Origin of the sequence: Paenibacillus taichungensis, from assembly GCF_050994985.1 — a bacterium.
GTDB lineage: Bacteria > Bacillota > Bacilli > Paenibacillales > Paenibacillaceae > Paenibacillus > Paenibacillus taichungensis.
This window is the reverse complement of sequence record NZ_CP194720.1, coordinates 5,708,940-5,766,610: the sequence shown is the minus strand read 5'-3', so window position 1 is coordinate 5,766,610 and position 57,671 is coordinate 5,708,940. Positions and strand designations below refer to the sequence as shown.

Here is a 57,671-nt window from a genome sequence, read left to right as displayed (position 1 = left end):
CGAGCGGGCCATACTAGTAAGCAAACGCTCCGAGTCGTTTAGGCGTTCAGCATCAATATCGAACAACGCCAGCTCAAAATCCTGAAGTGCTTCGGTCATCATGACGTCACCCAATACATTTTTGACAAAAACGGTGCTTCCCGCACCGAGGAACGTAATTTTGTTCATCTCAAGTTCAGCCTCCCTGAATAAATGGTGTACCTCCAATATAGGCGGATCGGACTTATATAACTATGGCTCAACCTCTCTGAAACATGTCATAATCCCATTTTTGGATTCGCTTACAGCTAATAATTGAATGAATTACCTGTTATAATTTTAGTAGAGATAATTACCGTGGTGATGAACAGAGGGAGTGTGGAATGTTGAAATTAATCGAAACAAACGTGGTTCCTATGGATTTGACTCAGATGGAATTGGTACTGTTGTTTTTCGGTTGGCAGGCATGTGATCCATCGCATTATTGGGGTCCGGGTGTTCGGGATGCTTATATTGTTCATTACATTCATGAAGGACGGGGCACGGTGTTTATGGCGGATCAGCAATATGAGCTTACACAGGGTCAGGGCTTTGTCATTCTTCCGGATACGCTGATTCATTATGAAGCGGATGCGAAGCAGCCATGGACTTACTCCTGGTTCGGGTTCAAAGGTGTTCACGCCAAATCATTCATGCAGCGGGCTCATATCAGTCCGGAACATCCTGTATTTGAGGCCAGAGATCCAGACATATTCGATCGTCTCTATACGGAGATGGTTCAAGCATCAACACGTACCGGGGGAGATGTGTTCAACCAGAGCCTGCTATACAGGCTGATCGCCGAGCTGATTGCATCTTCTCCCGCAGGAGAGCAGCTGCAACGGCCTCTGTCCACTAAAGAGGAATACATCAGGCAAGCCGTTCAATTTATCGAGAACAGGTATAGTCAGAGAACTTCAATTCTAGATATTGCCCGAGCGGTAGGTTTGGATCGCACATATCTATCAGGGCTTTTTAAGGAGAGGTATGGCAAGTCATTACGGGCTTTCTTTCTCGAATATCGGATGAATCGTGCAGCTGAACTGCTGCAGCATTCAGCCCTGTCGGTTAGTGAAGTGGCCCACTCTGTGGGGTACACAGATCCATTACTATTTTCTAAGATGTTTAAGCGAGTGACGGGTGTTTCTCCGAAAGGGTCGAGAAGCATGGAACAGGGTGAGTAGGCTTCATTATGCTGGGAACCTCGAAAAACGCAAAAAAAGGCTGCGAATCCGAAGATTCATAGCCTAATGCTTTAAGGTGCAAAGACAGGAATAGCGATATGATGAAAATCAGGCAATCGGTGTTCCGTTCGGTAATATCTGGTCCGGGGTTAACAATACAACGTCACCTTCACCGGGCACGCCGCCAAGCACCAGTACTTCGGATACAAAACCGGCAATTCGGCGCGGCGGAAAGTTGATTACTGCAATAACCTGCTTGCCGATCATCATATCGGGGGTGTAACGTTTCGTAATTTGGGCACTCGAACGTTTAAGGCCAAGTGGGCCAAAATCGATGGTCATTTTAATGGCGGGGATGCGTGCCTTTGGAAAAGCTTCGGCCTCTACCACAGTACCAACGCGGATATCATGCTGTATAAACTCTTCAAAAGTAGCCATGTTATGATGTCTCCTTTCAGCTATGGAGTCCATTATAAAATAGAAATAACCAAAAAATCCAGATTGCGCTAATCGCAACCTGGATTTTAGTGGTGATATGGTATGAGCGATACCCGTTTTTGTCTCACTCAGATGTGAGCAGAGCAAAACGCCTGATACAGCAACATCATGTTAAAGTTATGCGCCATTCCAATTTTCACCGGTCAGATATTTCTCAGTCAGGATGGATAACATCTGAATGCCGACTTCATTATGTCCACCTTCGGGAATGATGATGTCTGCATACTTTTTGGAAGGCTCGATAAAAGCATCATGCATCGGTTTGACGGTTTCGAGATATTGTTTGTACACGGATTGAATCGTACGGCCACGTTCTTCCATATCCCGCAGTACTCTGCGCAGAATACGCACATCGGAATCGGTATCAACAAAGACCTTGATATCCAGAAGAGCGCGCAGATGTTCATCAATCAGGACATGCAGTCCTTCCACAATTACGATATGGTTCGGTGCCAGTTCAACCGTTTCATCAGCGGCACGGTTATCTATGGTGAAGTCATATACGGGAGCATATGCCGTTTGTCCTTGTTTTAACAGGGTAAGATGCTCAATTAACAGATCATTATCGAATGCAAACGGATGATCGTAATTGGTGAGTCGACGTTGCTCAGGGGTGAGCTGCGACTGGTCTTTGTAATAGTTGTCTTGGGATATGAAAGTCACTTTGCCTGATCCAAGACGGTCTATGACGGAGCGAGCTACCGTCGTTTTACCGGAGCCGGTTCCTCCGGCGATACCAATAATGAGCATGATTGTTCCATAAACCTCCCTAGAATGGCAGCATGGTCATGGATAAATAATGGATGAATCGGGATAGATTCAAGTCTTTACCCACATGTCTGTCTGTGAATGCACAATTCCTCTATTGTAGCACAGCAAATCACTTTTTTCACCTTAGGGAATTACCACATTTTTCTGTTGAAGCAACCATCAATCTGTATCAATTTAGTCTCAACTTCGTTAGTTTAGGTTGTAGGATCTAGGACCTTCGATATATGATGTCGAAAGATGCCAGTTACTGGCGGGTATCTACATATATAAAAGGAGGTGTACGTTATGAAAAAATCAAGCAAAGTCATTTCTTCCACAGTTATTGCTGCCATCGCAGCTGTATCCGTTGTAACTTCTGCTTCTGCAGCAAGTGTATCTACGATAACTCCGGTGGGGTCTTCTCTCTCAGCTATTGATCTGAGCAGCATGGACATCGAAACAGCTTTGATGATGGTTCAGCAAGAACGCACGAAATTGCTGGATAGCCAATTGCAGGCACAGATTCAACAAGTTCAAAATCGCAATCAAGCGATTGCAGAGCTGAACGAACAATTGCAGGTAGCTAATCAGAATGGGGATACTGCCCAAGCTCAAAAACTGAAAGGCCAAATCGATGCGTTGAGCAACTCACAACAAATGGATATGCTGCGTTTGCAGTCTATGACTAATAAACGCAATGAAGCTTTTGATGTGATGACCAACTTCATCAAGAAAATGCAGGATTCCAGATCGTCCATCATCGGAAACATGCGTTAGGAATGTAAAAAAAGAGCGAAGACGGAATGCATTTCCGACACTTCGCTCTTTTTGTATTCTACTATTTACCAGGTTACATATGTTGCAACAATTTAGTCTGGAGTTAACCCGACCAGTCGCGGCGCCGGGTGAATAGATCCTTCAGCTCATCCGTCGACAGCTCGGTAATCCAGTTTTCAGAGCTGGTGATAATATTGTCGCTGAGCTGCTGTTTGCTTTCCAGCATCTCGTCAATGCGTTCTTCGAGTGTGCCCAGCGAGATAAACTTGTGTACCTGAACATCCTTCGTCTGTCCCATCCGATAGGCGCGGTCTGTAGCCTGATTTTCCACGGCAGGGTTCCACCAGCGGTCAAAGTGGAATACATGATTCGCTGCGGTCAGGTTCAAGCCCACGCCGCCTGCTTTGATGGACAGAATAAAGACCGACGGCTGCTCTGCCGCAGGCAACGTCCGGGACTGGAACTCGTCAATCATGCGATCCCTGGCTGTCTTGGACGTACCCCCATGCAGATACAGCACAGGTTCCTGCAACTCCTGTCTCAATACCTGTTGCAGCATCTGCCCCATGCCGATGTATTGTGTGAAAATCAGGCAACGTTCGCCCTCGTCCCGTAGTTCGCGCACCAGTTCCATCAGTCGTTCCAGTTTCGCGGAGCGGCTGATCAGCATGGCCATGTCCTGCGGACTGTACAGGTCATGCTCTGTTACAGAGCCTTCCGAGGAGATCGTTTCCGGCAAGGCTTCTTTGGTCAGCAGCAGGGGATGATCACACAACTGCTTGAGCTGGGTTAAGGCAGAGAGAATCGCACCTTTGCGCTTAATGCCTTCCAGCTCTTTCATTTTGTCCATCAGTTCCTGAACGGACTGATCATACAGTGCACTTTGTTCACCCGTAAGGTGAATATACGTTTTCATCTCATTTTTGTCCGGCAGATCGAGTTGAATATTCGGATCTTTTTTCTTGCGGCGCAGCATGAATGGCTTCACTAACTGCTGCAAATCCTGCATGCGCTGCTCGTCCTTATCCTTCTCGATCGCACTGATAAAGCGAGTCTGGAATGCTCGTGCGCTGCCCAGATAGCCTGGATTAATAAAATCATAGATGGACCACAGTTCGGACAGCCGATTTTCAATCGGCGTACCAGTCAGTGCAATACGATGTTTTGCCGGGAAGCTGCGTACCGCCATGGACTGCTTCGTTTGGGCATTTTTAATATTTTGCGCCTCATCCAGACAGATCGATGCCCATGTATATGACTGCAACATCTCCTGATCCAGAGTAGCTGTTGCATATGAGGTAATGATGATATCTACCTGTTCAGTCTGTTCCCGGAACTCTTCTCCGGTCAGTCTTCGTGCTCCGTAATGCAAACTGACGTTAATTGAAGGCGCGAAGCGACTGATCTCCTTCTGCCAGTTCCCTAATACGGAAGTGGGGCAGACGAGAAGGGCAGGGGCTTGCCCAGGCAAGCGCTGCTCATGCTCTTTGAGATGAAGTAAATACGTAATGAACTGTATCGTTTTTCCCAGTCCCATGTCATCCGCAAGACAAGCACCGAGACCGAATCTCCGCAGGAATCCAAGCCATGCGAAACCTTCCTTTTGATAAGAACGCAGCTCAGCATGCAACCCTGCAGGAATAGGCAGGGAAGGAGCGCCGCCTTGCCCACCGCCAAGCTGTGCAATGACCCGGTTCAGGTGTTCGTTCAGTTCCACCTCAAGTCGAATGTTCTCGTTGGACTGTGGCTGTTCTTCGTCCTCTTCCTGTCCTTCCTTGCGTTTCTGGTTGCGATATTCTCGCTGCTCATTATGCAGCAGATGCAGGTGCAGAATATCCTGAAACGACAGTCCTTGCTCCTGATCCACACCGCCCATGGCCCGGCGGATCTGCTCAAGCAAGGCCGGATCAAGGGGAACCCATTCTCCACGGAAGCGGACTAGCCGTTCATTACGGGCCACGAGATCAGCGAATTCTTCCTCGCTGAGATCCGTATCCCCAATTGCAATACGCCAGTCAAAATGAATGATCGAATCCAGTCCAAAGAAAGACTGTCCCCGCTCACTGCCTTCCTCCGGTTTCACCTTGGCACGTAGCTTGGGTTTCTTCTTGCGTGCAGCTTCCCACCAACCCGGAAGCAGCACTTGCCAGCCAGCTTCAAGCAGTCGCCCGCTGTCTTGCGTCAGGAACAGCCAAGCATCCTGATCTCCCAATGGATCACTGAGCACATCCCGACTGCCGCTGATAGCGCGGCGAATTCGGGGCAGATGTGCACGCAGCTGCTCAAGCCATCCTGCCGAACGATCAAGGATGAACGGTGTCCATACGTCTGGCCATTCACCTTCCAGCCGGCCACGTGAATCAAGTCGCACCGGAACCAGAACAGCTGCATCCAGTTTGTTCTGCAATACCAGCCGCAGCCGCCATGCCGGTTCATCTTCTTCTGGCTCTAGCAATTGCAGGAGTGGACGGAATGGGGCTGCATCTGCTTTCCAGCCGATGGACACGAGCCAGGATTGGGCATCCATTCCGGCCGTTTGTGGAGCTGTTCCGCTTTGTGGAAACAACTGCGGGAACTCGCGCCGCAGATCGGTGGCCGCTTCTTCTGTGCTGTACCATCGCTGGAATACGGAAGCCGAATAGGCAGCACTCAGTCCTTCGGCGTAGCTCTCATCCGTTTGTTCCAGAGCTTTGCCAAGAGCGGTTCGATCCTGCTTTTTCAAGCTGTCCGGGTCCCAGGTCCATTGCAGTTGTCCGGTACGAAATGCGGTGAAGCTAGGGATGTATTTACGATTCTCAATCGATGCTGCAAGTACCGGGGCCAGCCGGATCAAATGCTCAGCCTGCTCGTCCCATTTCCATTCAATGTGCAGAAGGGTGTGCATTTCGCTGAAGAAAGGAATAACTTCTTCCGCAGGCATGACGACCAGTTCAATCTCTTCGATCTGTCTTGTTTCCAGTTCTGTTCCGTAGAAGGAAGGGGCATGCCAAGCAAATAATCGCTGCTTAAGCGATTGTCCCGTTACAAAGTGATGGGTGTTCAGCGCTCCATAGAACAAGGCATCCCCGTATCCTGTCAATGCAACATGGACCTCAATTGTTTCGGTGTAAGGGTGCATTAGGCTCATGAGATCAACTTACCTTTCCGAAGCTCTTCCTGCAGGGCGCGCAGTCGGCTGTTGCGAACAGCCAAAGTGGTGATAAACTGCTCCCAGTGTTCTTCCTGCTTCAATTTTTTATAAATTTTGGACAGACGCTTCAACAGTTTCACTGCTGCTTTGTATCCGTCCCTGTTTTTGTGTCCGATATAACGATCCACTGCTTGATGGTAGAAAGGCAAAAGCAGTTCGGGTGCATCCTTTTCAATCGGCTGTAGCACCGCTACCCGGAATTCAAGCGGCTCCGTCTCTGTGCTCAGTTGAAAATCAATCCACCGTCGCCAGTGTCCACGGGAATGCATTGCTTCTTCATAAGCTGGCCGGGAATGAGGCAGCATGCTGACCAGTGTATCCCACATGCGGTGCTCTACATCAGGCAGATGATGAATGGCTGTGTCCCATAACTGCATGTAATCATTCAGAGGGGAGTTCCGTCGGTTCGCCAGCAGTGGTCCGAGCTGCACTAACCACTCGCCCAGCCGTTTCCAGTCGGAAGAATCTGCAAGCACATGAAGAAAATGCAGCAGATGCTCCGGCGGGATGCCGTATGCCGAGCTTCCGCTAATTAATCGCTGCCAAGCCTGTTCATCTTGTCTCAAATGGAAATATATCCAGCTCTGCGCCAATACCAGCGGCAAGGGCAGAGTGACAGACTTAATCGGCGCTCCGCTCCCGTTTTCCGTCAGATTCGCTACACTCAGCACGCTCTCACCAGGTTTGGTGGGTTTGGAAGCAGTAGTCAGGCCATTCTCCATTTCCTGTAGAAACGCCAGCTCTGACTCCAGCGTTTCCCGGTTTTCCTGAAGATTTGGCACGATCCAGTTTAACCAAAGCTGCCGATAAATAGGGGTAAAAAACATCATGCTGGACGTCTCGGATATCATCTGCGTACGCAGGTAAGCCGAGGTTTCCTCAAGCCTTGTCCACTGCTGTTCAAGCTTCGTGCCCTTCAGACCAGAGAGATCCAACGGACGGCTAAAGATCTGTTCCAACCCTTTTTGGAGCGCATCCACGGCAAGTTGAGCAGGATAGCTCAGATACACAGGTGTATGTGTGATTGAATTGCGGCCAGGCACGCAGAAGCGAATCAGGTATAGCTGAACATGCAGCTCAAATAACTGGTCCATGCCAGCAGAAAGCTTAGGTTTAATGGAATAGAGCTCGTCCGCTGCGGCCTGCACATATGATGTACTTGGCGTACCTATCCCGAGTCGTTGCAGGCATGCCCGATACAGCTCATGCCATTCTGTGATTTCAAGTTCTGCAAGTTCCGTTGCACGTTCCTTGATCTGGCTATACTGATTATCAGGGATGGTCAGTTCCTCTTCGTGCACTGCGTAATCTGAACGTCCAGAAGTCCCTATAGCAGCAGGTTTTGGAGTCTGTTTTAGTGCCGTACTGGAGTGGGCGTTCACAATGCCGTGTACAGGTCGTCCCAGTTGCTCTGCATAACTCATTAGAACGGCTATCATATGTTTGCAATGAGAACCAACCGGACAGGTGCAGTGGCTGGTATTCAACGATTGTAAGCTCAGGGTTACCTCATAATCATCGGAGCCCTGCACTTCAGCCAAAATTCCGTTTTGTTCAGTGTAGGTTAATGGTCCGACGCGTTTCTGTTTATAATATTGGAATCCGCGCATAATCGTCAGGTTGTTAAAATGTTCAGCGACCTGCCTGATCAGCTGTTGCCACTGCGCGTCATCCATGTTCATGTCATTAGGTATGTTCATCATTCCATCTCCTGGGAAATCATAGGTTCAGTAATCACCACGTCTTGACGTAATGGTGTACATTTCATGTATCCATCATATCAGTTATCATGTGCTCCGTGCATCGGTTCTGAGAACTTGGATGAGACTTTTTGATAGGTGAAACCCAAGAGTATCGATCTCTATTTTTTACCATAAACCATGCATAATAGGCTCGTCTTGTGTATGCTTATCGTATGTATTCCTTTCAGGAACAATGCAGGCCGGGATTCGGCTTAATTTCAAACAACAGGAGAGAGCATATGAAAATACTTACGTTAAATACGCACGCTTGGGCAGAAGAAGACCAACTAAACAAGATCAGTCACCTGGCTGATTTTATTAATACACACCAGTTCGATGTGATCTCCATGCAGGAGGTTAATCAATCGATGCAAGAAGCAGCGCTATCTGCGGAGGAACTGAAACATTACTTTGCCACGGAATCGGATGCTGTGATCAAAAAAGATAACTACGCCTACGTGCTGCTTACGCAACTGACCGAGACCTATTACTGGACATGGATTCCGGCCCATGTTGGTTTCCGCAAATACGATGAAGGGCTGGCCATCCTGAGCCGGACGCCGATCATCCAGGCTTTTGGTGAATATGTATCCCACATGCGGGATTACGACAACTACCGGACACGCAAAATTGTAGGTGTTCAGACTGAAGTACAAGGCGAAGCAACCTGGTTTGTGAATGGACACTATAACTGGTGGGATGATGAACAAGAGCCTTTCAAGGGGCAGTGGGAACTGACCGAGAGCAAGCTCACTCCATATATGGACCAGCCGCTGTATATTATGGGTGATTTCAATAATGTCGCAGAAGTACGTGGAGAAGGCTACGATTATATGATGAGCAAGGGCTGGAATGACCTGTACACGACGGCTGTGAAAAAGGATGACGGTGCAACCGTGGTCAAAGCCATTGCCGGATGGGCGGATAACAAACGCGATCTGCGTATTGATTATATTTTCTCGAATCGTCCGGTACAAGCGAAGTCTTCAACGGTAGTTCTCAACGGAAAGAACGGCCCTGTGGTCTCAGACCATTACGGCGTAGCTGTGGAGATTTAATAACAGTAAGTCAGTCTAGTACACGATTCATTATCAAATAAAACGAAAGCCTCCGCTTACTTCCTTATAAGGAAAGTACAGTCAGAGGCTTTTTATTATCAACCTTTGCCATATTGATGTTAGAAAGGCCATTTTAAACTATGTACATGTCATTCCTGTTTAACCTATTCCTTAGACCACAAGCTAGCTTTATTCCAGAGCCAGCATCTTTTGCACAAACGTTTTCAGATTCGCACTAGTTTCACTAAGCTGTTCAATACTTTCCATAAACTCGTTTACCAGCCCAGCCTGATCCACCGTTGCTGTGGTGATCTGACCAATCTCCTGTTCCATATGTTTAATGGAATCTTGAACGCTGCCAAGGGAAGATTCGATATCGGCTGCTGCTTGTTTGGTGTGATCGGACAGCTTGCGAACCTCGCTGGCAACGACACCGAAGCCGCTTCCCAGATCCCCGACACGAGCCGCTTCAATCATGGCATTTAAGCCAAGCAGGTTGGTTTGTTCGGATACTTCACGGATGACGTTCGTCACTTTAGTCACATTGATGGAGTTCTCCGAGGCTTTTTTGGAATTGCGCAAGATCTCTTCCGAAGTCGCGGATAGTTCTTCCGAATGTGCCGCAATTTGCTGAATCCCACCAACTAGTGCATGAATGGTCGCTTCATTTTCGCTAATCAGCGTTTCCAGTGTGATGTGGTTGTCCAGTGCGTAGTTCACACCGAGTATGCCCACAACCTGATCGTTTTCCTTAATTGGAATCAGGATGGCATCGAAGGGTCTGCCTTGCAGATCACCGGGCATGCGGGCCACGGTACGTGTGTCCTTGTTAATCAGCATTTTAAAATCCTTATAATCCTCATGTAACTCGTCCCCGACGTTTACACCGATCTCCAGACTTTTGGCTTCGGCAAAATACAATACTTTCTCATGATCATTAATAGATATGGATACATCATCACGAAACATCTGTCTTACAAAAGGCATAGCATTAACCAGAGTTTCAAGAATACTCAAGGTACATCGTTCCTTTCTCATACAAAAAGTGGAATTTTCAGCCTACTACCTATATCGGAAACATTTTTCAATTTTTAAACCAATGCTCAACACGTTGTCGAATAAGGCGATTTGTTCAGAATCGGTTCAGAACCTCTCTATATAATGGAAATATCGTACATGTCCATATTATTTAAGTTGGATTTTGCGTTGGAATGACACGAATATACTTCATATTGGAGGAGCATTCTTTTGAAAAAAAATCATTTCATCAGCTCGATTCTCGCGGCATCCTTGTTGACAACACCTTTGTGGACGACACAGGCTAACGCTGCAGTATCATTTACGGATATTGATAAATCCTACGCCAAGGATGCCATAGTAGAGTTGCAAAACGAAGGGATTGTAACTGGATTCAGTCATGGCCAATTTAATCCGTCCGGTATGATCACCAGACAGGATTTTGCCATCCTGATTGCCAGGACGTTGAAGCTGGATGTAACCAATAACGTCCCATCCAATCCGACATTTACAGATATTCCTGTGACCAGCTATGCCTATGCTTCTGTTGAAGCGGTATATCAAGCAGGTATATTTAAAGGTATGGGAAGCGGGGAATTCGGGAGTGGTAAGACATTATCCAGACAGGATATGGTCGTAACCCTAATGAGAGCAATGGGAACAGACATAACGGGCAAAGCTGCTTCGTTAACGTTCAAGGACAGCGCAAGCATCTCGGAGTATGCGAAAGATGCAGTTGGAGCGGCGCTGGAAGCCGGATTCATCATCGGTGATCAAAACAACATGTTCAAACCGGCTTTGCAAGCGGATCGTCAAGCTGCAGCATTGACGGCTTCCCGATTACTCCAAACAATAAAGGAAACGCCTGCTCCACAACCTGAACCAGTGCCGACCCCAACACCAACACCAAAACCAGAGGTAACACCAACGCCCGTGCCTACGCCGGTTCCATCTACCAGTTCGAATAATGGCGGGACCTCATCAGGTGGAAGTAGCGATAGCGGGAACATGAATCCATCTGTACCTGTGGATAGAACAGCACCGACGGTGGATGTAGGCAAATTTAGCATTATCGATAATTACAGCGGAACCTGGGATCAAGTTCAGGGGGATCCTGGAGCAGTAAGTGAAGAAGGAGCCGTTGTAACTTTCTATAGTTGGACTGATGCAAATACGAATGGAGTCGTGGATGAAGGAGAGTTGGACGAAGGAATTCCCCTTGCCAAAAGCAAATCGGATGGCTCACTTGCGCTTGCCAAGTTGGATAATTTGAGTCCAGGAGACTACAAATATGTGATTACCGCCAAGGATTCAGTAGGTAATGAGTCCCCTAAAGATGCGGCGCATGTATTTACTTTTACGCTGGTGAACGGAGAGATGCCAGAAGACGTGCCGACTATAGGTTCCAGTAAGTTTGGATTCGACTCAAGCAACTCCAAAACAAAGTATCTTCAAATTCAATATGGGAATAATCCATTTTCTCTAAACTACGATGTAGGAGAAGAATTTGTGGATGGCACCATCGAGTATTGGACCGATGCGTTCCAGTTTAGCATAGATGATTTTTACCAAATTGATGGTGAGAATTATACGATAGATAGTAGTCAGATCAGTACTGATGGTCATACGCTTAAGCTTAAAGTAAATGTAGAACCCGGCACACCTATTATTTTGCAATTGGGAAATAAGATGAATGAGACAAGAGGCCAATATGATTTGATCATTCGCGTAGATGCTGACGGCGAAGGATTAGCCAAATCTGTATATGAAGAAACAGAGAAGCTATTCGTTAAATATGACATTTTCGGATAAGTGTAATCTACATGATACGGACTACAACGATGTAGTCCGTTGTTTTGTCTTATCGTCAGACTGACAATACAATTATTTGTTTGTAAGCGTAATCAAAAATCTGTAGCCACCGGAAAGCAGGTCAGTTATACTTGGATTATTATTTGGCTATTCCAAAGATAAACGAGGATCATCACCGTTCGGTAAAAGGGATTTTCTCACAAGGGTTAAGCGCTATACCTAAGTATTCCATCTGGAGAGGAATGTGGGCATTCAATGACAACGTATTTCAGTGAACCGCAGAGCATGCATTATCGATTCGGAGAAGATCAGGATCAGGTGCTGAAGGTGCTGGCAGAGAGATATATAGGTGCCAACGCGCAGGCCGATTTTGTATATCGCGTATTTCAGAAGTCTGGTATTTTGCAAAATGAGAAGGGTCTGTATGATCTGAATTTGAGTAAACGTTTCCCTGATGCACAGAAAGGTCAGATTTCCTATGCCGCAGCGTTGGTATGGGGGGATGAAGATCGAAATCTGGATGTGCTAATCCGCTGTTATGGACCGGTTCGTTTCTATTTTAATGAGCAATTGGTATATCGCTCCACGGTCATGGATGAGATCAACCTGGACGCGACTGTGAAGCTGGGAATCGACATTAAGCCGGGATGGAATACGTTGTTGCTGGAGATGAAGTATACACCTGCGGGCTTTGGATGCCAGTTTGGCTCGGACGAGGGGAAAGTGCGCATTCTGAATGTGCTCGCTCCTTTCCAGGAGAGACAGGGACAGGCCGGATGGGTGTATTCCAAACTGATAAGTTCGGAGGAGAATCATTCGGAATGGAATCTGCTCGGGTCAGAAGAGGATCACAGACTGGAGTGGCTGCCTGACGCGCAATGGTCAGAGGAAAAACAGATGCAACCGTCCCTGGAAAGAATATACGGACATCTTCCTGGTCAGCAAGTTTATGCGTGGACACGGTTGGTCAACAGGGATTCATGCGATTGCCCCATCCGTTTGTCTGGTCAATCTTCCGGGCCACTGAATATATGGCTGAACGGCGTATCGGCGGTGCAATTGAAGGAAGCGGGTCCGTTCGAGGTGAACATAGCCACAGCTTTTGGACGGAATGACCTGTTGATTCGCAAAGAATGTAGCGATACGGCCGAGTCATGGGATTTTGTAATAAATGCAACAGTGAATGAAGAGCAATTGGAACTGGAGCTTCCCCAGCGTGTGCACGGAGCTTCTGGAGAATCATGGTTATTTCTAGGCCCTTTTGAATCGGAGGACGTCGAACCAGATTTGCAGGATCTAATGCGCACTGATCGGGTGTTCAAAGGAAATGTATTGAACGATAACCCAGAGGAAACGGGAAGCCAACAGGTACGTAAGGAACGCATATATTGGCGACTGGACAGACCAGATGCGTGGATACGTCCCTATTATGAAAATGCAATGCTCAGTAACAAATGGACAGTAGGTAGTGTGACCAACTATGGTCGCTGGGATTATCCATTAGGTGTCACCGTATATGGCCTGTTGCAGACCGGACGTTATTTGCAGCGGCCCGACATTTCCCGTTATGCGTCAGAACATGTGCAGTCGTGTACCCGTATGGATGAGTACTCATTATGGGATCGGGAGCAGTATGGTTTCCCAGCGGTTAACCAGCAACTGGTTATGATGAAAATGCTGGATAACTGTGGCTCTTTTGGCTCCGCAATGCTGGAGTCCTACTCCGAATGTCAGGAGCCGACGTTCTTACCGATTGCCGAACGGATTGCAGATTTTATGCTGACTCGGTTGGAACGACAGGAGGACGGTGCATTTTACCGCGAGTGTATTGGTGAATTTGCCGAGAATACGATGTGGGCAGACGACCTTTATATGAGCACTCCGTTTCTTGTGCGGTATGCCCGACTGACGGAAAATAATTCAGCACTGGATGAAGCCGCCAGACAATTTTTATTGTATCGGAAGTATCTGTTCATGCCTGAATTCAAGATCATGTCCCACGTATACGATTTCAAATATGGACAGTCGACACAGATTCCGTGGGGACGGGGGAATGGATGGACGCTCTTTTCACTGTCTGAGGTATTAGAAGCTATGCCAGCAGAGCATTCGGAGCGCCCGGCTTTAATTGCCTTCTTTAATGAATTATGTGAAGGATATGCAGCTCTGCAAGGAGAGGGTGGATTGTGGCATCAGGTATTGAATGATTCGGAAACCTACCAGGAAGCCTCCTGTACAGCGATGTTTGCTTATGGTTTTGCACGGGGAGTACGGTTTGGTTGGTTATATCAACCTGCACGTTACATTGAAGCGGCTGAGCGGGCATGGAACGGATTAACCCGTAAAGCGATTGACCGTCAGGGTAATGTACATGGTGTGTGCAGTGGCTCGAGATATGCCTTTACCGCAGAATATTACAATAAGGACCTGCTCACGGTAACGAATGACAATCACGGTATTGGCATTATGATGCTGGCAGGAACTGAAGTGGCGAAGATGAAGAAACATCTGGCCCAGCCTAAGGTGTCATCAACTGCTGTGACGCAATCCTGAAAGTGTCAGTAAAACTACAGGATACCTTGATCGAAATCTTACATGATATCTACTCTAACGTTTCATTGCAAACGGCTGGATGACCACTGCTGAGATGGAGCGAGGTAGAGTACGCCGCACGAAGAATGCTGTATATATGAATAACCACCGGGAGTATCATTCCTGGTGGTTATTTAATCACTAAGAATATTGAAGACAATTGAATGGACATTTGTCCCAACCCCTTACTTTTTTGACAGGAAAGCTTACTTTTGTTTATGTCATGAGCAGCCATAGGCCGTTACAATAGTTTTTGTAAGCGATTCCATAAAGCAAAAGGGGAGGAAATTCATTCATGTTGAATACCAAAAAGTGGGTAACCCTGTTCTGCCTATCCCTGTTAATGTTCGCTACAGCCTGTTCCGGAGGATCATCAGCACCTTCTGCCTCATCCAATGAAGGTGAAGAAGGGGACACTTCCGACAAAATTGAACTTCGTATGACCTGGTGGGGATCACAGACTCGCCATGATCTCACGACCAAAGTGATTAAGCTGTTTGAAGAGAAGCACCCTGGCATTACCATCAAGCCGGAATATTCCGGTTGGGACGGATACTTTGACAAGCTGACCACACAGGTAGCCGGTTCAAATGCACCGGATATCATACAGATGGATTACGCTTTTCTAACCGACTTTGCCCGGCGTGGTGCATTGCTTGACCTGACCCCATACGCAGAGAGCAAAGAGCTGCGCACAGAGGACCATGACAAGAGCATGCTCAAAGCCGGATCGATTGACGATAAATTATACGCGATTACATTGGGTGTAAATGCGCCAGGTGTCATCTATGATGCGACCGTATTCCAGGAGCTTGGGATCGAGGAGCCGCAGGAAAGCTGGACTTGGAAGGATTTTAGCGGCGTAGCGGCCAAGATTGCAGAGGAGAAGGGTGACGGTTTCTACGGTTCTGCGGATGTATCGGGAACGACCAACATGTTTGAGGTATTTATCCGGCAAACAGGCAAGGGACTATTTGATGGCGGGACGTTGACAGCGACCAGCGAGGAGCTTCAGCAATGGTTTGACATGTGGGGGGCGCTTCGTGAGAACGGGGGTGCTACCTCTGCAGAAGTGACGGCATCCACTACGAATGCACTGGAGACACGCCCGATCTCGCTTGGTACAGCCGCCATGGACTTTGCCTGGTCTAACCAATTGCTGACGTTCCAGCAGGTGAACAAAAACCAGGATCATAAGCTTGGGATACAAGTACTTCCGCACGGTGTGGGTGAAAAGCAAATCGGTGAATACCTGAAAGCAGGTCAGTTCCTGTCCGGTTATGCCAAAACGAAACATCCGAAGGAAGTGGCGATGTTTATCGACTTCATGGTCAATGATCCCGAAGCAACCGCCATACTCGGCTCGGAGCGCGGAGTACCCGTCAATGCCAGCATCCGTGAGAAGATGCAGCCTACGCTGCCAGAAGCGGAGCAAGCCATCTTCCAATTTATCGATGTGGTATCGAAAAACTCCAGTGAAATTGATCCGCCATACCCGCAAGGATTTTCCGAAGTGGATACCAGCTTCAAGAGTGCAAGCGAGCAGATCGCCTTTGGTCAAGACAACACACCGGATGTGATTGCCCAGTTCATTGAAGGGGCCAAGGCGACACTTGCATCAAGTCAATAACACTTGAACGGTTCCAGACTTCTTATTCCGCGGGGAGGTTGCGAAGATGAGTACAACACAGGTCAGTCAAGCACGAGCCGAGCGTGTAACAGCCCGGCGGGTGAAACGGAGATATGCCCATAATGGAGCAGCGCTTCTGTTTCTGGCCCCATGGCTGGTTGGTTTATTGTTTCTGACACTTGGGCCGATGCTCGTTTCCTTATACATTTCGTTCACCGACTACAGTATCCTGGCCGCCCCTTCCTGGGTCGGTCTGGATAACTACACCACGATGTTTACATCGGATAAACTGTTTATCCAATCGCTCAAAGTCACATTTACGTATGTCGCTGTCTCCGTACCGATCAAGCTAGTTTTTGCCCTGCTGGTGGCGATGTTGTTGAACAAGGGCATTCGTGGGCTTGGCATTTACCGTACGGTGTATTACATCCCAACCCTGCTCGGGGGCAGTGTCGCGATTGCAATGCTGTGGCGCAAAATGCTGGGCGGTGACGGTCTGCTCAATGGGGTGCTTGCCATGGTCGGCATTAAGGCACCCGATTGGGTCGCCAACCCGAAATATGCCCTGTATTCAATCGTACTGTTGTCGGTATGGCAGTTCGGATCGTCGATGATTATTTTCCTGGCAGGATTAAAGCAGATTCCACCTGAGTATGACGAAGCTTCCGCCGTAGATGGAGCAGGCCCACTCCGGAGATTCTTTTATATCACACTACCGATTCTGTCACCGGTTATCTTTTTTAATCTCGTAATGCAGCTGATTACCTCCTTCCAGTCATTTACTCAGGCTTTTGTCATCAGTAACGGCAGCGGGGGGCCAGTCAATTCAACATTAATGTACTCTCTATACCTGTACAAAAAAGGGTTCTCGTTCTTCCAGATGGGTTATGCATCCGCCATGGCCTGGGTGCTGGTGATCCTGATCGGTGTCTTTACATTGCTGGTATTCCGCAGCAGCAAGCTGTGGGTGCACTATGAGGATGGTGGAAAATCATGATTGGACAACGAAACTCTGCTGCGTGGGTAGTCGCCAAACATATACTTATCTCGGTCATTGCCTTTGTCATGCTGTACCCGGTGCTCTGGATGCTGGGCAGTTCATTCAAACCGGGACATATGATTTTCACCGAAACTTGGTTTTGGCCGCAAGAATGGAACTGGCAAAACTACATCAATGGCTGGACAGGAATTCAGGGCAATCCCTTCTCTCGTTTTCTGACCAACTCGGTCGTCCTGTCGCTGGGCGCTGTGCTTGGCAATGTCGTCTCTTGCTCGATGGCGGCGTATGCCTTTGCCAGATTGAATTTTCGGTTCAAAGCGATTTGCTTTGGCTTAATGCTGATGACGATCATGCTGCCACACCATGTGACGCTGATCCCTCAATATATTTTGTTTAACCATTTGGAATGGGTGAATACGTATCTGCCGCTGGTAGTGCCAAAATGGCTGGCGACCGATGCCTTCTTTATTTTCCTGATGGTCCAGTTCTTCCGGGGATTGCCCAAAGAGCTGGATGAAGCGGCGACGATTGATGGATGTGGTCCTGTACGAATTTATACCAAAATTATCATTCCGCTTGCCTTTCCTGCGCTGGTGACGACGATGATCTTTACCTTTTTGTGGACATGGGATGACTTCTTCAGCCAGTTGATTTATCTGAGTGATGTCAGCAAATATACGGTGCCGCTGGGCTTACGTCTATTCCTCGATTCCAGTTCCCAATCCGATTGGGGGCCGATGTTTGCGATGTCAGTGCTGTCACTGGCACCTTGTTTTATCGTATTTATCGTGTGTCAAAAGTATTTCGTGGAAGGAATCGCGACCTCTGGGCTCAAAGGGTAATTCCAAGACGAAACGAGTTGATTCCATGCGGAAACGAAGATTGTCGTTATTCCTAAATCATAAGCTGCAACAAAGCAAGCTCTCCACGTTGATGGTGACTTGCTTTATTGCGTTTAACTTGCTGCTCGTCTCGGTTATTGTTTGGCTGGCATACCAGTCGTTCTCTGCCGTCACGTTTACCGAGATCAGCAAAGCACGACTTGCTCTTCTGAATGAGAGTACACGCCGAGGGTTTGATTTTATTACAGGTGTTACAGGAACGGCTTACTCCTTGGCGAGCAACCGTGAGCTGTCGAATCTGCTTGAAACGAAGGGAACGGGAAGGCTGACACAGATCCACCAACGGCGTGAGGTGTCCAAAATACTGGATCATACGGTAGTAGTCAGTGAAGGTATTACCTCGATCGAGCTGTATACGGATGCCTTCAACGGTGTCACAGTCACGATGGCCGATCGCATCTATTCAGTGGATAAGATTGCCGGTGCTTCATGGTTTGCTGCACTGGAGCATGCGGATGCGGCCTGGGTACCTCTGCGGGAAAACGAATCAGGCCAATCGCTAATCGGATACGCCCAACGAATCTTTGACAGCCGGGGTGGTACGGTAGCCTACGTGCTCATCCGCCTGAGTCGCGCCGATATTGTACGTAGATTTGCGGATATGCCGATGGTGCTGGATGGACAGGTGTTGTTGGTGGATACCGCAGGCAACGTCGTCATGCAGATGGGCGATGACAATTTAGAGGTGAATCCTAGTGAGGGTTCGAGCTCAATTCATGGAGCCTCGGAAATTTTTCCTTCTATTAATGTATCTACTAATGCAGCTGCTGCTGTGGAAAGCGAACCAGTCGTCGATCGTGCATGGATTCAGGAGCATGTTGAACATGGGGAGGACGGATTTGAAGTGGTTTCCGGCAAGCCTGGCGGAGCGCAGCTGGTTCTGTATTCAAGACCTGCCATGCTTCAGTGGCGATTGGTTCAGACCATCCCTGTTCACACACTATTATCTCCTGTGAGGCAGGCCGGATGGCAGGTCCTTGGAATAGCTGTGCTGGGATTACTATTTTCTGCGGTACTTGCTTATCTGTTCGTTTGGCGGATTGTTCGTCCTTTACGTCAGCTGATCAAGCGGATGAGGCAACTGGAGAAGGGGGATTTCAATACCCGGGTTCAGCTTTCGTTTACCGAGGAATATGCCCATTTGGCGTATGGATTCAACCATATGGCATCACAATTGACGGAGTTGATGGAGCAGGTCAAGGAAGAGAGCCGAGCGAAGCGTGAAGCACAGACCGGTTTACTGGAGGCGCAAATCAAACCGCATTTTCTTTACAACACACTCGACATGATCCACTGGCGTGCTCTCGATTATGAGGCCAAGGACATCAGCCGCATGATTGTACAACTCAGCAAACTGCTGCGTATTGGATTGAGCGGTGGCAGATTATTCATCCGGGTACGGGATGAGTTGGAGCATGCTCGTTGTTACGTCAGCATTCAGTCAGAGCGGCTGCCATTCTCCATTGATTATCAGGAACAGATTGATCCGAGAGTGCGAGGCTGTTACATTCCCAAAATCATTTTGCAGCCCTTTATCGAAAATGCGGTCATGCATGGGCAGCCGAAGGAAGGACAACTTCGCATACAGGTGGATATGCGGGAATCTGAGAGCAACGTTCCACCATCCAAAATCATCATTTGCTTAAAGGATAACGGACAGGGCTTGCCTGAGGGCTGGAAGTTGGAGGAGACGACTGGCATTGGTATACGAAATGTACATCAACGTATCCAACTGTATTGTGGCACTGGGTACGGCGTTGATATATGCGCAGGTGAATTAGGAGGGGTAGAAGTGACCGTTACGCTGCCGCGTATTGAGACGGAAGAACAATTAAACTTATGGCTGGGCGGTGAAAATGAATGAAGACCATTATGCTCGTAGACGATGACCCGCATATTGTAAAAGCATTGACCGACCATATTGATTGGCCATCCATTGGCCTCCGCATTGCAGGAACAGCTTCCAACGGTATGGACGCACTGGAGATGTTCCAACAGCTGCGCCCTGATCTTGTGATGACTGACGTCTATTTGCCAGGAATGACAGGACTTGAGGTCACGCAGGCGTTGCGACGGGACTATCCCCATCTGCCGATTATCATTCTTAGCGGATATGACGAATTCGAGAATGCCCGGGCGGCCATGCGCTGGGGCGTGAATCATTTTTTGCTAAAGCCTGCGGAAGTGGAGGAGATTGAGTCTGTTCTGCGTGAGGTGTTACTGGAAGAGGATGTGCGTGAGCGGCGTGAGCAGCTGGAGCAGACGTACAAACAGGAAATTGGGCGGGTGGTTCCCTATCTTCGCAAATTGTTTCTCCACGAGCTGTTAACCACGCGCTATCGGGAAGAGGAATTGCCTGCGGAACGTATGGATTATGTGGGCATTCGCATACCCTCTCAAGTGCGTGCCATCAGTCTGCAGTTGTATCGGCCTGCATTTCTGACAAGGATGAAAGAACGGGACTGGCAGCTGTTAAGGTATGGGGCAGCAGATATTATTCAGGAGACCGTCAAAGAGCAGGCTACGCAAATAAACGACTGCCAGGTGGAGATCGTGGATTACTCGGATCAGGTGTTTGTGCTGCTTCTATTTGACGAGAAGGACCCGCTAGAACAATTTGAGTCGATAGTTGAAAGGATGATTGATCAGATTTTTACGTATCTCAAGATCGAAATGAGCGCAGGTATTGGAACGTCCAAAGTTCAATTATGCGAAGTGATGGACTCCTATCTGGAGAGCAGAGAGGCGCTGGAGAAAGCAGAGTTTCAGGGCGGGAGCCGTGTATATCGATATGATTCATCCGATGCTTTAACGCCGAGCGCAACGGATTACTCGCTATTGCTGCGACAATGGAGTGAGTCATGGGCAGATATGAGAACTGATCTGGCAGAGGAGGTATGGGTTCAGCTTCGCAATCTGCTGGACGAAGGGGGTGGTACCAGTATTCAGGATGTGCAGGTTGTGGCCGTGAGCCTGTTCGACACGTTAATTCATAGTTGGAACCGACCTTATCCCATGCTGGTACCACCGCTCGCGATGAGCCATTTTTTGCGGGAAATTCAATCGAAATATGGGATGCAGGATCTGATATGCTGGATGGATGGTATTATTCGAAACTGGATGGAACACATACGTAAAGAAATGGGCGAGAAAAAAAGCAATAAACTAGTGGAGCAGGTGAAACAGTACGTTGAAATGCATTATGCTGAAGAAATCAGTTTTGAAGCTATTGCCAAGGGACTGTTTGTACACCCCAAATATTTGAGTCAGCTGTTCAAGAGAGTGACCGGAGAGAACTTTGTGAGTTATGTAAACGGGTATCGGATTCAACGTGCGTTGGAGCTACTACAGTCAGGGCATTACATGGTCTACGAAGTTAGCGAGATGACAGGGTTCCGCAACGCGACGTATTTCAGTCAGGTGTTCAAGATGCTTACGGGCAAGAGTCCGTCTGAGGTGGGGTAGAGCCATGAATAGGATATGCAAAATAAAATAGAATGGAGGGATTATGGCGTATGATCATCAATCAACAGGAGTTTAATGTAAAAGGATTGATCTATACGATTAGGTCTGCAATGGAAAAGGATGCTGAAGCATTGTCATCACTTCGTGTACAGATGGATGGAGAAACCGAGTATATGGATCGTGAGCAAGGTGAAGGCTTTATTGATCCAGCGGGGTTTGAACAAATAATTCGGTTGGACTCGGAGAAAGAGAGAAACTTGTTTCTCGTTACTATTGTAAAAGAACAAATCGTTGGGTATTCCAGATGTGAGGGAGTCGATCTAAAGCGATTTTCTCATAAGGTTGAATTTGGCGTTTGCATAACGAAAGAGTTCTGGGGTTACGGGATCGGCAAGAGATTACTCGAACTATCGATAGATTGGGCAGATACGAATGGAATTGAGAAGATGACCTTAAACGTGGTGGGGACGAACGATAAAGCGATGGAGCTTTACAGAAGAATGGGCTTCGAGATAGAGGGAACTTTGAAAAAGGATCGGCGACATGCGGACGGTCGGTATTACGATACAGTTATGATGGGAAGGTTCAGGGGCTGAGGAGAGAAGGGGTGGTGAGAAGTTGGCTAGCAAATATACGCTGATCCCTTTATTGTTTCAATATGTAAATATGAAAGAGTAGATACTAGAGTAACTCCTATCTATTATGGAGAGAGTTAATATCTAGTAGATGTAGGTTTCTTAAAATCTGAATTCATATATTACTATAGAGACTAATGGATATGTGCGGTACAAAACTAAGTATCCCATTAGCTGCTAGTTAGTGTTTCTTCAAGACGAAAAGAATGTCAGTTTACTATGAACAGTAACTATTATCCTCTATCTATACGTTAATGAAGTTTAACATTATCATATCTATATGAGTGTAGCAGATAGGGTCTGATTTCAAGACAATGATTCATTATAGATAGAAGGGGAATAAAATGGTTCTATTGTTCTCATCAAACGGAGATAGATAAATATTAAATAAGGGTTGCAATTTATTTTTGTACATGGTATATTCTAATTCCGGCCAAGAAAACACGAGAAACACGGTGCGGCAAGCGAAACAAATAAGCTTCGAAAGAAACTTAAAAAAAGAGCTTGCAAAGTTGGTTCGGATGTGATAAGATATAAAAGTTGCTGAGGTGAACAACACACGGCAATGAAAAAAGTTTGATCTTTGAAAACTGAACAACGAGTGAGTAAACATTCTGCTTGCAGAATGAACGCGAAAGTTTGAGACAAGCCTTGGCTTGGATCGACTGGAGCATAAAATGAGATTTTTAATCTCGTCAGTTTCAAAATGAGCTTATCGCTCTTTTCAATACTTTATTGGAGAGTTTGATCCTGGCTCAGGACGAACGCTGGCGGCATGCCTAATACATGCAAGTCGAGCGGACTTGAAGAGAAGCTTGCTTCTCTGATGGTTAGCGGCGGACGGGTGAGTAACACGTAGGCAACCTGCCCTCAAGCTTGGGACAACTACCGGAAACGGTAGCTAATACCGAATAGTTGTTTTCTTCTCCTGAAGAGAACTGGAAAGACGGAGCAATCTGTCACTTGGGGATGGGCCTGCGGCGCATTAGCTAGTTGGTGGGGTAACGGCTCACCAAGGCGACGATGCGTAGCCGACCTGAGAGGGTGATCGGCCACACTGGGACTGAGACACGGCCCAGACTCCTACGGGAGGCAGCAGTAGGGAATCTTCCGCAATGGGCGAAAGCCTGACGGAGCAATGCCGCGTGAGTGATGAAGGTTTTCGGATCGTAAAGCTCTGTTGCCAGGGAAGAACGCTTGGGAGAGTAACTGCTCTCAAGGTGACGGTACCTGAGAAGAAAGCCCCGGCTAACTACGTGCCAGCAGCCGCGGTAATACGTAGGGGGCAAGCGTTGTCCGGAATTATTGGGCGTAAAGCGCGCGCAGGCGGTCATTTAAGTCTGGTGTTTAATCCCGGGGCTCAACCCCGGATCGCACTGGAAACTGGGTGACTTGAGTGCAGAAGAGGAGAGTGGAATTCCACGTGTAGCGGTGAAATGCGTAGATATGTGGAGGAACACCAGTGGCGAAGGCGACTCTCTGGGCTGTAACTGACGCTGAGGCGCGAAAGCGTGGGGAGCAAACAGGATTAGATACCCTGGTAGTCCACGCCGTAAACGATGAGTGCTAGGTGTTAGGGGTTTCGATACCCTTGGTGCCGAAGTTAACACATTAAGCACTCCGCCTGGGGAGTACGGTCGCAAGACTGAAACTCAAAGGAATTGACGGGGACCCGCACAAGCAGTGGAGTATGTGGTTTAATTCGAAGCAACGCGAAGAACCTTACCAGGTCTTGACATCCCTCTGACCGGTACAGAGATGTATCTTTCCTTCGGGACAGAGGAGACAGGTGGTGCATGGTTGTCGTCAGCTCGTGTCGTGAGATGTTGGGTTAAGTCCCGCAACGAGCGCAACCCTTGATCTTAGTTGCCAGCATTTCGGATGGGCACTCTAAGGTGACTGCCGGTGACAAACCGGAGGAAGGTGGGGATGACGTCAAATCATCATGCCCCTTATGACCTGGGCTACACACGTACTACAATGGCCGGTACAACGGGCTGTGAAGCCGCGAGGTGGAACGAATCCTAAAAAGCCGGTCTCAGTTCGGATTGCAGGCTGCAACTCGCCTGCATGAAGTCGGAATTGCTAGTAATCGCGGATCAGCATGCCGCGGTGAATACGTTCCCGGGTCTTGTACACACCGCCCGTCACACCACGAGAGTTTATAACACCCGAAGTCGGTGGGGTAACCGCAAGGAGCCAGCCGCCGAAGGTGGGATAGATGATTGGGGTGAAGTCGTAACAAGGTAGCCGTATCGGAAGGTGCGGCTGGATCACCTCCTTTCTATGGAGAATCGTTTCCCGAGTGGAAACATTCAAATACAAAATCTAGCCAGGTTGGCTAGTTACTCACTCGTTGCTCAGTTTTGAGAGCTCAAACTCTCAAACAGCTTGCTTTTGCATGGAGCTTGTTCTTTGAAAACTAGATATCGAAACGAAAATTGCGAATTAGAACATTCCTTTTTAAGCTGAACTTGTGTAAACAAGTTTCAATAAAAACGGTAGATTGCATTTGCTCATCTGAGCAATTGGTTAAGCTACTAAGAGCACACGGAGGATGCCTAGGCGCTAGGAGCCGATGAAGGACGTGGCGAACAACGAAACTGCCTCGGGGAGCTGTAAGCAAGCTTTGATCCGGGGGTGTCCGAATGGGGAAACCCAGCTGGGGTAATTTCCAGTTACTCATAACTGAATACATAGGTTATGTAGAGGCATACCAGGGGAACTGAAACATCTAAGTACCTTGAGGAAGAGAAAACAATAGTGATTCCGTCAGTAGCGGCGAGCGAACGCGGAGAAGCCCAAACCAGAGAGCTTGCTCTTTGGGGTTGTGGGACATCTCACATGGAGTTACAAAGGAGCCGGTTAAACGAAGAGGTCTGGAAAGGCCCGCCAAAGAAGGTAAAAGCCCTGTAGTTGAAAGTTGGCTCTCTCCGAGATGTATCCCGAGTAGTGCGGGGCACGTGAAACCCCGTATGAATCCGGCAGGACCATCTGCCAAGGCTAAATACTTCCTAGCGACCGATAGTGAAGCAGTACCGTGAGGGAAAGGTGAAAAGCACCCCGGAAGGGGAGTGAAATAGAACCTGAAACCGTGTGCTTACAAAAAGTCAGAGCCCGTTTTAGGGGTGATGGCGTGCCTTTTGTAGAATGAACCGGCGAGTTACGTTCCCGTGCAAGGTTAAGGTGAAGAGCCGGAGCCGCAGCGAAAGCGAGTCTGAATAGGGCGATGTAGTACGTGGACGTAGACCCGAAACCGGGTGATCTACCCCTGTCCAGGGTGAAGGTGCGGTAACACGCACTGGAGGCCCGAACCCACGCACGTTGAAAAGTGCGGGGATGAGGTGGGGGTAGCGGAGAAATTCCAATCGAACTCGGAGATAGCTGGTTCTCCCCGAAATAGCTTTAGGGCTAGCCTCGGAAAACAGAGTCGTGGAGGTAGAGCACTGATTGGGTGCGGGGCCCGCAAGGGTTACCAAGCTCAGTCAAACTCCGAATGCCATAGACTTACTTCCGGGAGTCAGACAGTGAGTGCTAAGATCCATTGTCAAAAGGGAAACAGCCCAGACCATCAGCTAAGGTCCCCAAGTGTGTGTTAAGTGGGAAAGGATGTGGAGTTGCACAGACAACCAGGATGTTGGCTTAGAAGCAGCCACCATTGAAAGAGTGCGTAATAGCTCACTGGTCGAGTGACTCTGCGCCGAAAATGTAACGGGGCTAAACACACCACCGAAGCTATGGCTTGATGCTTTGCATCAGGGGTAGGGGAGCGTTGTATAAGGGTTGAAGGTGTACCGTAAGGAGCGCTGGACATTATACAAGTGAGAATGCCGGTATGAGTAACGAAAAGATCAGTGAGAATCTGATCCGCCGAAAGCCTAAGGGTTCCTGAGGAAGGCTCGTCCGCTCAGGGTAAGTCGGGACCTAAGGCGAGGCCGAAAGGCGTAGTCGAAGGACAACAGGTCGAAATTCCTGTACCACCGTAAGCCGTTATGAGCAATGGGGGGACGCAGCAGGGTAGTGACGCGGACTGATGGATGTCCGTCTAAGCAGTGAGGCTGATGTGTAGGCAAATCCGCACATCATTAAGGCTGGGCTGTAATGGGGAGCGAAAATTATAGTAGCGAAGGTCATGATCTCACACTGCCAAGAAAAGCCTCTAGCCAGGTGATGGTGCCCGTACCGCAAACCGACACAGGTAGGCGAGAAGAGAATTCTAAGGCGCGCGGAAGAACTCTCGTTAAGGAACTCGGCAAAATGACCCCGTAACTTCGGGAGAAGGGGTGCCCCGGTAGTGTGAATAGCACGAGGGGGCCGCAGTGAAAAGGCCCAAGCGACTGTTTAGCAAAAACACAGGTCTGTGCGAAGCCGTAAGGCGAAGTATACGGGCTGACGCCTGCCCGGTGCTGGAAGGTTAAGGGGAGCGGTTAGGAGCAATCCGAAGCTGTGAACCGAAGCCCCAGTAAACGGCGGCCGTAACTATAACGGTCCTAAGGTAGCGAAATTCCTTGTCAGGTAAATTCTGACCCGCACGAATGGCGTAACGACTTGGGCGCTGTCTCAACGAGAGATCCGGTGAAATTTTAATACCTGTGAAGATGCAGGTTACCCGCGACAAGACGGAAAGACCCCATGGAGCTTTACTGCAGCTTGATATTGAATTTGGGTACGATCTGTACAGGATAGGTGGGAGCCTTTGAAGCATGAGCGCCAGCTTGTGTGGAGGCACCGTTGGGATACCACCCTGATCGTATCTAGGTTCTAACCTGGTACCGTAATCCGGTGCGGGGACAGTGTCAGGTGGGCAGTTTGACTGGGGCGGTCGCCTCCTAAAGAGTAACGGAGGCGCCCAAAGGTTCCCTCAGAATGGTTGGAAATCATTCGAAGAGTGCAAAGGCATAAGGGAGCTTGACTGCGAGACCTACAAGTCGAGCAGGGACGAAAGTCGGGCTTAGTGATCCGGTGGTACCGCATGGAAGGGCCATCGCTCAACGGATAAAAGCTACCCTGGGGATAACAGGCTTATCTCCCCCAAGAGTCCACATCGACGGGGAGGTTTGGCACCTCGATGTCGGCTCATCGCATCCTGGGGCTGAAGTAGGTCCCAAGGGTTGGGCTGTTCGCCCATTAAAGCGGTACGCGAGCTGGGTTCAGAACGTCGTGAGACAGTTCGGTCCCTATCTGTCGTGGGCGTAGGAAATTTGAGAGGAGCTGTCCTTAGTACGAGAGGACCGGGATGGACGTACCGCTGGTGTACCAGTTGTTCCGCCAGGAGCACCGCTGGGTAGCTATGTACGGAAGGGATAAGCGCTGAAAGCATCTAAGCGTGAAGCCCCCCTCAAGATGAGATTTCCCAGTATGTAAGACCCCTTGAAGACGACGAGGTAGATAGGCTGGGGGTGGAAGTGCAGCAATGCATGGAGCTGACCAGTACTAATCGGTCGAGGGCTTATCCAATATGCAAGTTGTAAATCGCACATTTCGTTTCGGATCTAGTTTTCAGAGAATAAACTCTGAGATGTAAGCTAAGCTATGCGTTTGGTGGCGATGGCGGAGGGGTTCCACACGTACCCATCCCGAACACGACCGTTAAGCCCTCTAGCGCCGATGGTACTTGGACCGCAGGGTCCTGGGAGAGTAGGACGCCGCCAAGCGAAACCCCATTGGGGTATTTTTTTTCGATTTTTCATACGGGCCCTTAGCTCAGTTGGTTAGAGCGCACCTCTGATAAGGGTGAGGCCGGTGGTTCGAGTCCACCAGGGCCCATAGTAATACCAGATAGACTAAAGTGTATGGGGCCATAGCTCAGCTGGGAGAGCGCCTGCCTTGCAAGCAGGAGGTCAGCGGTTCGATCCCGCTTGGCTCCACCATTCCCTGATAGCTCAGTTGGTAGAGCACTCGACTGTTAATCGAGTTGTCACAGGTTCGAGTCCTGTTCGGGGAGCCATTAAGGCCCGTTGGTCAAGGGGTTAAGACACCTCCCTTTCACGGAGGTAACAGGGGTTCGAATCCCCTACGGGTCATTGCTATATTTATTAGCTTAAAAAAGGGATGAGAATCCCAAAGGTTCGTCGGAGGATAAGCCTCGTTAGCAATGGCTTCGCCGTCTCAAGCGAAGTTAGAGTATCCCCTACGGGTCATATATATGGAGGCTTAGCTCAGCTGGGAGAGCATCTGCCTTACAAGCAGAGGGTCGGGGGTTCGATCCCCTCAGCCTCCACCATATAACTTTTAATAACGACGCGGGGTGGAGCAGCCCGGTAGCTCGTCGGGCTCATAACCCGAAGGCCGCAGGTTCAAATCCTGCCCCCGCAATTATACTTTCTCTGAAGAAAGTGATCTGGAACCGTGGTGTAGTTGGCCTAACATGCCTGCCTGTCACGCAGGAGATCGCGGGTTCGAATCCCGTCGGTTCCGCCATTTTAATCTTTATATGAGGAATTTGTTCACACTTAATCTGCTATATGGCACCGAACGCCCTAGATAAAGTGTAACGTTCCAAGGTTAAACTTCATTAAGGCTCGGTAGCTCAGTCGGTAGAGCAGAGGACTGAAAATCCTCGTGTCGGCGGTTCGATTCCGTCCCGAGCCACCATTTATCACAACTTAATATGCCGGTGTAGCTCAACTGGTAGAGCAACTGACTTGTAATCAGTAGGTTGGGGGTTCAAGTCCTCTCGCCGGCACCATGTAATCCTGGAGGATTAGCGAAGCGGCCAAACGCATCAGACTGTAAATCTGCTCCCGTACGGGTTCGGTGGTTCGAATCCATCATCCTCCACCAGTTTTTCGAGTCATTAGCTCAGTTGGTAGAGCACCTGACTTTTAATCAGGGTGTCGAAGGTTCGAGCCCTTCATGACTCACCATTATATGCGCGTGTGGCGGAATTGGCAGACGCACTAGACTTAGGATCTAGCGTCTTTGACGTGGGGGTTCAAGTCCCTCCACGCGCATCCCTTATATGCGGAAGTGGCTCAGCGGTAGAGCATCGCCTTGCCAAGGCGAGGGTCGCGGGTTCGATTCCCGTCTTCCGCTCCAATATTTTGCGCCCTTAGCTCAGCTGGATAGAGCGTTTGACTACGAATCAAAAGGCCGGGAGTTCGAATCTCTCAGGGCGCGCCATTTATAACTTCATATGCCGGCGTGGCGGAATGGCAGACGCGCTCGACTCAAAATCGAGTGGGAAACCGTGGAGGTTCGAGTCCTCTCGCCGGTATAGATAACGGGATGTAGCTCAGCTTGGTAGAGCACCTGGTTTGGGACCAGGGGGTCGCATGTTCAAATCGTGTCATCCCGATTTTTACATGCGGGTGTAGTTCAATGGTAGAACTTTAGCCTTCCAAGCTAATAGCGTGGGTTCGATTCCCATCACCCGCTTTATAGAAATGCAAAAAAGAGATGGTTTCTGCCATCTCTTTTTTTTGTATTTTTTTACGTTTCCATCAGATTTCGAATACATAGTTCAATGTTAGTAACTTATCGGATCATAGCTTATGAACAGTAGGATAATACACAACACCCACAGTGATAAAGCTATGTTTATTTGCCATTTTGTAAAACGCTTACAAAAATATCTTGCCTAATCCTTCAGCCTGTAATACTATATCAATTAAGCGCTTAACCTATAGGGGTAAGGCGCTTAAACTTAACGTAGATTAAGCGCTTAACCCGTAAAGGGAAGGGAGATGATCATTCCATGACAACCATTAGACTGACGATGGCTCAGGCTCTGCTCCGATATCTGGATCAGCAATATATTTCCGTTGATGGGGTGGAAACCAAGTTTGTGAAAGGCGTTATTGGCATTTTCGGTCACGGCAACGTAACTGGTATTGGAGAGGCACTGGAACGTAGTTCTGGAAGTTTGACGTATATGCAGGGTAAAAATGAACAAGGCATGGTACATACTGCAGCAGCCTATGCCAAGCAGAAGAACCGTAGACAGATTTATGCCTGCACAACATCCATCGGACCAGGAGCACTGAACATGATTACCGCAGCGGCAACGGCAACGGTCAATCGTATTCCCGTTTTACTGCTTCCGGGTGATAACTTTGCCACGCGTGAACCAGATCCCGTGCTGCAACAACTGGAGGTAAGCGGCGATTATACGATTTCAGCCACTGATCCGTTCAAAGCGGTCAGCAAATACTGGGATCGCATCGTGCGTCCCGAACAGTTGATGATTGCTGCCACACAGGCGATGCGCGTGCTGATGGACCCAGCGGAAACGGGCGCGGTAACGCTGGCACTGCCGCAGGATGTGCAGGCAGAGGCGTACGATTACCCTGAATCGTTCTTTGCCCGCAAGGTGCATTACCTGGACCGTCGTCCCCCGGTCCAGGCGGCAATTGAACGGGCAGCGCAGCAGATTGCCCGTGGCAGGAAGCCGCTGATCGTAGCAGGCGGCGGCGTGTTGTATGCCGAGGCATCCACACAGCTGGCTGAATTCGCCGAGGCATTTGGCATTCCGGTTGCCGAGACGCAGGCTGGCAAGAGTGCCTTGGCATGGGACCACCCACTTAATGTGGGAGCCATCGGTGTTACCGGCTCGCTGGCTGCCAACAGGCTTGCTAGAGAAGCGGAAGTGGTAATCGGCGTCGGCACCCGTTTCTCGGATTTTACGACGGCGTCCCGGTCTGCTTTTCAGCATCCCGAAGCGGCTTTCATCAATATTAACCTGAACGGCATGGATGCCGCCAAATTGGGTGGGGAAGCGATTCTAGCTGATGCAAGGGAAGGTCTGCAAGCTCTGCAAACGGCTTTACAGGGACGGCAGTATCACAGTGGTTACGGAACATCTGAAATCGCCGACCTTCGGGATGAGTGGAACGCCGAGGTAGATCGACTCTACGGACTGCTACATGAGGCAGGACTCGCGCAGACGAGTGCGGTCGGTGTTATTAATCGGACCATTGATCCTTCTTCCGTCATTGTGTGTGCGGCGGGAAGTTTGCCTGGAGACTTGCACCGTCTGTGGCGCGCGTCTGCACCGAAAACATACCACATGGAGTACGGTTTCTCCTGTATGGGCTATGAGGTGAGCGGGGCATTCGGGGCAGCTCTTGCCGAACCGGATCGTGAAGTGTATGCCATGGTGGGTGACGGTAGTTACCTAATGCTGCATTCTGAACTGGTGACGAGCTTGCAGGAACAGAAGAAGATAACCATTTTACTATTCAACAACAACGGATTTCAGTGTATTCATAATTTGCAACGGGAGCATGGAAGTGACGGTTTCGGCAACGAGTTCCGCTATCGGGAATCGGAGAGCGGACGACTGACCGGGGATTACATGCCTATGGATTTTGCAGCCCATGCCCGCAGCCTTGGAGCCAAAGCCTATAAGGCAGAGACGACGGAACAATTGGAGCAGGCGATCAGAGATGCCCGGAATGAGACCGTGACTACACTGATCGAAATTCCAGTCGTGCCCGGAACCAATGCAGGCGGATACGAGTCCTGGTGGAATGTGGGCGTACCAGAAGTATCCAACGAGGAAAAGGTGGTAACGGCTCACCACGCGATGCAGGCAAACCGTGCCAAAGCTAGACTCATTTAATTGAGCATATCATCAATCCAAAGAGTAACTTTCAATCAGCATGATATATAGGAATGCGCGCGTTAAATCGAATGATGCAAAAATGTTGAACCACAAAAGGAGACGTGGAGCCATGAACAAGCTGCCATTTCAGCTCGGAATTCATCCGATCAACTGGGTCGGAGAGGATGTAAAGGAGCATGGTGATGCAACAACATGTGAACAGATTCTGGATGACATTCAGCGACTTGGCCTGACAGGTACGGAAATGGGACGCAAATATCCTACGGATCCAGACACATTGCGGGAGGAGTTGGGCAAGCGCAATATACGCCTCGTCTCCCAGTGGAAATCGGTATTGTTCTCCGACCTGGCGTATCGTCAGTCTGAGCTGGACAGCTATCGCAGACACGCGGAGTTTCTGCAATCGATGGGCAGCACGGTGATTAGCACGGCGGAAGTAGGTGGCTCCCTGCATTTTGATCCAAGGCGGACACCGCATGAAAAAGAAGTGCAAAGACTCCGTGAATCGGAATGGCACATCTTTGCTGAGGGGCTGAACGAAGCAGGTGCCATCGCCCGTGAGCACGGGTTGAAGCTGACGTACCATCACCATGGAGGTACCGTTGTTGAGCAACCGGATGAGATTAATAAATTGATGGAACTGACAGACCCATCTCTTGTTTATTTGCTCTATGACACAGGTCATGCTTACTACGGTGGAGCTGACCCGTTAGCTCTCCTACGCAAGCATTATGACAGGATTGCCTATATTCATCTAAAGGATATTCGTCCTCAAGTGCTGGAGGAAGCACGGGCGGAACAGTCTGATTTTGTGGGCTGTATTCGTAAAGGGGTATTTACGGTTCCCGGAGATGGATGTATTGATTTTGCACCGATTCTGCAGGAGTTGGTCACACGGGGGTATGATGGCTGGGCGATGCTTGAAGGGGAACAGGACCCTGCGATTCATAATCCGTATGAGTATGCGCGGCGATCGTTGCAATATATGGAGTCCTTATACCAGCACAGCTGATAAAGTCATGGCCATCAGGAGAGAGCCGTACCATGAGGTAAACCAGATTATAAGTGTGAGTTTGATAAATGTATCATTCAAAATCCCATCACAGAAAGGGGTTCAAATACAATGACTTACGTATCCTTTCCTGATTCCAGGAAGATGGATTTCACCGCGATTGGCCGTCTGTGCATCGACTTGAATGCCAATGAGATCAATCGCCCGATGGAAGAGACGATGACCTTTACGAAGTATGTGGGCGGATCTCCGGCTAATATCACGATTGGCATGTCCAGGCTCGGTATGGAAACGGCATTTATCGGCAAAATCGCGAATGACCAGATGGGCAGGTTCATCAACAATTATCTGGAGCGGAACGGGATCGATACGTCAAATGTGGTAACGGACGATACCGGAGCGGTGACAGGACTTGCTTTTACCGAGATCAAAAGTCCAACCGATTGCAGCATTCTAATGTACCGTGACCACGTGGCTGATCTGCTATTGCAGTCGAGAGAGGTGCAGGAACAGCTGATTGCCGACTCCAAAGTTTTGCTCATTTCAGGCACAGCCCTCGCCCAGAGTCCATCTCGTGAAGCGGTATTCCAGGCGCTGGCGTATGCGAAAAAGCATGGCACAATCATTGTGTTTGATCTGGACTATCGTCCTTACACATGGACATCAGCCGAAGAGACGGCGGTCTATTATAACCTCGCTGCCGAGAAATGCGATATCATCCTGGGCACACGTGAAGAGTTCGACATGATGGAGACGTTTGACCATAATCCAGACCATAGCGATCAGGTGACCGCGCAAAAATGGTTTGATTTCTCAGCTAAAATTGTCGTCATCAAACATGGCAAGGAAGGCTCTATTGCCTATACAGGTGAAGGGCTATCTCATCAAGCGGACAGCTACCCTGCGCGTGTGGTGAAGACGTTTGGAGCAGGTGATTCCTACGCGGCGGGATTCCTGTATGGGTTGATGCAGGGATGGACGATTGAACGCAGCATGGCGTTTGGCAGTGCGGCAGCATGTATCGTTATCTCCAGCCACAGCTGCTCGGATGCGATGCCAACGGTGGAACAAGTGAATGACTATATCGAACGCTGCAATCGGGGCGAAATTACGGTGTCTTGAAGCGTGTTGAAGTACTTGGAGTACATGGAGTGATTCGACGCAACGCACATATAAGCGAAGGGAGACAGGGCTATGGGAAAAGGAATTTCGGAAGCGTCAGTAACGGCGACAATGGTTCAAAACTGGATCGGGGGTGCCTGGGTGACCCCGGCGGCAACCCGTACGGAGCCGGTCGTAAATCCGGCTACGGAAGAGGTCATTGCACACGTACCGCTGTCTGAACAGGCGGATGTGGATTTGGCCGTCCAGACGGCACGGGAGGCGTTCCCGTCCTGGAGTGGCACACCGGTTCCCCGCCGTGCACGGATTCTGTTCCGCTACCAGCAGCTGCTGGTGGAGCACTGGGAAGAACTTGCCCGGCTGGTTACGCTGGAGAACGGTAAAAGCTACGCGGAAGCCTACGGCGAAGTGCAGCGTGGCATCGAATGCGTCGAATTCGCGGCAGGCGCCCCGAACCTGATGATGGGCAAACAGCTGCCCGACATCGCCACTGGGCTGGAGTCAGGCATGTATCGGTATCCGATCGGTGTAATTGGGGGAATAACCCCCTTCAACTTCCCGATGATGGTACCGTGCTGGATGTTCCCGCTGGCGATTGCGTGCGGCAACACCTTTGTCCTGAAACCGTCCGAGCGCACACCGCTGCTGGCAGGCCGTCTGGCTGAGCTGTTCAAGGAAGCAGGGCTCCCGGACGGCGTGCTCAATATCGTTCACGGTGCACATGACGTCGTGAATGGACTGCTTGAACACAAGGATGTTCAAGCCATCTCTTTTGTCGGATCACAGCCTGTGGCTGAATATGTTTACACTACCGCATCCGCACATGGCAAACGGGTACAGGCGCTTGCTGGTGCCAAAAATCACTCGATCGTTATGCCGGACGCCGATCTCGACCTGACAGTGAAAGAAATCACCAGTGCAGCCTTCGGCTCAGCCGGAGAACGCTGTATGGCCTGCTCGGTTGTTGTCGCAGTCGGCGATGTTGCAGACACGCTGGTGCAAAAGCTGGTGGAAGCAGCAGATCGTATCACGATTGGTAACGGCATGGATGAAGGGGTGTTCTTGGGTCCTGTCATTCGTGGTCCACATAAGGAACGTACACTTAGTTACATTGAATCCGGAGAACAGGAAGGCGCTGCTCTGATCCGGGATGGTCGCAAAGATGAAGCGACAGGTAAGTCTGGTTATTTCGTTGGTCCGACGGTATTTGATGAGGTGCAGAGCACTATGAAGATCTGGAAGGACGAGATTTTTGCACCGGTGCTCTCGGTAGCGAGGGTAGCTACGCTGGAGGAAGCAGTGGAATTGGCCAACCGTTCCGACTTTGCCAACGGAGCTTGCCTGTTCACCCGCGGTGGAGCAAGCATGCGCCAATTCCGTGAAACGATTGATGCAGGCATGCTGGGCATTAACCTGGGCGTACCTGCGCCAATGGCATTCTTCCCTTTTTCCGGCTGGAAGAAATCCTTCTACGGTGATCTGCATGCCAACGGTACAGACGGCGTTGAATTTTATACTCGCAAAAAGATGGTTACTGCACGCTGGTAGTCACTCAGGGCATACCAGCCACTGGAAGAACGTTGAGTCCACATGGACACATACAGGGAGGATAACGGAATGGGCAAGGATAAAGTGAGAATTGGCATTATCGGCGCTGGTCGTATCGGTAAAATTCATGCGGACAATCTCCTGCGCAACCCGCATGCCGAGATTGTTGGCATCAGTGATTTGTTTGCAGGACCCGAGCTGGAGGAGTGGGCTTCCAGCCGTGGCATCCCGGTGGTAACGACAGATAGCAGCCAGCTGATCGCCATGCCAAATGTGGATGCAGTGCTGATCTGTTCCTCAACAGATACGCATGTACCACTGATTGAACAGGCAGCCCAGGCGGGCAAACACATTTTTTGCGAGAAGCCGGTCAGTATGGATCTTCATCAGACTCAGGCAGCTGTTGCAGCCGTGCAGAAGGCTGGAGTAAAGCTGCAAATCGGATTCAATCGTCGCTTCGATCATAACTTCAAACGGGTACGTGCACATGTGCAGGAGGGAACGATTGGTGATCCGCATATTATCAAAATCACTTCTCGTGACCCGAGTCTGCCGCCAGCGGAGTACATTAGGGTGTCTGGCGGAATCTTCATGGATATGATGATCCATGATTTCGACATGGCCCGGTATTTGTCCGGGAGTGAGGTGGAGGAAGTCTATGCCCAGGGCAATGTGCTAATTCATCCTGTTTTTGCGGAACACAGCGATGTGGATACGGCTATTGTGACGTTGAGTTTTGAAAATGGAGCAATCGGCGTCATAGATAACAGCCGCCAAGCGGTATATGGATACGATCAGCGAGTCGAGGTATTTGGCTCATTGGGCAGCGCAACAGCTGCGAACGATCATCCGAATACGGCAGAAATTAGTACAGCAAATGGATTGATGCGCGACAAGCCCCTGCACTTTTTTCTGGAGAGATACAACGAAGCGTACGTGCAGGAGACTGCTCTTTTCATCGACGCGATTCGGAACGATACACCTGTCATCGTAAACGGGAATGATGCCGTTCAGGCAGAACGCATCGCACTCGCCGCACGCATGTCCATGGAACAAGGCAGACCTGTGAAGCTGCGTGAAGTCCCGGGGATATCGGTGGAATCCCAGACGGTTGCCCCGTAAGACCATTTTCATAATATACCGGAAGGAGTGGAAGAAAGCATGTCAGAACGTATAGTAAAACCTGTGTTGAATCCGAAAGCAGACGGAACGTTGTTGACGGTCACACCAGAGTCTGCGGGATGGCAATACGTTGGGTTTCAGGTGGTACAGCTTGCGGAGGGACAGACCCTAACTCGTGAGAGTGGAGATCAGGAACTCTGCCTTGTGCTTCTTAGCGGCTTGGCGAATGTAAGTACTCGTGAATATACGTGGGAGAAAATCGGGAAAAGAATGAGTGTTTTTGAGAAAATTCCTCCGTATTCGATTTACGTATCCAGTTCAGATCGAGTGGAGTTCACCGCTCTTACCGCATTGGAGATTGCCATATGTGCGGCACCAGGTAAAGGCACGTATCCAGCTCGTCTGATTGCCCCGGAAGATGTAGGTGTTGAGACGCGTGGTTACGGCAACCTGGAACGACAGATTCACAACATTTTGCCGGAACAAAAAGAAGCAGACAGTCTGCTCGTCGTTGAAGTGTTCACGCCTGATGGACATTGGTCGAGCTATCCGCCGCATAAACATGACCGGGACGCCCTGCCTGACGAGTCATTGCTGGAGGAGACATACTATTTCCGAGTGCAGCCTGAGCAGGGGTTTGCCATCCAACGGATATACACAGATGATCGAGCTGTAGATGAGACGCTTGCAGTGAACAACGGCGAAGTTGTGCTTGTTCCATGTGGATACCATCCGGTGGGTGCTCCTCCGGGATACGAGGTCTACTATCTGAATGTGATGGCAGGACCAACCCGGACCTGGAAGTTTCATAACGATCCGGACCATGATTGGCTAATGAATAAAAAGTAGTATCGGCTTCAAGTTGCGTATGCGGACTTCCCCCTGCATAATGAGAAGATAACGATTACCTATATATAAGGAATTTATATATAGCACAAATGGGGAAATAACAATGAAAGCAACCATATATGATATAGCACGCGAGGCGGGGGTATCCATTGCAACCGTCTCACAGGTCATTAACGGCAAAGGTAAAATTAGCGAGAAGCGGCGCGCCGAGATTATGGAGATCATGGAGCGGCTTCACTACCAGCCGAGCGCTATTGCTGCTGCACTTACGGGTAAGCAGACATACACGCTCGGGCTGCTCGTGCCCGATATCTCTAATCCGTATTTTGCCGAGCTGGCCAGAGCGGTAGAAGATCGCAGTCGGCAGTTGGGTTATAGCGTCGTGATTTGCAGCACAGACAATAAGGACGAGCGGGTAGAGCGGTATTTGAATCTGCTTCAGCAAAAAAGGGTCGACGGCATGATGATCGGAACAGGTATCGATAATGCCGAGATTCTATCTCCGCTCCTGCAACAGTCGATACCTGTTGCTCTAATTGCCCGTCATATGCCGTCGTTGTCGGTACATACCGTTGCTATCGATGACAGGCTTGGGGGCGCCTTGGCAGCACAGCATCTGCTTGATTTGGGTCATACTCATGTAGCGGTGCTGTCCGAATCGTTCAAAGTCAGCAGCAGTCAGGAACGTGTACGCGGATTTCGTGAAGCATTGGAGAAGGCGGGTTATTCTCTTAAAGCCGATCAGGTGAAAGAGTCATCTGCCGATCTGGGTTCAGCCAAAAAAGAGGCGCTCGTGCTGCTCACAGATAAGAATCGAGCCACAGGCATCTTCTGCTGTAACGACATGCAGGCCATTGGTGCGCTTCAAGCTGCCAAAGAACTAGGCCTGCGTGTGCCTGAAGAGGTATCAATTATCGGATTCGATAATACGATTCTGGCTTCGGTAACCAGTCCGCCTCTGACGACGGTTGCCCAACCTATTGAGGATCTGGGGCGTCGTGCCGTTGATTTATTAATTGATGAGCTAAAAAATGAAGAAAATTCACCGCAAAAAATTGTCCTGAAGCCTGAATTGGTCATTAGAGACTCAACAGGAAAGGTATCAGATCAATCTTAAGACTACAGCCCGGTCCTGAAACATATACGTCGTCCACATAAAACAAGCCGCGTGCACCTAAGGTGAACGCGGCTTGTTGCGTTAAATCTTGAACTTCTTCACTTCCTCGTACAGCGTGTTGGCATGCTGCGCCAGTTCATTGGAACGTTCCGAGATGCTTGTAATGTAATTGAACTGTTCCTGTGTGGAGGAAGCAACCTCTTCTGTAGAAGCCGCGCTCTGTTCCGACATGGCTGCAACACTGGAGATCACTTCGGCAATCTTACCAGAGCTATCATCCAACTCGGTCGTAGCAGAGGATACCAACTGAAGCTGGCTGTCGATGCCGTCAAGGGATTGTTTGATTCGGGTAAACGACTCGCGCATCTCATGCACAGCAGCTACCTGCTGCTCAATACCTTGTTCAGCCGAAGTTACTTCACTCACGCTTTGACGACTTGCCGCTTGAATCTCATCCAGCAGGATAATGATATCCTGTGCCGAGTCCGAAGACTGTTCTGCTAGTTTCCGCACTTCTTCGGCAACGACAGCGAAGCCTCGTCCGTGTTCACCCGCTCTGGCCGCTTCAATGGAAGCATTCAGGGCGAGCAGATTAGTCTGGGAGGCGATGCCCCGAATCATGCCGACAATATCCTCAATTTTCTGCGACTTATCCGCCAAAAGCGTGATCGACTCACCCACCCGATCAATGGAAATCCGATTGCCGTCCGCAAGTTCCACCTGTTGATCCACGGCTTGCAATCCGGCAAGCATCGCTTCCCCTGCTTCACGCATCATGGTTACTGATTGTTCAACACTACGGTTAATGCCGCCAACACTATTACTCATCTCGGACAGTCGACTGGAACCGTCGTAGACCGATTCCGCCTGTTTGCTTGACCCTTGCGCGAGTTCATCTGTGGCGATGGAGATCTGTTCGGCAATACGTTTGGTATTGTCCGTATGTTCTTCCATTTCGCCCGAGATGCTTTGCACCCGGTTAGCGGAGGAGGCGACCTGTTTCAGCAGCAGACTGAGTTGAGCGGACATCTGATTGAATGACGTACCTAACTCTGCGAACTCATCTTTTCCTTTGATCTGCACCTGACCGGTAAAGTCACCACTCGACATCAGTCTGGAGGTTGCCCCCAAGCTTTTCAGTGGTTTGATGAATAGTGTTGCAATCCAGTATGCTGCCGCCATAACAACGATTAGCGTAACAGCGATAATCAGAATGTAGTTATTTCGTAGTTCATAGTATTCTGAATAGGCTAATTTCTCGGAAATAACTGAACCGACCACCCAGCCCGTGCTGGGGATCTGATTGTAGAACAGTAGATAATTCTCACCATTGTATTTAAAATTCTTCTCTCCTGACGGGTTTGCCTGCATATCGGCCAGTAGTGGTTTTAATTCAGCATTTTCAGAGGCCGACGTATTCACCTGTTTCTCGTCAGGGTGAGCAAGAAGCATTCCTTTTTTATCGATTAAAAATGTATAACCTAGCCCGTCCAAATTGATTTTTTCCACCGTATCCGTAAGGGTAGAGAGCAGCAAATCCCCTGCTACTACGCCTTGTAGCTGTCCCTCTTTATTCAGGACCGGCATCGCCATGGACACCGCGTATTGCTTCGACATCATATCCAGATAGGGATCAGAGAATACCAGTTGATCAGCCTGCTTCGCTTCCTGGTACCAAGGACGCTGACGTGGATCATACCCGGCATCAGGTGTCCAGTCCGAACCATTCATGAAATGACCATCTTGTTCTGAACCATAGTAAAGATCCGAAAGACTCTCTTTGTTACTGCCCAGCTTCATGATGTCAAAATAATCTTCGTTCAGTTGTCCAGCCGGAATTCCTTCCTGAATCACAAACCCCAGTGTTTCCACAACTTTGGCATTGCTGCTGATCCAGCCATTCAGTTCGTTGGCCGCCGAGGACATTAATCCAGTTAATTTGGAATCAACATTACGAGTGGCTTGTTTCTCTGTTTGGTATAAGCCTAGTGTTGCCAGTGGAATCGCCGTAATCAGTACAGCGGCCAGAAACATCATCATTAATTTCGGTTTAAGTTTCATCCAATTCTCCCCCTTTGATGTCCCTGCTAGTATAGGCAAAGCCGAAAGCTTATGTAGTATATCGACATTTTTTTCAAAAAGATAATATAGATATTTATCAAGTTAGTTAGCAATTTATAATATTTAAAATTGAAGGATTATGAAGAGGTTTTTCTTTATAAAGTACTTGTATTTAGTGGGTTATTTTAATGATCTAGAACAATATTTGGATGAGATGGTATACTTATAATGGAATCTTTAATTTCCTGATTTATCCAACGTTGAAAGGAGATCTCAATGAAAAAAAGAACCAAAACGATTCTTGGTGTGGTCGTTGTACTCGTGATTGCAGCTATTACGATACCAATGTACATTTCGAGACAACATACCACCTTTCGAGCTGAAGTCACGGATCATATGAGTATGCTGGATACACTGGACATTCTGATTATCAAAAAAATACCGACCACCGATCCATACGATCAAGAAGAAGTGACTATTAAAGATCCCCAAGAGATTAGAAAGATGTTGAAGCTTGCGAAGGATATCGAATTAAGAAGAGTAAAGCAAATAGATATCTCCGAGCGATCCAAGGGGACCCCATATTACTATGACTGGCAGCTTTTGACGAAGAAAGAAGATCGATTTACAGAAGGCTTTGGAATTACGTTTTATAATGAACATGCCGTCTCTATCTATAGCGGATACAAAACGAGAGACAAGCTTGAAAATTATGAAATTACCAATGATTTTAATTTAAGTGAAGTGGAACGCCTATTTACTAATTTGAAGGAGGGGAAGAAATGACGGAGTATCAATTGCGTCCGATTGAAGAGCAGGATATCCCTTTTCTGTGGGAGATGTTGTATGCATCCATCTTCGAGCGGGAGGGGGAAGAGCCTTTTGAACCTGATATCATCCATAGCCCCGGCATGTCCAAGTACGTTGAAGGCTGGGGGAGAGAGGGAGATTTCGGATTTATCGCCGTGGATTCTCAAGGCAAGCGTATGGGATCGGTGACGTTGCGGTTTTTTAATGATCAGAATGCGGGATATGGTTATGTAAATGCGGCTACACCCGAGATGGGCATGGCTGTGGTTGAGACAGCGCGTGGCAAAGGAATAGGCACCCGTCTCATTCAGGCGGCATTAGAAGAGGCTCGAAAGCGGGGTATTGACGCCGTTTCGCTCAGTGTTGATCCCGATAACGAAGCAATTCGGCTTTATCGGCGTTTCGGATTCGTCGAACAGGGCATGTGTGGCACATCTGTAACGATGGTGTGTGCGATGAACCCATGACCTTACTGCAAGTATGGTGATCGCGTTCATATGAAGATTTGAAAAACAAAAAGGCGTTCCCCACATATGCTGGGAAACGCCTTATGATATGACTTCATATTAATCGCACCGTATTCCCTTTGTGCTCACAAACAGAAAAGAGGAGTCTTGACGGCTCTTAACGATGCCTAAAAACCAATCTTCAAACTGCTACCCTCTGTGGCTATTCCCTCCGAGCGGTTGATGGGCAGCTTTTGTTCTGCAGAGAAGCCGAGCGTCTCCCCGTCATGCAGGGTTACATCTTTTTCAACAACATAAGTCGCAGTCATATACATCATTTCAAATACTTCACTTAATGGCTTTGTGGATTGAGTGATTTCCATCTCCTCTTTCCCGAAGTTGCATAACCCATAAGTATAGGCTGATGTGCCTTCAGAGCTTTGGAATAGTCCGATGAAAATCCAGAGGGAGACGGGCAGCTCACCATCCTTGATTCCACGACTAATGTCCACGTACTGACCTGCTTCCACCACAAGTGGCGCCATATATATAGCCAACGCATGGTCAAGCTGGAGCAAGGCGCTCGCTGTTTGGGTGAACAGAATATGTGCCTGAATGGCGTCAGTTGCATTCAGTACAGAGACAATAATCTGAGATTGATGTCTTGAAGTGACTTGTACCGCGTCCCGCCATAGCACATTTAATTTAGCATTTTCCTCTACTTCGCGATCAGGGACAGGGGCATTAATGTGCGCACACACCACTTGCATTCCATCCACTTCGAAAAAAAGATTGCCTTCCTCCGGACGTTCCTCAATCTCAATATTCCACTCGTTTTTCATCGTGCTAATGAAGTGATCAAAATTACAATCTTCGTGCTCTAGCAAAACAAATCCAACGATGGTTTCGCTATATGGAGCAGTATGTACGGCTCCACCTGCGGTCGGGTGTTCCTTTTTGCGGCGTCGAAGCTTGTCAAACAGTCCCATGAAACGTTCTCCTTTCCAGACCAGTCACAGTGATCAGGCATAATCCGATGCCTTTATAACCATACCTTACCACATTGGAGCTTTTAATGAATCCCGGTATGGTAATGGCCATCAGGTGATCAGAGGAAAAGAACGAGAAGTAATGCAATGATCGCAGGCAGCCCTTGTTTGATAATGATGGACCGAGTAGCGGTTACACCTCCGTAGAGGGCGGCGATAATGACACATGCCAGGAAGAAGATCTGAATGTGCTGTCCGACGGATGTATCCGGATAAACGAGTCCCCAGATCAAACCAGCGGCCAAAAATCCATTGTACAGACCTTGATTGGCTGCCAGGGACTTGGTGGATTCCGCTAGTTCAGGGGTAAGACCGAACGTCTTCATCGTGCGTGGACGGGTCCACAGGAACATCTCCATCACCATGATGTAGAAGTGCTCAATGGCTACAATAGCCACGAAAATGATACTAATCAAAAGAAACACCTTGCTTTCTTATATGTCATTTATTTACTTGTCCTAATCAGTATAAATGTTTGCCATCCGAACTGAAAGTAAAAATTTAATTTTACACAAATTAATTGTGTGAATTATTAATGAATTCATGATTCTCTTTTATAATGACGCCCGCGGATTAAGTACAAAGATAAACATAAGCTGATTGTCGAAAATCCATTCATTGGGTAATAATGAACAATAAAGAAGTGAACTTACTCATGGAAAAGGGGGATTTGCGTGGGTGTGGGAACCGTTCAATTCGTCCTGCTGGCGGATGATCCATCAACGTTTGTTACACGAGTCGTACCTTTTATCGATATTGAACTTGCTGGAATTCCGAGTGATCGGCATTACGGTCTGTTGCGCCCGGCGGACTCCCGCCAGAAAATATACAAAGGGGGAACGCCGATTGCAAATCGCAGGCAAATCAGTATTGTCTCAGAAGAGGAATGTGCTCTCATAGCACAGAAGATGAATATTCCGGAAGTACGCCCGGAGTGGCTCGGCGCCAACCTATTGGTCCGTGGTGTTGAAAAATTGACGGAGCTTCCTGTCGGGACGCGACTTCTGTTCCCGGATGGAACGGGGCTGATCTGTGAAGGGGAGAATCTGCCTTGTGTGCACCCAGGGAAAATCATTGAGCAATTCTACGAACAGGATGGCTTGCGCAAAAAGTTCGTGCCAGCCGCCCGCAAAAAACGCGGAATCGTCTGCTCAGTTGAGCGTGAAGGCGTCATCCGTACAGGAGATAACATCGAAGTTATTCGCCTGTCCTGAGGCTTCAGGACAGGTTTTTGCATTACAGCTGAATCCGCTTGCTTCGCCTGTAGTTAATCTCAATTTATCCTCTGGAATGGACGTATTCTTCAGGTGTGCTGCCGATAATGGACTTGAAGTCTTTGATAAAATGCGACTGATCGTGATATCCAAGGTCTTGGGAAAGCTTAACCAGATCGCAATCTACACCCTGCTCCATCAGCTCAGCAGCATTTTGCAGGCGGTAGAGCTTGATCACTATTTTGGGGCTGATGCCCACATACTGATTGAACAGGCGCTGGAGCTTTCTTTTGTGCATATTCCAGGAGGCAGACAAATCATCGACTCTCAACATATCCCGATGCTGCTCAATATACAGCACAATCCGGCTGACCAGAATGGCTTGATCATCAGGAGGAGGGAGATGTTTACAGAGAAGCTGATCCATATAACTGACTTTGTCCGCATCACATCCATCTCCGAGCAGACGTTCTTCGAGCTGTGGAGCATCGACACCAAGCACACCAGAGACATCCAAGGGGGTCCCATACAATGTAGAAACGGGAGTACGAATGAATGGATAGAAGCCGCCAGGCTTAAACTTCACCCCAAACACGCTTCCTTTTCCACGCACGAGATAAGAAAATTTCTGTCCAGATGGACCGAAGAAAAAGGTGTTTCCCCGCTCTACCACCAGATTGACACAGGGGTTCGGGACCACATGCTGCGGATATGGACTATGCCCGGTAAGATCCCAGGAGACGATCCAGAAATGCTTGACCAAAGAACTCAATGCTTCGGAAGGGGCATACCGTGTCAGGCAATATCTTTTGTCGCCCTCATCCAGATTCAGAAGACCCATACTGGGTCTGATAGCTTGATCTGCATGTTTCATTTTGTCGATTCCTCCAGGTACCTCGTCAATTCTGCTTCGTTACGAACCATACACAATTTATGTTGGTGAGGCTGCAAAAACGCCATGATTAGTGCTTTTTCCTTACGGTCATGTTGATAGCTCCATTTATACATCTTCCAGAGCATAGTGAAAGTCTGTCGGTAATTCCCTTGTTCAAGCCCGAGCTTCTGTACTGTGAAACGTTTGAGAATGCGCACATTCCTTCTCCATACGGGGGTATTCAAATAGACGATAAGATCAGCCTGCTCGAAACTGCTTGCTACCCATTTATAGTGCACACCTTCGATAATCCACTGATTGGAATACACTGCTTTTTGCAGAAGTGTGTCCCGCGTCTCCGGACTATTGCGAATATCCTGTCCTTGAGGTACACGGTGCCACACAATATTGTCGAGCTCATAATAAGGAAGGTCTAACCTCGCGGATAAATGGCGGGCCAGTGTAGATTTACCGCTGCCGACTGAGCCGATAATATGTATTTTGTTTGGCCTTAGTTTGATCTTGGATTGTTCACCGACCATTCCGTAACCAGTCCCCCTTTATTTTACCTGTGCTCTCTGAACAACAACGCCCGGACAGCGAAACGTGGCAAAATAAGTTGTCTGCGCCATCTGGAAGGCTCGCTGAGCAGTCGATAAAGCCATTCCAAATTAAGCTTCTGCCATATTGCAGGTGCTCGTTTGGTTTTGCCGGCCAGAATATCCAGGCTTCCTCCGACTCCGATGGCTATACGAGCATTGAGTTGATGGCGATATTTGTTGATCCAGTGTTCAGCATTGGGTGCTCCTAGGGCCACAATAAGAAAATCAGGTTGTGCCTCTTGAATTTCTTCTACAATGCTTTGCTCCTCGTCCGTTGTGAAAAATCCATGATGTCTGCCACGAACAACAACTCCCGGATAGTTATGCGCAATAACTTCTACAGCCCGCTTACTAACACTTTCTTCTGCCCCGAGCATATAAAAGGACCAATTCTTCCTGCTTCCTTCCTCCAACAAACGAAAAAGCAGGTCACAACCAGTTACCCGTTCGGTCAATTGTCCACCCCGAAAGCGGGATACCATAACAATGCCCGCGCCGTCAGCGGTCACAATGCCTGCCTGATCCACGACCGAACGAAGCGCCTGATCCTTTTGGCAGGACATAACGATTTCCGGATTGCCTGTGATGACATGGAACAGCTCGGATTGTCTCTGATCGACTACATCACTAAGAATTGTAACCGTCTGATCCATAGTTATATTGGGAAAAGGGATTCCCATAATATTTGTTGTTTGGTTCATATTTTAGTTCCTTTCTGGATGCTAACTATCCGTCCCCAGCTTGTATACATTTCCTGTTATTTCATTCCATTTTAGTATATCTGATCTCCTGGAAAAGCACTATATTTGTTGAAGTTTAGCACCGGACGAAAAGTCCGAAACATTCAAGTTTTATGGCATCTAAAATCATTTATTTTCGCTGTTGTCGCGTTTTTACAATACACCGCTTGGGTATAACGATAGGATAGTGTTGCAAGCAAGTTTCAGTTGTACCTTCAATACAACACATAAAGGGAGTGAGTTCATGGAATTGAAATATGAGTTCTATATTAATGCCGGACAGGAAGATGTGTGGAATGCCCTGATCTCGCCGGACGGTACACGGAGCAGTTTTTTTGGCAGCGAACTTCGTTCCAATTTCCAACCGGGTCAGCCGTTCGCCTATGTGGGGCCTGGGAATGATGGTGCAGAGACGGTTCATGTGTACGGCGATATTCTGGAATTCGAACCTTTATCCCTGTTAAGTTATCTTGAGCATCCCGGACCTTCCTACCACGCCAATCACGCTGAGCTTCAATCCAGAGTAGTGTTCCAGCTGGAGAAGGTAGGGGAATGTACGAAGTTAATATTGATCAATGACCAATTTACGGACAACCATCCATCCTTTGCAAACGCACAGAGTAGCTGGTGGATGATATTGAGCAGTATCAAGACTTGGGCAGAGACGGGCGAAACGCTGAATTTTGGCTGGTAAAGGCCAGATAGCAAGAGAATATATGAATATAACATCATAACAACATGAAAAAAGCGCGGATAAGGCGTTTTTATAAACAAGTGTTGAATGATAAAATAATTGCATAAGAAAAATCCACCGAAGTGCATTTCTGCTGTCGGTGGATTTTTTTATGTTCAAAGATATATGCAATTCGATCTGTTGAGTTATACTTGTTGAACTTTGATCAAGTTGGTGTTACCGGATTGACCAATCGGTACGCCAGCGGACAATACGATGATGTCCCCTTTTTCGATATAACCAGTTTTGATTGCATTGCGTGTAGCGGACTCGAACATTTCATCGGTTGTCGTTACTTTGTCGCCCATAACCGGAATGACACCGGAGAGCAAGCAGATTTTAGCAAGTACTTCTTCATGCTGTGTAACCGCGATGATCGGTGCTTTCGGACGGTATTTGGAGATCATACGCGCCGTAAATCCACTCTCGGTAGAAGTGATGATCGCTTTGGCATTCAGGACGAGGGAAGAACTAACTGCTCCCTGACTGATAACTTCGGTAATATCAGCTACTTGTTGAGCGGATTTTTGGTTGAATTGTTCTTTGTAATCAATCATCGTTTCAGCACGGCGAGCAACAGCAGCCATCGTGCGCACGGATTGTACCGGATATTTACCTGCTGCCGATTCACCAGACAACATCACAACGTCTGCGCCTTGAAGAACAGCGTTAGCAACGTCACTAACTTCGGAACGAGTTGGACGCGGATTCACTTGCATGGATTCCAGCATGTGTGTTGCTACGATAACCGGTTTACCTGCACGGTTACATTTATCGATCATTTCTTTTTGCATCATAGGTACGTCTTCGATTGGTACTTCAACCCCTAGATCTCCACGCGCTACCATGATACCGTCAGATGCTTCAATGATATCGTCCAGGTTAGTCATACCTTCCTGGTTTTCAATTTTGGAGATAATTTGTACATGATCTACACCGCGTTCTTTCAGGATGCTGCGAATTTCACGAATGTCGTCGCCTTTACGAACAAAGGAAGCAGCGATGATTTCGATACCGTTTTCGATCCCGAATCCGATGTGCATAACGTCACGTTCCGTTACACCTGGTAAAGTCGTTTTGATTCCTGGCAAGTTAACCCCTTTACGTGGTTTCAGAATGCCACCGCTGATGATTTTACAGTGAATATCTGAACCTTCCACGGACAGTACAGTCAGATCTACCAAGCCATCATCAATAAGGATGCGATCTCCCGGTTTTACAACGAGGTTCAATTCAGGATAGTTTACCGAAATACGCTCAGCGTCACCAAGAATTTCTTCGGTAGTCAGGATAAGCTCTTTACCCGCTTGCAGATGGCAGGATGCTTCTTTCAGTTTGCCAATACGAACTTCCGGTCCTTTGATATCCATCATGATTGGTACATACGTATTCAATTCGGAAGCCGCTTTGCGGATATTGTTAATCCGTGCCACGTGATCTTCCAACTCGCCGTGAGCCATATTCAGACGGGCAACAGTCATCCCTTCCTGAATCATTACTTTTAACAATTCGATTGAGTCACAAGCAGGTCCCATAGTACAAATAATTTTTGTTTTCAACATGCTATTTTCCTCCTCATATGTTTGCTTATATGTGTATTGTAGCGTTTTCTGTCGAATCAGGGTATGAACTATAGTACAATGATTAGAATATAGTCCAATAATGAGGTGTGTTATGGTCACTCCATTAGAAGTACGACACATTAATGGTGTCGGTTGGTACGAAGAAGCGGTGCAGTCACAGGCAACTTGGCGGTTAAGTTTGGTTACTTATGGAAAATGTGTATATTGGGTGAACGGAGAGAAGCAGATCATGGAGAAAGGTGAGCTGCTGCTAATTCCCGCTGGCATTCCGTATTACGGCAAAAGTATTCCTACCGTAACTCACACGCAAATTGTTGTTCAATTACAGGGGGAGCATGCACAAGGTTTGCCCGCGCTGGAACGGAGTGAGGCCTTGCGACATAAGCCCGGATGTTATGAACTGATTCATGAACGCATGAAAGCCATCCAACAACAATGGCAGGAACGTCCGTCTTATTATGTCATGATGAGCCAAGCCTTATTGATGGAAGTGCTTATTTATATAAATAGGGAACTGGATCGCGGAGTTATTCCACCGGAGAGACATGTCCATGCGGAGCGGATGAAGCGATACATTGAGCGGCATTACCGGGAGAAAGTTACGAAAGAAGAGCTCGGGGATGAGATCGGTAAAACTCCTAATTACGCAGCCGCGTTATTTAAAAGCATGACGAATCAGACGATCAGCCAATATGTTCATGATCAACGGATGAAAAGGGCAGTGTATTTGCTTACCGAGTCACAGCTCTCCATTCAAGAAATTGCAGAATTTCTCGGTTACCGTGATCTGTCTTATTTTTACCGGATATTCAAGCGTTTAATGGGAAGTCCTCCATCTGATTTGCTCCATGAACGCCCACCTATTGTATGAAGGACAAGGTCCTCATGGTTGCGTCCTGAAAAGTTCTTACATTTAAACATCAACATAAATTACGCAAAAAAAAGAGGGCCTAGGCCCTCTTTTTGGTCTCATGACAGTCAAATTATTCCTGCCCTTTGCAATATAAATCATATACTAAGCGTTACTGCTTGAATTTGTAGCCGTGATTGGCTGCTTTGCTTTTTTGCTTGCCGGACCAACTCGAACCGCAACTACATGCACAGCCCAATATGCTGCTTCCGCGAATAGAATGCCGCCAGCTACATCCAGCAGCGAGTGCTGCTTCACAAACACTGTCGAGGCAATAATCAGCCACAGCCATATCGACCATGAGATCCGCGCCAGTGGTTTGAAGTTCAAGTGGCGATTAATGATGATGAAGAGCAGATAACTTGTGAGACAGTGGATGCTTGGAAAACAGTTGAATGGAGCATCATTGGTATAGATAAATTGTACAAGCGCACTGCTTAGACCAGTTCCGATAGCTTCCGGCCGCGGCACGTAAGTAGGGAAGACCGCAAAAACGATATTGGCTGCGATTACTCCTACATTATAGGTAATTATCATACGCCAGAATAACGATTTGTTCGTCAGACCCAAGTAGAGAAATCCAAGATACAGAATCGGCATCCAACTGACATAAGGATAAATAAATTCTTTGATAAAAGGAATCTGTGTATCAATCCAGGCATAATTGTAGAAGACATCACTTCCGGTGTTACTGCCCAATAAAACATAAATGGAACCTTGAAGCGGTATACATAAGATTGCCAGCAAATGTCCCCAGCGCAGAAATAATGCTTTCATAGTATCCCCCTGATTTCGTTCTTCATTTCACAGCTTTCATCTTAACTCTCCACATATATGACGTTGCAGAAGTGTTGCACCCCTGCACTAATTTATTCTTTTACTAATATAATAGACATTTTAGCACTTGAGCCATACCTGATTGTAAGGTAAAAGCTGTAAGAGGAATTCTCTTTTTTGTTACTTTTATAGTTTTATCCAGAAAAGGATACCGGAATATCTATAGATATGATACAACTAAATTGTCATATAAGTTCGTGTGACAACGAATTAAAAACGAAATGAGGCCGATACAATTTATGAAAACCCCGCAATCCAGGCAAAACCAATCCTTCTCCGTACGTAAACCGGTACTGACGGTAGTGATTATTGAATTACTCCTCTTGCTGGCGGTTTTCGTAGCAGGAGCGATTGCAACCGTGAAGCAACTGGACTACACATCACCCGTATTGATGTCATTTACTCCAATTGCCCTCGTGCTCATTATTTATCTCACCCTACGACGCAAATGGAGAGAGACTGGATTTCGCTCCTTAAGAACCATCCCGGCAAGTCATGCCAAGTATTATATTCCGCTACTCCTTGTACTGGGTACTCTTGCACTCAAAGGATTTACAGAGTTAACCTTGTCCAAGGTCGCCTTTTTTATCTTTTTCACCTTGCTTGTCGCTTTTGTGGAGGAAACCATTTATCGTGGACTGATCTTCAAAACTTTGCTTCGTAAGAGTGCGGTTGCGGCAGTTGTCACATCCAGTGTTTTATTTTCTATTACTCATATCATGAATGCATTATCCGGTCAGAGTATGGCAGATACCATTCTGCAATTGATCTATGCATTGCTGCTTGGAGCGGCACTCGCGCTGTTAATGTTGAAAAACGGAAATATCGTGCCGCTGATCCTGTTTCATTTCATACATAATTTGATTCAATTTCTTGGGAACGACCGGCAAGATACCGGGACTCTTTTCTACGATATCTTCATATTGGTTGTGTTGGTTGCTTATTGCGTATGGTTGACGTTTAGCGTTCGAACGAAATCATCTTCGTCAGAGAGTAGTACACCAGGGAGTTCAGTGGTTCATTAAACCGGTCTTTATTGGAAGCTACATAACTCTGTTTACCGCCAGCCTTGGGATCGTGGTATACTTCAGTCTGGCGGTATGACAGGCTTGTTACATAATCGGGGGCCCGTTCATCCGTACAATGGGTAGATAAATAGGTGATATTGTGGAAAAAACAGCACAGGCAGTGGCGGAATGGATGGTACAGGAGATTAAATTCACCGGTACGCTTCATCAGGAAGCTGCAATTGAATATGTAAAGTCCAATTTTGGAGAAGAATTTGTATTTGTGAATGAGAATGGAAATACTTCGTTATCAAAAGATGTGAAGAAAGCGTTCCGTAAGTTACATCGTGGGCAGATTGCATGGGATCGTGATGCTTTTATGTGGGCATGGACGTAGAGTGTAATTATGTAATTGATTGAGCTTTCATGGATGTGTTGGATATGCATGTCAAAATATTTTATAGAAAATGTATAAGTTGGTTCGGATCTGCATATCCTTTCATAAGACCGTACTGAGCGGTAGGCAAGCGACAAACCCTGTTCCAGTGCGTGCGAATACATGTATTTCCAAAGCTGTTTGAAAAGAAAATACAAAGATTTGCTTTTTGGTGGAAACGGAGTTATAATAAAAACAAGTTGTAGAGAGTGGAAAACCTAATTCACATATTGTAAAGGGCGATCACTTATAGGTTATGACTGGTACCTTTTTCAATGTGTGAATTTTTATTTGCTTGCTGCAAAGAACAAAGGAACATGTTAATCTTTATTTGGAGGTGTAATTCACATGCAAAACGGAACAGTAAAATGGTTCAACGCTGATAAAGGCTTCGGTTTCATCGAAGTTGAAGGCGGAGAAGATGTATTCGTACACTTCAGCGCTATTACAGGCGAAGGCTTCAAAACGCTGGACGAAGGTCAACGCGTGCAATTTAAAATTGTACAAGGAAACCGTGGTCCTCAAGCAGAAGAAGTTGTAAAACTGTAATTAAAGCATAGCTGCCTTTAACATGTTATAATGGTAAAGGCAGCTTCTTTTTTTTGAGCAGTTATAATGAAAGTCGGCCCAATAGTTGTCGAGACAGAAGTCCGGACGGGACAAAACTTCCGCTAAGTAGTGGCTTCTGTGAAATAACGTCGGATTAGATGTTTTTCCATAACAAAGGGGGTAGAAGTCATGTATAATCGCAAAAAACCGTTGGAAGAGATTCCACAAGCTGATGCGGCAATCTGGGAATGTACGAGTGATACGTGCAAAGGATGGATGCGGGACAATTTTGCGTTTGATAGCGTGCCTACTTGTCCGATATGTGCTTCTGAGATGGTTAGCACGACCAGGATGCTGCCATTGCTTGAAAATTCGAATAGTAATCTGAAAACGATGCCTAAAGGAAATCGGATTTAACATAGCTTACCCGCCTCTAACGAGGTGTTTTTTTTTAAGTTGAACCTGACATCTTGTATAAAGGTAAGGGTATTAAATATGAAGTTCCCGGCATTCGTTTTGGCGAATGCCTTTTTTTATACCTTTTTCCCAATTATGTTGAATATCTAAGTGGGAATATTTTTAATTTATAGCAATTTGTTTACTTGAATTTAGGGTTTGAAGTAACGATAAATCGAAAACAAAAAACCTTCTCGCATGAAGCGAGAAGGTTTTTTTGATTGTTTAGAAATTTTAGATGAACAGGAACGGCAGCAGAAACAGGGTTGCTACAAGAGCCAGATCGATCCCTGCTCCATAGCCGTAACCACCATAACCCCCGCCGTATCCTCCATAACCATATGGACCGTAGGCCGAGGATTTAACTTTCTTTGTTGCAACAGCGTTTTTCTTGCTGCTTTTTACAAGCTGCTGTTTGGATTTGACTGAACACAGCCGTGGTCCTTCGAAACATCCGTTCAAATAAATTTTACCATCGCGACATTGACTAAGCGTACCATACATATGCTTACCGTCGTTCATAACGAGACAAACGGAACGTCCAACGTGCGGAGAAACCGTTTCTTCACATACCGGATTAATTCTGTACATGCAAATCCTCCTCAATAGGTGCGGTTGCCGCTTGAATTCAACGGTTTGTATATCATAGTAAAAAGAAGACTGATTGGTATGGACGAGTACCCGGAAATTAGATGGGGAGGAGCCGTTTTTATATTTACTCCATACACTGAAGGGAGTAAAAGGGAGGGATCTCATGGATTATCATGATTTACTGGCCCGGCTTGGAGAAGGGAGCGCCCATCCGGGAGGGTTTACAGCAACGATGCAACTGTTGGATACGCTGTCTCTGCCTGCGCATAGTAAGGTGCTTGAAGTGGGATGCGGTACAGGAAGGACGGCTTGTTATCTGGCTCGAAACGGTTATCGGGTAACTGCGGTTGATCTTAATCGGCAGATGTTGGAGAAAGCGGTGCGACGCGCAAGACGGGAGCGCTTGGATATTCGTTTTATTCAAGCAGATGTGAAATCCTTACCTTTTCCGGATCATTATTTTGATGTGGTATTTGTAGAGTCTGTCACTATCTTCACCCAGTGGCGAAGTACCCTTACGGAATATAAGAGAGTATTGAAGCCAGGCGGTATATTCATTGATCGGGAGATGGTGTTATCCGGAAGGAAGACAGAGGTGATGAGCCGAAGACTGAAACAATTTTATGGAATAAGGACACTGGCAACCATGACTACATGGAAGAAACGTCTCAGACAGTGTGGATTTACTGAAGTCTTGATCAAGGAACAATCTCGTTCTATGGGCAAATGGGGCGTGGATCATGACCCTCATCGGGAGATGGATATGAGCTTGTTTGAGGATGAGCAAGTACAGCGTATGGGTCGTACCAATGATCGTCTGCTTGCGAGATATGGAAAAAGACTAGGTTATGCGGTTTTTGAAGCAAAGTCATCAATGGTTAACGATAACAAACAGAAAGAGTAGGATTACTTGTTGGCGAGAGGGTAGTCCAATAACGAATTTGAAAAAATTAGGCTGATGCCAAATCTGGCATCTAAAAAAGCAACCCACTCTAAAGTGGATTGCTTTTTCTTGGTTTTGGACTCTAAATCCAATCCAGTGAGTAATGAAAATAGTCCACGCCATATTATGGCTGAAAGCATTACAGCATATCGTTGTCGATAATGCGCCAGTGATGCTTCAACAGAGCTTCCAGTTGCGGTTTATCTTTGGCTCGAAAAGCGCTTACGATTTGGCGATGTTCTTCATTTACTTCATTAAGTACACTGGAGAGCTTCGGCTTGTTGTCGCTGACATATGATTGGCGAATAAAGCTGTTTTTTAACGTGTTTAACATCTCGATGACAGTGGCGTTGCCGCAGCGTTGGATGTATAGGTTATGAAATTGATATTGGTTTTTGCTGTAAGCGGCCAGATCTAGCTGGATAATATCTTCATCCATTCGTGCAACAAGGGCCTCCATCTCCAGGAGCTCAGACGGTTTGAGTTGGTCCGCTGCGAGTGTAGCAGCGAGTGCCTCAAGCGCACCAATGGCCTGCGAGAACTCAAGTTTTTTGCCAGCATCAAAAGGAGCGACGATAAATCCCCTACGTGGAATATATTGCAGAAGATTGTCAGAAGTGAGCTGAAATAAGGCTTCCCGAGTAGGGGTACGGCTGATGTCCAGCTTTTTGCAAATCTCCGCTTCATTAATCTTCTGATTGGGGAGCAATGTCCCGTCCTGAATTTTCTGCGCGATATAATCGTAAACGTGATCTTTCAAGGACCGGTATTTGGGTGCCTCCATACCGAATCCCCCCTTCTGTATATAGTGATGATTGAATGTGTGAGGGTGTAAGCCCTGTAATGGTGCGCCGTTCGGGAGTTTCAAGTTTTTATCATCTTAACACCGAGGGGGAAGTTGGGCAAGCAATCTTAATGATCTAAAGATATGTTGATTTAGGGTTGTGGAAAATTAAGTTTTATGGAATTTCAGCGTATAAATGTGTTGTTCCATTACAATGCAACTTATTTTTAGGTGATAGCGGAAAAAGTGAGCAGGAGTCGTAAATAGTCGTGGCGAAGCATACATTGATATTGTATTTTGTATACAATATAATTAAAAAGGGGTGCTGGGAGTATATGTCAGATTCAAAAATGTTAATGGATTGGTCGGAACGTTATGCTGCACCTAATTATCATCCGCTCCCGATCGTCATTGAGCAGGCGGAGGGAGTATGGGTCGAAGATCCCGAAGGTCGCCGTTATATGGATATGTTAAGTGCATATTCGGCACTAAATCATGGGCACAGACATCCAGCAATCATTCGGGCGCTGAAAGATCAGGCAGATCGGGTAACATTAACATCACGGGCATTTCACAGCAGTGCGGCATCACTTTTCTATCAGAAGCTCTCGCAATTTACAGGCAAACCCAAAATCCTGGCCATGAACACGGGAGCTGAAGCGGTTGAAACGGCCGTGAAAGCAGTTCGGAGATGGGCATATCGTTGCAAGGGCGTACAGGAAAATCAAGCTGAAATCATCGTATGCTCAGGAAATTTTCATGGAAGAACGCTGACGGTCACCTCTTTCTCATCTTCAGAAGAGTACAAAAAAGACTTTGGACCTTTTACACCCGGATTCAAAATTATTCCTTATGGTGACATTGAAGCGCTTAAACTTGCGATCACACCGAACACGGCCGCTTTCCTTGTGGAACCTATTCAGGGGGAAGCCGGTATTGTCATTCCGCCAGAAGGATATCTTGCTGAAGCCTTTGCGCTGTGCAAACAGCACCGGGTGTTGACAGTAGCGGATGAGATTCAGACCGGATTCGGACGAACGGGGCGCCGTTTTGCTTCTGACTGGGAGGGGGTTGAACCTGATATCTGGATTATGGGTAAAGCGCTGGGTGGAGGAGTGATGCCCATCTCGGCTATTGCTGCTAATTCAGAAATACTGGATTTGTTTGAACCAGGTTCTCATGGCTCCACATTCGGGGGTAACCCACTCGCTTGTGCCGTGGCTGTCGCAGCACTGGAAGTTCTGGAAGATGAGAAGCTTGCGGAGCGCTCGGAGCGTCTGGGGAATTATTTTATGAAACAGCTTCAGGGAATTCGCAGTTCAGCTGTGCGTGAGATTCGAGGTAGAGGATTGTTCATCGGTGTTGATCTGCATGTGCCTGCACGTCCTTATTGTGAGAAATTAATGTCTGTTGGACTGCTCTGTAAAGAAACTCATGAGACAACGATCCGTTTTGCGCCGCCACTTACCATTACGGAGGCTGAAATTGACTGGGCGTTGGAGCGGATTACTCAGGTGTTGGGTGACTGATATACCTTTCATTCCTTGATTACTTCATATAAGCTGCGAAGGAGCTGACCTACATGGAAAACATTGATATTGAATCTGCAGGAACGCTAAATGCTTCTAATGAAACGAGACAATTGCTTCTGCATCATAATGATGTTGCCATCATTAAGGTTCCTTTTGGATTAGGAGGAGCACGAGGTGGTGCTGAGTTAGGTCCGGATGAACTCATTACAGCAGGTTTGAAACGTGAAATTGCCAGCCTTGGGTTGAATGTATCAAAAGAGATCCGTGTAGATTGTCCCTCAGAGTCTGTTGCTCCAATTGAACGCAACCGTGTGAAATATTTATCCGAGGTTAAACAGGTGAGTGAGCGAGTGTGCAGTGAAGTGTCTGGCGCGATAGAGAGAGGTTCTTTTCCACTTGTTCTGGGTGGGGATCACAGTGTAGCGATAGGTTCTCTTGCTGGGTTGTCTGGGCACTATTCCAATCTGGGTGTAATCTGGTTTGATGCTCATGCCGATTTGAACACAGAAGAGCGTAGTCTATCTGGAAATATGCATGGGATGAGTGTTGCTGCCGCTTTGGGGCATTCAGCTTTTAACTTGTCTCATATTCCGGGAGCGGGGCCTTTCGTTGATGCCTCCAATCTGGTCTATATTGGCTTGCGTGATCTGGATGTGTATGAAAAGGAACAGATTCGAGCGCTTGGCATTAAGAGTTTTACAATGCATGATATTGATCGAATAGGGATACAACAGGTTGTTGAACAGGCGCTGGCTGTAGTCGGGGAAGGAACAGATGGTATTCATATTAGCTTTGATATGGATTGTCTTGATCCGCGTGAGGCTCCAGGTGTGGGTACGCCGGTACCAGGGGGATTGAATTATCGTGAAGCTCATTTCGCACTGGAGCTGCTCGCTTCTACCAACCGAG

At 47.8% G+C, this 57,671-nt stretch carries 46 protein-coding genes, 17 tRNA genes and 3 rRNA genes (2 of these 66 cut by a window edge); 50 read left to right on the top strand and 16 right to left on the bottom strand.

Translation table 11 applies throughout. From position 1 onward, the window contains the following. Nucleotides 1-168, bottom strand: the start of a protein-coding gene (locus tag ACR1R9_RS26085) for an alpha-glucosidase/alpha-galactosidase (RefSeq protein WP_076291944.1). It extends 1,134 nt beyond the left edge of the window; the window shows 168 of its 1,302 coding nt (coding positions 1-168); its start codon is at nt 166-168; the stop codon falls past the left edge of the window. A gap of 194 nt (nt 169-362) precedes the next feature. Here ACR1R9_RS26085 and ACR1R9_RS26080 point away from each other — a divergent pair, with 194 nt between their 5' ends. Further along, on the top strand, nt 363-1,202 hold the full coding sequence (locus ACR1R9_RS26080; RefSeq protein ID WP_433922339.1) for an AraC family transcriptional regulator: 840 nt from the start codon (nt 363-365) through the stop codon (nt 1,200-1,202). Nucleotides 1,203-1,310: 108 nt separating this feature from the next. On the opposite strand, the gene csaA is transcribed toward ACR1R9_RS26080, so the two are convergent. Both csaA and udk read right to left on the bottom strand, forming a co-directional pair. Further along, nucleotides 1,311-1,640 (bottom strand): chaperone CsaA, encoded by a 330-nt coding sequence (gene csaA / locus ACR1R9_RS26075; protein WP_433922340.1) that lies wholly within the window; start codon nt 1,638-1,640, stop codon nt 1,311-1,313. Between the two features lie 177 nt (nt 1,641-1,817). Then, nucleotides 1,818-2,450, bottom strand: a complete 633-nt coding sequence (gene udk / locus ACR1R9_RS26070; protein ID WP_076291942.1) for a uridine kinase — start codon at nt 2,448-2,450, stop codon at nt 1,818-1,820. Nucleotides 2,451-2,756: 306 nt separating this feature from the next. Here udk and ACR1R9_RS26065 point away from each other — a divergent pair, with 306 nt between their 5' ends. Continuing rightward, nucleotides 2,757-3,227, top strand: coding sequence for a hypothetical protein (locus ACR1R9_RS26065; protein ID WP_076291941.1), 471 nt, complete (start codon nt 2,757-2,759; stop codon nt 3,225-3,227). 103 nt (nt 3,228-3,330) lie between these two features. Here ACR1R9_RS26065 and ACR1R9_RS26060 read toward each other — a convergent pair whose 3' ends face one another. Both ACR1R9_RS26060 and ACR1R9_RS26055 read right to left on the bottom strand, forming a co-directional pair. Beyond that, nucleotides 3,331-6,345, bottom strand: a complete 3,015-nt coding sequence (locus ACR1R9_RS26060) for a DEAD/DEAH box helicase (protein WP_433923651.1) — start codon at nt 6,343-6,345, stop codon at nt 3,331-3,333. A gap of 5 nt (nt 6,346-6,350) precedes the next feature. Beyond that, entirely contained in the window at nt 6,351-8,120 is a 1,770-nt protein-coding gene (locus ACR1R9_RS26055; RefSeq protein ID WP_433922341.1) for an SWIM zinc finger family protein, read from the bottom strand. A gap of 278 nt (nt 8,121-8,398) precedes the next feature. Between ACR1R9_RS26055 and ACR1R9_RS26050 the strand changes: the two genes are divergently transcribed. Beyond that, nucleotides 8,399-9,217 (top strand): endonuclease/exonuclease/phosphatase family protein, encoded by an 819-nt coding sequence (locus ACR1R9_RS26050; RefSeq protein ID WP_076291938.1) that lies wholly within the window; start codon nt 8,399-8,401, stop codon nt 9,215-9,217. Nucleotides 9,218-9,406: 189 nt separating this feature from the next. Here ACR1R9_RS26050 and ACR1R9_RS26045 read toward each other — a convergent pair whose 3' ends face one another. Further along, nucleotides 9,407-10,234, bottom strand: a complete 828-nt coding sequence (locus ACR1R9_RS26045; RefSeq protein ID WP_433922342.1) for a methyl-accepting chemotaxis protein — start codon at nt 10,232-10,234, stop codon at nt 9,407-9,409. 231 nt (nt 10,235-10,465) lie between these two features. On the opposite strand from ACR1R9_RS26045, the gene ACR1R9_RS26040 reads away from it, so the two are divergent. From ACR1R9_RS26040 to ACR1R9_RS25870, 35 genes are all read left to right on the top strand, one after another. Beyond that, the gene (locus tag ACR1R9_RS26040) at nt 10,466-12,046 is read left to right on the top strand and encodes an S-layer homology domain-containing protein (RefSeq protein ID WP_433922343.1); all 1,581 of its coding nucleotides are present in this window, start codon (nt 10,466-10,468) and stop codon (nt 12,044-12,046) included. Nucleotides 12,047-12,301: 255 nt separating this feature from the next. After that, nucleotides 12,302-14,599 (top strand): glycoside hydrolase family 88/105 protein, encoded by a 2,298-nt coding sequence (locus ACR1R9_RS26035; protein WP_433922344.1) that lies wholly within the window; start codon nt 12,302-12,304, stop codon nt 14,597-14,599. Between the two features lie 334 nt (nt 14,600-14,933). Next, on the top strand, nt 14,934-16,268 hold the full coding sequence (locus ACR1R9_RS26030) for an ABC transporter substrate-binding protein (RefSeq protein WP_433922345.1): 1,335 nt from the start codon (nt 14,934-14,936) through the stop codon (nt 16,266-16,268). Nucleotides 16,269-16,314: 46 nt separating this feature from the next. Beyond that, entirely contained in the window at nt 16,315-17,265 is a 951-nt protein-coding gene (locus tag ACR1R9_RS26025) for a carbohydrate ABC transporter permease (RefSeq protein WP_433922346.1), read from the top strand. Then, complete coding sequence (locus tag ACR1R9_RS26020; RefSeq protein WP_433922347.1) at nt 17,262-18,110, top strand: carbohydrate ABC transporter permease; 849 nt, start codon at nt 17,262-17,264, stop codon at nt 18,108-18,110. The genes ACR1R9_RS26025 and ACR1R9_RS26020 overlap by 4 nt, the downstream gene beginning before the upstream one ends. A 25-nt stretch (nt 18,111-18,135) precedes the next feature. Continuing rightward, a complete protein-coding gene (locus tag ACR1R9_RS26015; RefSeq protein WP_433922348.1) occupies nt 18,136-20,034 on the top strand; it encodes a histidine kinase in 1,899 nt (632 codons plus the stop codon). Further along, entirely contained in the window at nt 20,031-21,635 is a 1,605-nt protein-coding gene (locus ACR1R9_RS26010; protein WP_433922349.1) for a response regulator, read from the top strand. The genes ACR1R9_RS26015 and ACR1R9_RS26010 overlap by 4 nt, the downstream gene beginning before the upstream one ends. A gap of 50 nt (nt 21,636-21,685) precedes the next feature. Continuing rightward, entirely contained in the window at nt 21,686-22,231 is a 546-nt protein-coding gene (locus ACR1R9_RS26005; protein ID WP_433922350.1) for an N-acetyltransferase family protein, read from the top strand. A 771-nt stretch (nt 22,232-23,002) separates the two neighbouring features. Further along, nucleotides 23,003-24,554: ribosomal RNA gene (locus ACR1R9_RS26000) — 16S ribosomal RNA — on the top strand. A gap of 246 nt (nt 24,555-24,800) precedes the next feature. Continuing rightward, nucleotides 24,801-27,727: ribosomal RNA gene (locus ACR1R9_RS25995) — 23S ribosomal RNA — on the top strand. 80 nt (nt 27,728-27,807) lie between these two features. Further along, nucleotides 27,808-27,924, top strand: a 5S ribosomal RNA gene (rrf, locus tag ACR1R9_RS25990). Together the 16S, 23S and 5S rRNA genes with 17 tRNA genes alongside form the textbook arrangement of a ribosomal RNA operon. A gap of 38 nt (nt 27,925-27,962) precedes the next feature. Continuing rightward, nucleotides 27,963-28,036 (top strand) — tRNA-Ile (locus ACR1R9_RS25985). A gap of 28 nt (nt 28,037-28,064) precedes the next feature. Further along, nucleotides 28,065-28,140 (top strand) — tRNA-Ala (locus tag ACR1R9_RS25980). Nucleotide 28,141: 1 nt separating this feature from the next. Beyond that, nucleotides 28,142-28,217, top strand: a tRNA-Asn gene (locus tag ACR1R9_RS25975). A 4-nt stretch (nt 28,218-28,221) separates the two neighbouring features. Beyond that, nucleotides 28,222-28,293 (top strand) — tRNA-Glu (locus tag ACR1R9_RS25970). 124 nt (nt 28,294-28,417) lie between these two features. Further along, nucleotides 28,418-28,493, top strand: a tRNA-Val gene (locus ACR1R9_RS25965). Between the two features lie 18 nt (nt 28,494-28,511). Continuing rightward, nucleotides 28,512-28,585: transfer RNA gene (locus tag ACR1R9_RS25960), tRNA-Met, on the top strand. A 27-nt stretch (nt 28,586-28,612) separates the two neighbouring features. Next, nucleotides 28,613-28,690: transfer RNA gene (locus ACR1R9_RS25955), tRNA-Asp, on the top strand. 98 nt (nt 28,691-28,788) lie between these two features. Beyond that, a tRNA-Phe gene (locus ACR1R9_RS25950) sits at nt 28,789-28,864 on the top strand. 18 nt (nt 28,865-28,882) lie between these two features. Continuing rightward, nucleotides 28,883-28,958: transfer RNA gene (locus ACR1R9_RS25945), tRNA-Thr, on the top strand. 9 nt (nt 28,959-28,967) lie between these two features. After that, nucleotides 28,968-29,053 (top strand) — tRNA-Tyr (locus ACR1R9_RS25940). Between the two features lie 7 nt (nt 29,054-29,060). Further along, nucleotides 29,061-29,136: transfer RNA gene (locus ACR1R9_RS25935), tRNA-Lys, on the top strand. Nucleotides 29,137-29,142: 6 nt separating this feature from the next. Next, nucleotides 29,143-29,223, top strand: a tRNA-Leu gene (locus ACR1R9_RS25930). Nucleotides 29,224-29,233: 10 nt separating this feature from the next. Beyond that, a tRNA-Gly gene (locus tag ACR1R9_RS25925) sits at nt 29,234-29,308 on the top strand. A gap of 7 nt (nt 29,309-29,315) precedes the next feature. Further along, nucleotides 29,316-29,392: transfer RNA gene (locus ACR1R9_RS25920), tRNA-Arg, on the top strand. Nucleotides 29,393-29,407: 15 nt separating this feature from the next. Further along, nucleotides 29,408-29,486, top strand: a tRNA-Leu gene (locus ACR1R9_RS25915). A 7-nt stretch (nt 29,487-29,493) separates the two neighbouring features. Further along, nucleotides 29,494-29,567, top strand: a tRNA-Pro gene (locus ACR1R9_RS25910). Between the two features lie 9 nt (nt 29,568-29,576). After that, a tRNA-Gly gene (locus tag ACR1R9_RS25905) sits at nt 29,577-29,647 on the top strand. A gap of 319 nt (nt 29,648-29,966) precedes the next feature. Further along, entirely contained in the window at nt 29,967-31,832 is a 1,866-nt protein-coding gene (gene iolD, locus ACR1R9_RS25900; protein WP_433922351.1) for a 3D-(3,5/4)-trihydroxycyclohexane-1,2-dione acylhydrolase (decyclizing), read from the top strand. A 112-nt stretch (nt 31,833-31,944) separates the two neighbouring features. After that, complete coding sequence (iolE, locus tag ACR1R9_RS25895) at nt 31,945-32,847, top strand: myo-inosose-2 dehydratase (RefSeq protein ID WP_433922352.1); 903 nt, start codon at nt 31,945-31,947, stop codon at nt 32,845-32,847. A gap of 111 nt (nt 32,848-32,958) precedes the next feature. Then, on the top strand, nt 32,959-33,969 hold the full coding sequence (gene iolC, locus ACR1R9_RS25890; protein ID WP_175380619.1) for a 5-dehydro-2-deoxygluconokinase: 1,011 nt from the start codon (nt 32,959-32,961) through the stop codon (nt 33,967-33,969). Nucleotides 33,970-34,041: 72 nt separating this feature from the next. After that, entirely contained in the window at nt 34,042-35,517 is a 1,476-nt protein-coding gene (locus ACR1R9_RS25885; RefSeq protein ID WP_433922353.1) for a CoA-acylating methylmalonate-semialdehyde dehydrogenase, read from the top strand. 69 nt (nt 35,518-35,586) lie between these two features. Further along, nucleotides 35,587-36,639 (top strand): inositol 2-dehydrogenase, encoded by a 1,053-nt coding sequence (iolG, locus tag ACR1R9_RS25880; RefSeq protein ID WP_433922354.1) that lies wholly within the window; start codon nt 35,587-35,589, stop codon nt 36,637-36,639. A 39-nt stretch (nt 36,640-36,678) separates the two neighbouring features. Beyond that, on the top strand, nt 36,679-37,488 hold the full coding sequence (gene iolB, locus ACR1R9_RS25875) for a 5-deoxy-glucuronate isomerase (RefSeq protein WP_099859371.1): 810 nt from the start codon (nt 36,679-36,681) through the stop codon (nt 37,486-37,488). A gap of 103 nt (nt 37,489-37,591) precedes the next feature. After that, nucleotides 37,592-38,605 carry a LacI family DNA-binding transcriptional regulator gene (locus ACR1R9_RS25870; protein WP_433922355.1) on the top strand — a complete coding sequence of 338 codons (1,014 nt, stop codon included), beginning with the start codon at nt 37,592-37,594 and terminating at the stop codon, nt 38,603-38,605. Between the two features lie 81 nt (nt 38,606-38,686). Here the strand turns inward: ACR1R9_RS25870 and ACR1R9_RS25865 are convergent, their stop codons facing one another. Continuing rightward, nucleotides 38,687-40,666 carry a methyl-accepting chemotaxis protein gene (locus tag ACR1R9_RS25865; RefSeq protein ID WP_433922356.1) on the bottom strand — a complete coding sequence of 660 codons (1,980 nt, stop codon included), beginning with the start codon at nt 40,664-40,666 and terminating at the stop codon, nt 38,687-38,689. A gap of 276 nt (nt 40,667-40,942) precedes the next feature. On the opposite strand from ACR1R9_RS25865, the gene ACR1R9_RS25860 reads away from it, so the two are divergent. Both ACR1R9_RS25860 and ACR1R9_RS25855 read left to right on the top strand, forming a co-directional pair. Next, nucleotides 40,943-41,452, top strand: coding sequence for a hypothetical protein (locus tag ACR1R9_RS25860; RefSeq protein WP_433922357.1), 510 nt, complete (start codon nt 40,943-40,945; stop codon nt 41,450-41,452). Beyond that, nucleotides 41,449-41,943, top strand: a complete 495-nt coding sequence (locus ACR1R9_RS25855) for an N-acetyltransferase family protein (RefSeq protein ID WP_433922358.1) — start codon at nt 41,449-41,451, stop codon at nt 41,941-41,943. Before ACR1R9_RS25860 ends, ACR1R9_RS25855 begins: the two co-directional genes overlap by 4 nt. Before the next feature lie 167 nt (nt 41,944-42,110). On the opposite strand, the gene ACR1R9_RS25850 is transcribed toward ACR1R9_RS25855, so the two are convergent. Together ACR1R9_RS25850 and ACR1R9_RS25845 are read right to left on the bottom strand one after the other, a co-directional pair. Continuing rightward, nucleotides 42,111-42,911, bottom strand: a complete 801-nt coding sequence (locus ACR1R9_RS25850) for a DUF4261 domain-containing protein (RefSeq protein ID WP_433922359.1) — start codon at nt 42,909-42,911, stop codon at nt 42,111-42,113. 119 nt (nt 42,912-43,030) lie between these two features. Beyond that, nucleotides 43,031-43,396: a DUF1304 domain-containing protein gene (locus tag ACR1R9_RS25845; RefSeq protein WP_099859365.1), complete on the bottom strand. Its 366-nt coding sequence runs from the start codon at nt 43,394-43,396 to the stop codon at nt 43,031-43,033. Nucleotides 43,397-43,651: 255 nt separating this feature from the next. Between ACR1R9_RS25845 and ACR1R9_RS25840 the strand changes: the two genes are divergently transcribed. Beyond that, a complete protein-coding gene (locus ACR1R9_RS25840; RefSeq protein ID WP_326067406.1) occupies nt 43,652-44,185 on the top strand; it encodes an MOSC domain-containing protein in 534 nt (177 codons plus the stop codon). Between the two features lie 64 nt (nt 44,186-44,249). On the opposite strand, the gene ACR1R9_RS25835 is transcribed toward ACR1R9_RS25840, so the two are convergent. Genes ACR1R9_RS25835 through ACR1R9_RS25825 form a run of 3 tightly spaced genes read right to left on the bottom strand, consistent with a single transcriptional unit; the run spans nt 44,250 to nt 46,362 of the window. Beyond that, complete coding sequence (locus tag ACR1R9_RS25835) at nt 44,250-45,059, bottom strand: DUF6597 domain-containing transcriptional factor (RefSeq protein WP_433922360.1); 810 nt, start codon at nt 45,057-45,059, stop codon at nt 44,250-44,252. Next, on the bottom strand, nt 45,056-45,601 hold the full coding sequence (locus ACR1R9_RS25830; RefSeq protein WP_099859363.1) for a DNA topology modulation protein FlaR: 546 nt from the start codon (nt 45,599-45,601) through the stop codon (nt 45,056-45,058). Before ACR1R9_RS25830 ends, ACR1R9_RS25835 begins: the two co-directional genes overlap by 4 nt. A 23-nt stretch (nt 45,602-45,624) precedes the next feature. Next, nucleotides 45,625-46,362, bottom strand: coding sequence for a WecB/TagA/CpsF family glycosyltransferase (locus ACR1R9_RS25825; protein ID WP_175380627.1), 738 nt, complete (start codon nt 46,360-46,362; stop codon nt 45,625-45,627). 283 nt (nt 46,363-46,645) lie between these two features. Here ACR1R9_RS25825 and ACR1R9_RS25820 point away from each other — a divergent pair, with 283 nt between their 5' ends. Further along, nucleotides 46,646-47,095 carry an SRPBCC family protein gene (locus tag ACR1R9_RS25820; RefSeq protein ID WP_076292254.1) on the top strand — a complete coding sequence of 150 codons (450 nt, stop codon included), beginning with the start codon at nt 46,646-46,648 and terminating at the stop codon, nt 47,093-47,095. Nucleotides 47,096-47,280: 185 nt separating this feature from the next. Here the strand turns inward: ACR1R9_RS25820 and pyk are convergent, their stop codons facing one another. After that, nucleotides 47,281-48,696: a pyruvate kinase gene (gene pyk, locus ACR1R9_RS25815; protein WP_076292255.1), complete on the bottom strand. Its 1,416-nt coding sequence runs from the start codon at nt 48,694-48,696 to the stop codon at nt 47,281-47,283. Between the two features lie 112 nt (nt 48,697-48,808). On the opposite strand from pyk, the gene ACR1R9_RS25810 reads away from it, so the two are divergent. After that, nucleotides 48,809-49,588 (top strand): AraC family transcriptional regulator, encoded by a 780-nt coding sequence (locus tag ACR1R9_RS25810; protein WP_099859361.1) that lies wholly within the window; start codon nt 48,809-48,811, stop codon nt 49,586-49,588. Nucleotides 49,589-49,732: 144 nt separating this feature from the next. Here the strand turns inward: ACR1R9_RS25810 and ACR1R9_RS25805 are convergent, their stop codons facing one another. Next, nucleotides 49,733-50,404, bottom strand: a complete 672-nt coding sequence (locus ACR1R9_RS25805; RefSeq protein ID WP_083679154.1) for a phosphatase PAP2 family protein — start codon at nt 50,402-50,404, stop codon at nt 49,733-49,735. A gap of 299 nt (nt 50,405-50,703) precedes the next feature. Here ACR1R9_RS25805 and ACR1R9_RS25800 point away from each other — a divergent pair, with 299 nt between their 5' ends. From ACR1R9_RS25800 to ACR1R9_RS25785, 4 genes are all read left to right on the top strand, one after another. Further along, nucleotides 50,704-51,489 (top strand): lysostaphin resistance A-like protein, encoded by a 786-nt coding sequence (locus ACR1R9_RS25800; RefSeq protein WP_433922361.1) that lies wholly within the window; start codon nt 50,704-50,706, stop codon nt 51,487-51,489. Nucleotides 51,490-51,631: 142 nt separating this feature from the next. Then, entirely contained in the window at nt 51,632-51,868 is a 237-nt protein-coding gene (locus tag ACR1R9_RS25795) for a DUF6953 family protein (protein ID WP_076292258.1), read from the top strand. Between the two features lie 387 nt (nt 51,869-52,255). Beyond that, nucleotides 52,256-52,456, top strand: a complete 201-nt coding sequence (locus ACR1R9_RS25790) for a cold-shock protein (RefSeq protein ID WP_024633772.1) — start codon at nt 52,256-52,258, stop codon at nt 52,454-52,456. Between the two features lie 189 nt (nt 52,457-52,645). Then, a complete protein-coding gene (locus tag ACR1R9_RS25785) occupies nt 52,646-52,873 on the top strand; it encodes a cold-shock protein (RefSeq protein WP_024633773.1) in 228 nt (75 codons plus the stop codon). Between the two features lie 273 nt (nt 52,874-53,146). Here the strand turns inward: ACR1R9_RS25785 and ACR1R9_RS25780 are convergent, their stop codons facing one another. Continuing rightward, the gene (locus ACR1R9_RS25780) at nt 53,147-53,503 is read right to left on the bottom strand and encodes a hypothetical protein (RefSeq protein ID WP_076292259.1); all 357 of its coding nucleotides are present in this window, start codon (nt 53,501-53,503) and stop codon (nt 53,147-53,149) included. Nucleotides 53,504-53,666: 163 nt separating this feature from the next. On the opposite strand from ACR1R9_RS25780, the gene ACR1R9_RS25775 reads away from it, so the two are divergent. Further along, nucleotides 53,667-54,407 carry a class I SAM-dependent methyltransferase gene (locus ACR1R9_RS25775; RefSeq protein WP_099859357.1) on the top strand — a complete coding sequence of 247 codons (741 nt, stop codon included), beginning with the start codon at nt 53,667-53,669 and terminating at the stop codon, nt 54,405-54,407. A 178-nt stretch (nt 54,408-54,585) separates the two neighbouring features. On the opposite strand, the gene ACR1R9_RS25770 is transcribed toward ACR1R9_RS25775, so the two are convergent. After that, complete coding sequence (locus ACR1R9_RS25770; RefSeq protein ID WP_076292261.1) at nt 54,586-55,230, bottom strand: GntR family transcriptional regulator; 645 nt, start codon at nt 55,228-55,230, stop codon at nt 54,586-54,588. Nucleotides 55,231-55,565: 335 nt separating this feature from the next. Here ACR1R9_RS25770 and ACR1R9_RS25765 point away from each other — a divergent pair, with 335 nt between their 5' ends. Further along, nucleotides 55,566-56,759 carry an ornithine--oxo-acid transaminase gene (locus tag ACR1R9_RS25765; RefSeq protein ID WP_433922362.1) on the top strand — a complete coding sequence of 398 codons (1,194 nt, stop codon included), beginning with the start codon at nt 55,566-55,568 and terminating at the stop codon, nt 56,757-56,759. A 53-nt stretch (nt 56,760-56,812) separates the two neighbouring features. Then, on the top strand, nt 56,813-57,671 hold the 5' portion of the coding sequence (gene rocF, locus ACR1R9_RS25760) for an arginase (RefSeq protein WP_433922363.1). 110 nt of this gene lie beyond the right edge of the window; 859 of the gene's 969 nt are visible here — the first part of the coding sequence; the start codon lies at nt 56,813-56,815; its stop codon lies beyond the right edge, outside the window.

What these genes read in the sequence shown, in the direction of transcription:
- ACR1R9_RS26015 (WP_433922348.1), top strand. Translation starts at nt 18,136, where the DNA reads ATGCGGAAACGAAGATTGTCGTTATTCCTAAATCATAAGCTGCAACAA.
- ACR1R9_RS26010 (WP_433922349.1), top strand. Translation starts at nt 20,031, where the DNA reads ATGAAGACCATTATGCTCGTAGACGATGACCCGCATATTGTAAAAGCA.
- pyk (WP_076292255.1), bottom strand. Translation starts at nt 48,696, where the DNA reads ATGTTGAAAACAAAAATTATTTGTACTATGGGACCTGCTTGTGACTCA.
- ACR1R9_RS25865 (WP_433922356.1), bottom strand. Translation starts at nt 40,666, where the DNA reads ATGAAACTTAAACCGAAATTAATGATGATGTTTCTGGCCGCTGTACTG.
- ACR1R9_RS25800 (WP_433922361.1), top strand. Translation starts at nt 50,704, where the DNA reads ATGAAAACCCCGCAATCCAGGCAAAACCAATCCTTCTCCGTACGTAAA.
- ACR1R9_RS25805 (WP_083679154.1), bottom strand. Translation starts at nt 50,404, where the DNA reads ATGAAAGCATTATTTCTGCGCTGGGGACATTTGCTGGCAATCTTATGT.
- ACR1R9_RS25780 (WP_076292259.1), bottom strand. Translation starts at nt 53,503, where the DNA reads ATGTACAGAATTAATCCGGTATGTGAAGAAACGGTTTCTCCGCACGTT.
- iolE (WP_433922352.1), top strand. Translation starts at nt 31,945, where the DNA reads ATGAACAAGCTGCCATTTCAGCTCGGAATTCATCCGATCAACTGGGTC.
- ACR1R9_RS25770 (WP_076292261.1), bottom strand. Translation starts at nt 55,230, where the DNA reads ATGGAGGCACCCAAATACCGGTCCTTGAAAGATCACGTTTACGATTAT.
- ACR1R9_RS25885 (WP_433922353.1), top strand. Translation starts at nt 34,042, where the DNA reads ATGGGAAAAGGAATTTCGGAAGCGTCAGTAACGGCGACAATGGTTCAA.
- ACR1R9_RS26035 (WP_433922344.1), top strand. Translation starts at nt 12,302, where the DNA reads ATGACAACGTATTTCAGTGAACCGCAGAGCATGCATTATCGATTCGGA.
- ACR1R9_RS25790 (WP_024633772.1), top strand. Translation starts at nt 52,256, where the DNA reads ATGCAAAACGGAACAGTAAAATGGTTCAACGCTGATAAAGGCTTCGGT.
- ACR1R9_RS26065 (WP_076291941.1), top strand. Translation starts at nt 2,757, where the DNA reads ATGAAAAAATCAAGCAAAGTCATTTCTTCCACAGTTATTGCTGCCATC.
- ACR1R9_RS25825 (WP_175380627.1), bottom strand. Translation starts at nt 46,362, where the DNA reads ATGAACCAAACAACAAATATTATGGGAATCCCTTTTCCCAATATAACT.
- ACR1R9_RS25810 (WP_099859361.1), top strand. Translation starts at nt 48,809, where the DNA reads ATGGTCACTCCATTAGAAGTACGACACATTAATGGTGTCGGTTGGTAC.
- ACR1R9_RS25785 (WP_024633773.1), top strand. Translation starts at nt 52,646, where the DNA reads ATGTATAATCGCAAAAAACCGTTGGAAGAGATTCCACAAGCTGATGCG.
- udk (WP_076291942.1), bottom strand. Translation starts at nt 2,450, where the DNA reads ATGCTCATTATTGGTATCGCCGGAGGAACCGGCTCCGGTAAAACGACG.
- ACR1R9_RS25855 (WP_433922358.1), top strand. Translation starts at nt 41,449, where the DNA reads ATGACGGAGTATCAATTGCGTCCGATTGAAGAGCAGGATATCCCTTTT.
- ACR1R9_RS26080 (WP_433922339.1), top strand. Translation starts at nt 363, where the DNA reads ATGTTGAAATTAATCGAAACAAACGTGGTTCCTATGGATTTGACTCAG.
- ACR1R9_RS26025 (WP_433922346.1), top strand. Translation starts at nt 16,315, where the DNA reads ATGAGTACAACACAGGTCAGTCAAGCACGAGCCGAGCGTGTAACAGCC.
- ACR1R9_RS25835 (WP_433922360.1), bottom strand. Translation starts at nt 45,059, where the DNA reads ATGAAACATGCAGATCAAGCTATCAGACCCAGTATGGGTCTTCTGAAT.
- ACR1R9_RS25820 (WP_076292254.1), top strand. Translation starts at nt 46,646, where the DNA reads ATGGAATTGAAATATGAGTTCTATATTAATGCCGGACAGGAAGATGTG.
- iolG (WP_433922354.1), top strand. Translation starts at nt 35,587, where the DNA reads ATGGGCAAGGATAAAGTGAGAATTGGCATTATCGGCGCTGGTCGTATC.
- csaA (WP_433922340.1), bottom strand. Translation starts at nt 1,640, where the DNA reads ATGGCTACTTTTGAAGAGTTTATACAGCATGATATCCGCGTTGGTACT.
- ACR1R9_RS26050 (WP_076291938.1), top strand. Translation starts at nt 8,399, where the DNA reads ATGAAAATACTTACGTTAAATACGCACGCTTGGGCAGAAGAAGACCAA.
- ACR1R9_RS26060 (WP_433923651.1), bottom strand. Translation starts at nt 6,345, where the DNA reads ATGCACCCTTACACCGAAACAATTGAGGTCCATGTTGCATTGACAGGA.
- ACR1R9_RS25830 (WP_099859363.1), bottom strand. Translation starts at nt 45,601, where the DNA reads ATGGTCGGTGAACAATCCAAGATCAAACTAAGGCCAAACAAAATACAT.
- iolC (WP_175380619.1), top strand. Translation starts at nt 32,959, where the DNA reads ATGACTTACGTATCCTTTCCTGATTCCAGGAAGATGGATTTCACCGCG.
- ACR1R9_RS26055 (WP_433922341.1), bottom strand. Translation starts at nt 8,120, where the DNA reads ATGATGAACATACCTAATGACATGAACATGGATGACGCGCAGTGGCAA.
- ACR1R9_RS25775 (WP_099859357.1), top strand. Translation starts at nt 53,667, where the DNA reads ATGGATTATCATGATTTACTGGCCCGGCTTGGAGAAGGGAGCGCCCAT.
- ACR1R9_RS26030 (WP_433922345.1), top strand. Translation starts at nt 14,934, where the DNA reads ATGTTGAATACCAAAAAGTGGGTAACCCTGTTCTGCCTATCCCTGTTA.
- ACR1R9_RS26020 (WP_433922347.1), top strand. Translation starts at nt 17,262, where the DNA reads ATGATTGGACAACGAAACTCTGCTGCGTGGGTAGTCGCCAAACATATA.
- iolB (WP_099859371.1), top strand. Translation starts at nt 36,679, where the DNA reads ATGTCAGAACGTATAGTAAAACCTGTGTTGAATCCGAAAGCAGACGGA.
- ACR1R9_RS26005 (WP_433922350.1), top strand. Translation starts at nt 21,686, where the DNA reads ATGATCATCAATCAACAGGAGTTTAATGTAAAAGGATTGATCTATACG.
- ACR1R9_RS25860 (WP_433922357.1), top strand. Translation starts at nt 40,943, where the DNA reads ATGAAAAAAAGAACCAAAACGATTCTTGGTGTGGTCGTTGTACTCGTG.
- ACR1R9_RS25850 (WP_433922359.1), bottom strand. Translation starts at nt 42,911, where the DNA reads ATGGGACTGTTTGACAAGCTTCGACGCCGCAAAAAGGAACACCCGACC.
- iolD (WP_433922351.1), top strand. Translation starts at nt 29,967, where the DNA reads ATGACAACCATTAGACTGACGATGGCTCAGGCTCTGCTCCGATATCTG.
- ACR1R9_RS25765 (WP_433922362.1), top strand. Translation starts at nt 55,566, where the DNA reads ATGTCAGATTCAAAAATGTTAATGGATTGGTCGGAACGTTATGCTGCA.
- ACR1R9_RS25870 (WP_433922355.1), top strand. Translation starts at nt 37,592, where the DNA reads ATGAAAGCAACCATATATGATATAGCACGCGAGGCGGGGGTATCCATT.